The organism is Streptomyces sp. NRRL F-2580, from assembly GCF_000720115.1.
Taxonomy (GTDB): domain Bacteria; phylum Actinomycetota; class Actinomycetes; order Streptomycetales; family Streptomycetaceae; genus Streptomyces.
This window is the reverse complement of record NZ_JOIR01000014.1, coordinates 57672-115342: the sequence shown is the minus strand read 5'-3', so window position 1 is coordinate 115342 and position 57671 is coordinate 57672. Positions and strand designations below refer to the sequence as shown.

Annotated in this window: 48 protein-coding genes, 1 tRNA gene and 4 pseudogenes (2 of these 53 cut by a window edge); 23 read left to right on the top strand and 30 right to left on the bottom strand. The window is 70.8% G+C overall.

Translation table 11 applies throughout. The features are described from left to right. Positions 1 to 67: the 5' portion of a family 2 encapsulin nanocompartment cargo protein terpene cyclase gene (locus IF88_RS0117945; protein ID WP_234323579.1), read on the bottom strand. 1163 nt of this gene lie to the left of the window's left edge; 67 of the gene's 1230 nt are visible here — the first part of the coding sequence; it begins with the start codon at positions 65 to 67; its stop codon lies beyond the left edge, outside the window. 274 nt (positions 68 to 341) lie between these two features. Here IF88_RS0117945 and IF88_RS0117940 point away from each other — a divergent pair, with 274 nt between their 5' ends. The 3 genes from IF88_RS0117940 to IF88_RS0117930 all read left to right on the top strand — a co-directional run bounded on the left by IF88_RS0117940 (position 342) and on the right by IF88_RS0117930 (position 5116). Next, entirely contained in the window at positions 342 to 1760 is a 1419-nt protein-coding gene (locus IF88_RS0117940; RefSeq protein WP_030712709.1) for a family 2B encapsulin nanocompartment shell protein, read from the top strand. Positions 1761 to 1938: 178 nt separating this feature from the next. Next, a complete protein-coding gene (locus tag IF88_RS0117935; RefSeq protein ID WP_063754808.1) occupies positions 1939 to 3735 on the top strand; it encodes a glycoside hydrolase family 71 protein in 1797 nt (598 codons plus the stop codon). A 184-nt stretch (positions 3736 to 3919) separates the two neighbouring features. Further along, positions 3920 to 5116: an aminotransferase class V-fold PLP-dependent enzyme gene (locus IF88_RS0117930; protein ID WP_037806210.1), complete on the top strand. Its 1197-nt coding sequence runs from the start codon at positions 3920 to 3922 to the stop codon at positions 5114 to 5116. Here the strand turns inward: IF88_RS0117930 and cobF are convergent. Then, positions 5103 to 5855 (bottom strand): precorrin-6A synthase (deacetylating), encoded by a 753-nt coding sequence (cobF, locus tag IF88_RS0117925; protein WP_030712701.1) that lies wholly within the window; start codon positions 5853 to 5855, stop codon positions 5103 to 5105. The two genes, IF88_RS0117930 and cobF, sit on opposite strands and share 14 nt — an antisense overlap. An 18-nt stretch (positions 5856 to 5873) precedes the next feature. Here cobF and IF88_RS0117920 point away from each other — a divergent pair, with 18 nt between their 5' ends. From IF88_RS0117920 to IF88_RS0117905, 4 genes are read left to right on the top strand one after another with little or no spacing between them, the layout of a single operon-like run. Then, entirely contained in the window at positions 5874 to 6629 is a 756-nt protein-coding gene (locus IF88_RS0117920) for a (Fe-S)-binding protein (RefSeq protein ID WP_030712698.1), read from the top strand. Between the two features lie 17 nt (positions 6630 to 6646). Further along, entirely contained in the window at positions 6647 to 8119 is a 1473-nt protein-coding gene (locus tag IF88_RS0117915; protein WP_420710988.1) for a lactate utilization protein B, read from the top strand. After that, positions 8116 to 8766 carry a LutC/YkgG family protein gene (locus IF88_RS0117910; RefSeq protein ID WP_030712693.1) on the top strand — a complete coding sequence of 217 codons (651 nt, stop codon included), beginning with the start codon at positions 8116 to 8118 and terminating at the stop codon, positions 8764 to 8766. The genes IF88_RS0117915 and IF88_RS0117910 overlap by 4 nt, the downstream gene beginning before the upstream one ends. 4 nt (positions 8767 to 8770) lie before the next feature. Continuing rightward, positions 8771 to 9166: a VOC family protein gene (locus tag IF88_RS0117905; protein WP_030712691.1), complete on the top strand. Its 396-nt coding sequence runs from the start codon at positions 8771 to 8773 to the stop codon at positions 9164 to 9166. Here the strand turns inward: IF88_RS0117905 and IF88_RS0117900 are convergent. After that, entirely contained in the window at positions 9143 to 9676 is a 534-nt protein-coding gene (locus IF88_RS0117900) for a DUF309 domain-containing protein (RefSeq protein ID WP_078892974.1), read from the bottom strand. The two genes, IF88_RS0117905 and IF88_RS0117900, sit on opposite strands and share 24 nt — an antisense overlap. A 59-nt stretch (positions 9677 to 9735) precedes the next feature. On the opposite strand from IF88_RS0117900, the gene IF88_RS0117895 reads away from it, so the two are divergent. Then, positions 9736 to 9809 (top strand) — tRNA-Pro (locus IF88_RS0117895). A 421-nt stretch (positions 9810 to 10230) separates the two neighbouring features. On the opposite strand, the gene IF88_RS0117890 is transcribed toward IF88_RS0117895, so the two are convergent. Beyond that, complete coding sequence (locus tag IF88_RS0117890; RefSeq protein ID WP_030712687.1) at positions 10231 to 10602, bottom strand: MerR family transcriptional regulator; 372 nt, start codon at positions 10600 to 10602, stop codon at positions 10231 to 10233. Between the two features lie 26 nt (positions 10603 to 10628). Beyond that, complete coding sequence (locus tag IF88_RS0117885) at positions 10629 to 11396, bottom strand: SDR family NAD(P)-dependent oxidoreductase (protein WP_030712685.1); 768 nt, start codon at positions 11394 to 11396, stop codon at positions 10629 to 10631. Positions 11397 to 11597: 201 nt separating this feature from the next. On the opposite strand from IF88_RS0117885, the gene IF88_RS0117880 reads away from it, so the two are divergent. Then, positions 11598 to 11885 (top strand): hypothetical protein, encoded by a 288-nt coding sequence (locus IF88_RS0117880; RefSeq protein ID WP_158754441.1) that lies wholly within the window; start codon positions 11598 to 11600, stop codon positions 11883 to 11885. A gap of 449 nt (positions 11886 to 12334) precedes the next feature. Here IF88_RS0117880 and IF88_RS47280 read toward each other — a convergent pair whose 3' ends face one another. The 3 genes and pseudogenes from IF88_RS47280 to IF88_RS0117865 form a co-directional block, all read right to left on the bottom strand. Beyond that, positions 12335 to 12781, bottom strand: a complete 447-nt coding sequence (locus tag IF88_RS47280; protein WP_199808090.1) for a hypothetical protein — start codon at positions 12779 to 12781, stop codon at positions 12335 to 12337. A gap of 746 nt (positions 12782 to 13527) precedes the next feature. After that, positions 13528 to 14805: an IS701 family transposase gene (locus tag IF88_RS0117870; protein WP_078892956.1), complete on the bottom strand. Its 1278-nt coding sequence runs from the start codon at positions 14803 to 14805 to the stop codon at positions 13528 to 13530. A 123-nt stretch (positions 14806 to 14928) separates the two neighbouring features. Further along, positions 14929 to 15201, bottom strand: a pseudogene (locus IF88_RS0117865) (transposase); the annotation flags it as partial. Between the two features lie 63 nt (positions 15202 to 15264). Here IF88_RS0117865 and IF88_RS40465 point away from each other — a divergent pair. Together IF88_RS40465 and IF88_RS0117850 are read left to right on the top strand one after the other, a co-directional pair. Then, a pseudogene (locus IF88_RS40465) lies at positions 15265 to 16471 on the top strand (IS3 family transposase). A 108-nt stretch (positions 16472 to 16579) separates the two neighbouring features. After that, positions 16580 to 17020: a hypothetical protein gene (locus tag IF88_RS0117850; protein ID WP_030712675.1), complete on the top strand. Its 441-nt coding sequence runs from the start codon at positions 16580 to 16582 to the stop codon at positions 17018 to 17020. A gap of 982 nt (positions 17021 to 18002) precedes the next feature. Here the strand turns inward: IF88_RS0117850 and IF88_RS0117845 are convergent. From IF88_RS0117845 to IF88_RS0117790, 12 genes are all read right to left on the bottom strand, one after another. Further along, entirely contained in the window at positions 18003 to 18302 is a 300-nt protein-coding gene (locus tag IF88_RS0117845) for a hypothetical protein (protein ID WP_030712673.1), read from the bottom strand. A gap of 243 nt (positions 18303 to 18545) precedes the next feature. Then, positions 18546 to 19820 (bottom strand): DUF1266 domain-containing protein, encoded by a 1275-nt coding sequence (locus IF88_RS0117840; protein ID WP_030712671.1) that lies wholly within the window; start codon positions 19818 to 19820, stop codon positions 18546 to 18548. Between the two features lie 422 nt (positions 19821 to 20242). Continuing rightward, positions 20243 to 22453 carry a M48 family metalloprotease gene (locus tag IF88_RS0117835; protein WP_030712668.1) on the bottom strand — a complete coding sequence of 737 codons (2211 nt, stop codon included), beginning with the start codon at positions 22451 to 22453 and terminating at the stop codon, positions 20243 to 20245. A 7-nt stretch (positions 22454 to 22460) separates the two neighbouring features. Next, on the bottom strand, positions 22461 to 23183 hold the full coding sequence (locus tag IF88_RS0117830) for a hypothetical protein (protein WP_030712667.1): 723 nt from the start codon (positions 23181 to 23183) through the stop codon (positions 22461 to 22463). A gap of 274 nt (positions 23184 to 23457) precedes the next feature. Beyond that, positions 23458 to 27009 carry an ATP-binding protein gene (locus tag IF88_RS42125; protein WP_051837089.1) on the bottom strand — a complete coding sequence of 1184 codons (3552 nt, stop codon included), beginning with the start codon at positions 27007 to 27009 and terminating at the stop codon, positions 23458 to 23460. After that, on the bottom strand, positions 27006 to 28205 hold the full coding sequence (locus IF88_RS0117820; RefSeq protein ID WP_030712664.1) for a hypothetical protein: 1200 nt from the start codon (positions 28203 to 28205) through the stop codon (positions 27006 to 27008). The genes IF88_RS42125 and IF88_RS0117820 overlap by 4 nt, the downstream gene beginning before the upstream one ends. After that, a complete protein-coding gene (locus IF88_RS0117815) occupies positions 28202 to 29896 on the bottom strand; it encodes a dynamin family protein (RefSeq protein ID WP_030712660.1) in 1695 nt (564 codons plus the stop codon). The genes IF88_RS0117820 and IF88_RS0117815 overlap by 4 nt, the downstream gene beginning before the upstream one ends. Before the next feature lie 170 nt (positions 29897 to 30066). Continuing rightward, positions 30067 to 32157, bottom strand: a complete 2091-nt coding sequence (locus IF88_RS0117810; RefSeq protein ID WP_030712659.1) for a dynamin family protein — start codon at positions 32155 to 32157, stop codon at positions 30067 to 30069. A 125-nt stretch (positions 32158 to 32282) separates the two neighbouring features. Continuing rightward, on the bottom strand, positions 32283 to 33914 hold the full coding sequence (locus IF88_RS0117805; protein ID WP_030712658.1) for a hypothetical protein: 1632 nt from the start codon (positions 33912 to 33914) through the stop codon (positions 32283 to 32285). After that, positions 33914 to 34447: a hypothetical protein gene (locus IF88_RS0117800; protein ID WP_030712656.1), complete on the bottom strand. Its 534-nt coding sequence runs from the start codon at positions 34445 to 34447 to the stop codon at positions 33914 to 33916. The genes IF88_RS0117805 and IF88_RS0117800 overlap by 1 nt, the downstream gene beginning before the upstream one ends. Then, complete coding sequence (locus tag IF88_RS0117795; RefSeq protein ID WP_158754439.1) at positions 34444 to 35163, bottom strand: hypothetical protein; 720 nt, start codon at positions 35161 to 35163, stop codon at positions 34444 to 34446. The genes IF88_RS0117800 and IF88_RS0117795 overlap by 4 nt, the downstream gene beginning before the upstream one ends. 74 nt (positions 35164 to 35237) lie before the next feature. After that, positions 35238 to 36020, bottom strand: coding sequence for an RNA polymerase sigma factor (locus IF88_RS0117790; RefSeq protein ID WP_078892955.1), 783 nt, complete (start codon positions 36018 to 36020; stop codon positions 35238 to 35240). A gap of 320 nt (positions 36021 to 36340) precedes the next feature. Here IF88_RS0117790 and IF88_RS46565 point away from each other — a divergent pair, with 320 nt between their 5' ends. Then, positions 36341 to 36481, top strand: a complete 141-nt coding sequence (locus tag IF88_RS46565; RefSeq protein WP_158754437.1) for a hypothetical protein — start codon at positions 36341 to 36343, stop codon at positions 36479 to 36481. 345 nt (positions 36482 to 36826) lie between these two features. Then, complete coding sequence (locus IF88_RS42120; RefSeq protein ID WP_051837087.1) at positions 36827 to 37894, top strand: helix-turn-helix transcriptional regulator; 1068 nt, start codon at positions 36827 to 36829, stop codon at positions 37892 to 37894. Here the strand turns inward: IF88_RS42120 and IF88_RS0117775 are convergent. The 4 genes from IF88_RS0117775 to IF88_RS0117760 form a co-directional block, all read right to left on the bottom strand. Beyond that, positions 37885 to 39150 carry an MFS transporter gene (locus IF88_RS0117775; protein WP_051837085.1) on the bottom strand — a complete coding sequence of 422 codons (1266 nt, stop codon included), beginning with the start codon at positions 39148 to 39150 and terminating at the stop codon, positions 37885 to 37887. The genes IF88_RS42120 and IF88_RS0117775 overlap by 10 nt on opposite strands. Positions 39151 to 39194: 44 nt before the next feature. Beyond that, the gene (locus IF88_RS0117770) at positions 39195 to 41195 is read right to left on the bottom strand and encodes a PEP/pyruvate-binding domain-containing protein (RefSeq protein ID WP_030712633.1); all 2001 of its coding nucleotides are present in this window, start codon (positions 41193 to 41195) and stop codon (positions 39195 to 39197) included. Further along, on the bottom strand, positions 41192 to 42739 hold the full coding sequence (locus IF88_RS49045; RefSeq protein ID WP_267884492.1) for an ATP-grasp domain-containing protein: 1548 nt from the start codon (positions 42737 to 42739) through the stop codon (positions 41192 to 41194). Before IF88_RS49045 ends, IF88_RS0117770 begins: the two co-directional genes overlap by 4 nt. A gap of 335 nt (positions 42740 to 43074) precedes the next feature. After that, positions 43075 to 43335 (bottom strand): hypothetical protein, encoded by a 261-nt coding sequence (locus IF88_RS0117760; protein ID WP_030712630.1) that lies wholly within the window; start codon positions 43333 to 43335, stop codon positions 43075 to 43077. 88 nt (positions 43336 to 43423) lie between these two features. Between IF88_RS0117760 and IF88_RS47275 the strand changes: the two genes are divergently transcribed. Then, complete coding sequence (locus IF88_RS47275) at positions 43424 to 43600, top strand: hypothetical protein (RefSeq protein WP_199808089.1); 177 nt, start codon at positions 43424 to 43426, stop codon at positions 43598 to 43600. Positions 43601 to 43689: 89 nt separating this feature from the next. On the opposite strand, the gene IF88_RS0117750 is transcribed toward IF88_RS47275, so the two are convergent. Further along, positions 43690 to 44160 (bottom strand): SMI1/KNR4 family protein, encoded by a 471-nt coding sequence (locus tag IF88_RS0117750; RefSeq protein ID WP_234323578.1) that lies wholly within the window; start codon positions 44158 to 44160, stop codon positions 43690 to 43692. A gap of 344 nt (positions 44161 to 44504) precedes the next feature. Between IF88_RS0117750 and IF88_RS47865 the strand changes: the two are divergent. From IF88_RS47865 to IF88_RS0117710, 7 genes and pseudogenes are all read left to right on the top strand, one after another. Beyond that, positions 44505 to 44647, top strand: a pseudogene (locus IF88_RS47865) (IS5/IS1182 family transposase); the annotation flags it as partial. Positions 44648 to 44967: 320 nt separating this feature from the next. After that, positions 44968 to 45759: a hypothetical protein gene (locus tag IF88_RS0117740; protein WP_030712623.1), complete on the top strand. Its 792-nt coding sequence runs from the start codon at positions 44968 to 44970 to the stop codon at positions 45757 to 45759. Between the two features lie 112 nt (positions 45760 to 45871). Beyond that, positions 45872 to 46775: pseudogene (locus tag IF88_RS43640) on the top strand (IS5 family transposase); the annotation flags it as partial. Between the two features lie 190 nt (positions 46776 to 46965). After that, positions 46966 to 48075, top strand: a complete 1110-nt coding sequence (locus IF88_RS40450) for an IS110 family transposase (RefSeq protein WP_030712618.1) — start codon at positions 46966 to 46968, stop codon at positions 48073 to 48075. A gap of 348 nt (positions 48076 to 48423) precedes the next feature. Then, positions 48424 to 48567, top strand: a complete 144-nt coding sequence (locus IF88_RS46560) for a hypothetical protein (protein WP_158754435.1) — start codon at positions 48424 to 48426, stop codon at positions 48565 to 48567. A gap of 6 nt (positions 48568 to 48573) precedes the next feature. Continuing rightward, complete coding sequence (locus IF88_RS47860) at positions 48574 to 49494, top strand: hypothetical protein (protein WP_234323577.1); 921 nt, start codon at positions 48574 to 48576, stop codon at positions 49492 to 49494. A gap of 496 nt (positions 49495 to 49990) precedes the next feature. Next, a complete protein-coding gene (locus IF88_RS0117710) occupies positions 49991 to 50704 on the top strand; it encodes a hypothetical protein (RefSeq protein ID WP_030712611.1) in 714 nt (237 codons plus the stop codon). A gap of 463 nt (positions 50705 to 51167) precedes the next feature. On the opposite strand, the gene IF88_RS49040 is transcribed toward IF88_RS0117710, so the two are convergent. Both IF88_RS49040 and IF88_RS0117700 read right to left on the bottom strand, forming a co-directional pair. Then, on the bottom strand, positions 51168 to 51299 hold the full coding sequence (locus IF88_RS49040; RefSeq protein ID WP_267884491.1) for a hypothetical protein: 132 nt from the start codon (positions 51297 to 51299) through the stop codon (positions 51168 to 51170). Between the two features lie 880 nt (positions 51300 to 52179). Next, positions 52180 to 52899 carry a TetR/AcrR family transcriptional regulator gene (locus IF88_RS0117700; protein ID WP_030712606.1) on the bottom strand — a complete coding sequence of 240 codons (720 nt, stop codon included), beginning with the start codon at positions 52897 to 52899 and terminating at the stop codon, positions 52180 to 52182. 99 nt (positions 52900 to 52998) lie between these two features. On the opposite strand from IF88_RS0117700, the gene IF88_RS0117695 reads away from it, so the two are divergent. Together IF88_RS0117695 and IF88_RS49600 are read left to right on the top strand one after the other, a co-directional pair. Next, entirely contained in the window at positions 52999 to 54198 is a 1200-nt protein-coding gene (locus tag IF88_RS0117695; protein ID WP_030712603.1) for an FAD-dependent monooxygenase, read from the top strand. 15 nt (positions 54199 to 54213) lie between these two features. Next, complete coding sequence (locus tag IF88_RS49600; RefSeq protein ID WP_078892954.1) at positions 54214 to 54438, top strand: hypothetical protein; 225 nt, start codon at positions 54214 to 54216, stop codon at positions 54436 to 54438. On the opposite strand, the gene IF88_RS0117690 is transcribed toward IF88_RS49600, so the two are convergent. The 3 genes from IF88_RS0117690 to IF88_RS0117680 all read right to left on the bottom strand — a co-directional run. Further along, the gene (locus IF88_RS0117690) at positions 54422 to 55189 is read right to left on the bottom strand and encodes a 2-phosphosulfolactate phosphatase (protein ID WP_234323576.1); all 768 of its coding nucleotides are present in this window, start codon (positions 55187 to 55189) and stop codon (positions 54422 to 54424) included. The genes IF88_RS49600 and IF88_RS0117690 overlap by 17 nt on opposite strands. Positions 55190 to 55676: 487 nt before the next feature. After that, positions 55677 to 56435 (bottom strand): restriction endonuclease, encoded by a 759-nt coding sequence (locus tag IF88_RS0117685; protein WP_037806203.1) that lies wholly within the window; start codon positions 56433 to 56435, stop codon positions 55677 to 55679. A gap of 752 nt (positions 56436 to 57187) precedes the next feature. Next, positions 57188 to 57671, bottom strand: the final stretch of a protein-coding gene (locus IF88_RS0117680) for an amino acid permease (protein WP_030712596.1). Its footprint extends 1049 nt past the window's final position; only the last 484 of its 1533 coding nucleotides appear in the window; its start codon lies off the right edge, out of view — the gene reads right to left on this strand; the stop codon is at positions 57188 to 57190.

Below are 57671 nucleotides of genomic sequence, written 5' to 3'. Positions count from 1 at the left end.
CGGCGGACGCGGCGCCGGGTCGGCCCGGGGCGTGAGCGGGGGCGCGGTCCATGGCTCCTCCTGTCATGGCTCCTCCTGCGGGTCGGCACACCCACCCATGGAGCGGGGACGGCCCCCGACCGCGGTAGGTCCGGCGCCCCGTGCGCCCGTTGAAGATCCGGCGGCGTTGAAATCCTGCACGGATGTACGCACGCCCGCGAGTTCGCACAGACGTGCAGGCCTTCAACCGCCGGGGATTTTCAACAGCCCCCGGCCCGGCGCCGCTACCGCGCCCGGCTCCCCGCGCCCCACGGTGAGCGTGCAGCACGCTCCGCGTGGAACGACGCAGGGAGGAACCCCGCATGACCGCAGAGGCGCAGCCACTCCTGGACCCCGCAGACGAACGGCAGCTGAGCCTGAGCACCGCCGCGGCCCGCAATCTCGCGACGACCACCAAATCCGTCCCCCAGATGCAGGGCCTCAGCTCGCGCTGGCTGCTGCGCATGCTGCCCTGGGTGGACCTGGGCGCCGGCACCTACCGCGTCAACCGCCGGCTGACCCACGCCGTCGGGCGCGGCCGGGTCTCCTTCGTCCAGGCCGGTGCGGACGACGTACGCATCCTTGCCCCGACCCTCACCGAGCTGCCCGTCCTCAAGGGCTACGCCGACTCCGCCGTACTGGAGGAGCTGGCCCGGCGCTTCGTCAAACGCGACCTGCGCGCCGGAGACGTCCTCGTCGAGGCGGGCGCCCCCGTCGCCGAGGTGTTCATCATCGCCCACGGCCGCGTCGAGAAGAGGGCGTCGGGCAAGTACGGCGGCAGCGAACTCCTCGGCGTGGTCGCCGACGGGGACCAGCTCGGCGACGACGCGCTCGGCCAGGCCGACCCGCGCTGGACGTACTCCGTCCGGGCCGCCACCGCGGGCACCGTCATGGTGCTGCGATGGAGCGCCTTCCAGGAGGTACTGGGCCGCGCGGACAGCCTGCGGACCCACCTGGAGCAGTACGTCGAGAACGGCAGGCGGCCCGTCAACCGGCGGGGCGAGGCCGACATCGAGCTCGCCTCCGGCCACGCGGGCGAGGCCGTGCTGCCCGCCACCTTCGCCGACTACGAGCTGCAGCCGCGCGAGTACGAGCTGAGCCTCGCCCAGACCGTGCTGCGGATCCACACCCGGGTCGCCGACCTCTACAACGACCCGATGAACCAGTTCGAGCAGCAACTGCGCCTGACGGTGCAGGCGATGCGCGAACGCGAGGAGTCCGAACTGCTCAACAACCGGGACTTCGGCCTCCTCCACAACGCCGACTACGGACAGCGCATCAGCACCTGGTCCGGCCCGCCCACCCCCGACGACATGGACGACCTGCTCAGCATGCGCCGGGGGACCGCCTTCTTCCTCGCCCACCCCAAGGCCGTCGCCGCCTTCCTGCGCGAGTGCAACAAGCGCGGCCTCGCCCTCGACACCGTGGAGGTCCACGGCAAACAGGTGCCCGCCTGGCGCGGGGTCCCGCTGCTGCCGTGCGGGAAGATCCCGGTCGTGGGCGGCCACACCAGCTCGATCCTGGCCCTGCGCACCGGTGAGGACAACGGAGGCGTCATCGGCCTGCGTCCGGCCGCGATCCCCGAGCAGATCGAACCGGGCCTCAACGTCCGCTGCATGGGCATCGACCAGAAGTCGGTCATGTCCTACCTGGTCAGCTCCTACCACTCGGTGGCGATCCTGGTACCGGACGCCATCGGGATCCTGGAGAACGCCGACATCGCCGCCCCCCGCTCCGACTGACCCGACCGCCCGCTCCGACGGCCGGCGTCGCCCCGCGTCGGCACGGCGGCGTAGTTCCGGTGGTCCGGGTGACGTAGGTGCCCGGGCCCGGGCACTCGGGAACGGTTGTCCGCACGCCGGTAATGGGCTCTACTGCTGTGCAGCCCCCGCTCGGGGCATATGCGCGGGAGGGACCAGCATGACAGCGGACCGGCGAACGGGGCACGGGACGGGGCACGGGAGGGGCCGCGGGAGGCGGCGCCCGACCCGCGCGTCCGGCACGGCCGGCGGGCCCGGCGACGGGCCCGGCACGCCCCGGCCCGCGTCGCACCGCCGTCGGCCGGTCTTCCGCGGGCGAAGACCGCTGCTCGCCCTGCTGCTGTCCGCCTTCTTCCTGGTCGGTGTCTGCGCGGCCACCGGCATCGCCTGGGACCCCCTCAACGGAACGTCCGTACAAGGCGGTCCGCTCCCGCCCGCCGACGTCCCCCGGGCCACCGATCCCGCCGGCGGCGCCACGGCCGACGCCACCGGCCCGGCCACCCCGCCACCGGCCGGCACCCCGGCCCCCACCAAGGGCGCGGCCGCCAAGGGCAACCCCAAGGGCGCCGTGGACACCGGGGTCGAGCGCCCCTCCGGCGCCCTGCCCTTCGACATGCCGCAGCCGGCCGCCCTGCGCTCCGGCGAAGCGGGCAAGAAGCTGGTGTTCGCCCACTACTTCACCCCGTACCCGCTCTCCCTCGACAACACGAGTGCGGACAACGACTACTACACCCGCAACTACCTCGACCCCGACGGCGAGAGCGGGAAGCACGGCAAGTACGGCGGCCTGCTGCGCGACCGGCCCCTGCCCGTGGCGCCGAAGAGCGGCGACTGGGAGTACGCCAACCTCCAGCAGGAGGTGCGCACGGCCCGCGCGGCGGGCATCGACGGCTTCACCCTCGACCTGCTCTCCCTGTCCGGCAAGAACTGGGACCGTTCCAACCTGCTGATGGCCGCGGCCCGTTCGGTGGATCCGGCATTCAAGATCATGCTGATGCCGGACATGACCTCGCTGAAGACCGACGACCCCCGCGAGCTCGCGAAGGCGATCGCCACGCTCGCCGACGCCCCCGCCGCGCACCGGCTCCCCGACGGCCGGCTCGTCGTCTCCCCCTTCAAGGCGGAGGCGAAGAACGTCGCCTGGTGGACCGAGGTGATCGGGGCCCTCAAGTCCGAACACGGCATCCGTACCGCCTTCGTCCCGCTCTTCCTCGACTTCGGCGCCCACAGCGGCGAGTTCGCCCCGATCAGCCATGGGTTCTCCGAGTGGGGCAGCCGCAGCTACGTCGGCCAGGAGAGCTCCACGCGCGACGTGCAGCGGGCCCACGGCATGGGCAAGATCTGGATGCAGCCCGTGTCGGTCCAGGACGCCCGCCCCAACCAGGGCATCTACGACGAGGCCGGCAACACCGCCACCCTCCGCTCCACCTGGACGCACGCCATCGAGGACGGCGCGGACTGGGTGCAGCTCACCACCTGGAACGACTACTCGGAGGGCAGCCAGTTCGCACCCTCCCTGCACAACGGGTACGCCTACCTGGACCTGAGCTCGTACTACCTGACCCGGTTCAAGACGGGCAGCTGGCCGAAGATCGTCCGGGACACCCTGTACCTCACCGCGCGCACCCAGTTCGCGAACGCCGACCCGACGGGCGACCAGTCACTGGTGATGTCGCTGCGCAAGGGGAGCGCCCCGCCCCGGGACGCGGTGGAGGTGCTCAGCTTCCTCTCCGGGCCCGCCGTCGTCCGTACGACCGTCGGATCCGTGAGGGGCAGCCACGAGGCGCCCGCCGGGATCCACTCCCGGCTGCTGCCGCTGAAGGCGGGCACCACCTCGGCGCAGACCGTCCGCGAAGGCGAGGCCACGGCGAAGGTCGACCTGCCGTACCGGGTGGACCCCACGGTGGAGGTCCAGGACCTCCAGTACTACGCGGCGACGAGCGGCCGCGAGCCGTAGGCGGCATCTCAGCCCTGCCGGCGTTTGAGGCATGGGGGTCCCCCCGGACGGAGTCTGGGGGAGGGTCTGGGGCGGAGCCCCCGGGGCCGGCGCGGCAGCGCGGCCCGTCGGTGGCGGTCTACCGGCCGCGGCGGCCGCCGGGAGATGATCCGGGCGGCACCCGCGCCGCACACCCGGAGGTCGCATGCCCGAGCCGACCCGCTCAGCCCCTTCCCCCGCCGAGCCGCCCGCAGGGCACCCCGCCGGGTTCCCCGGCGGGCCCGCCCTGTTCCGCCTGGACCCCCGCGTCGCCCACCTGAACCACGGCTCCTTCGGAGCCGTCCCCCTGCCCGTCCAGGAGACCCAGGCCGCGCTCCGCGCCGAGGCACACGCCGATCCCGACGCCTTCTTCCTCTCCGTCCCGGACCGCCTCGCCGCGGCCCGCGCCCGGATCGCCGCGCACTTGGCCGCCGACCCCGACGGGCTCGCGTTCGTCTCCAACGCCACCGAAGGCGCCAACCTCGCCCTCGACGCGGTCCCGCTCGCCGACGGCGACGAGATCCTGGTGACCGACCACGGCTACGGCACCGTCGTCGCGGCCGCCGCCCGCCGCGCCCCGGTCACCACCGTCGCCCTCGATCCCCACCTGCCCGACGAGGACGCCGTACGCGAGACCGTGCTGGCCGCGCTGACGCCCCGTACGCGGGTGGCCGTGCTCGACCACATCAGCTCGCCCACCGCCCGGATCATCGCCTCCCCCCGGCTCCTCGCCGACCTGCGGGAGCGCGGGGTCACCACCGTCGTCGACGGCGCGCACGCCCCCGGCATGCTCGCCCACCCCCTCGCCGGCGGCGCCGACTTCTGGTTCGGCAACCTCCACAAGTGGGGCTACGCACCTTCCGGCAGCGCGGTCCTCGCCGTCGCACCGCAGCACCGCCCCCGCGTCCGCGCGCTCGTACCGTCCTGGGAGGACCACCACGGCTTCCCTCGCTCCGTCGAGAACCGCGCCACCGCCGACTACACCGGCTGGCTCGCCGCCCCCGACGGACTGGACCTGATCGAACGCCTCGACGCGGCCAAGGTCCGGGCCCACAACAGCGCCCTCGCCGCCCACGGCGCGGCGCTGCTCGCCGACATCCCCGGGCTCACGCCCCTCCCGCACACCGACGGCCTCGCCATGCGCGCCCTGCTGCTGCCGCCCGGCGTCGCCGAGACCCCGGACGGCGCCCGCGCCCTGCGCGAGGAGCTCGCGGCACGGCTGCGCGTGCGCGTGCTGATCTGGCCCCGGCAGGGCGGCGGCGGCATCCGCGTCTGCGGGCAGATCTACAACCGGCCCGGGGAGTACGCCCGCCTCGCCGCCGCCCTGCCCGAGTACCTCGGGCGGGCCGTCAGCCGCGCCTGAGCAGGTACGTGTCCATGATCCAGCCCTTGCGGGCGCGGGCCTCGGTGCGCAGCTCCTCGATCCGCCCCGCGACCTCCGCCAGCTTCCCCGAGACCAGGATCTCGTCCGGGGTGCCCACATAGGCCCCCCAGTAGATGTAGAGGTCCTGGTCCAGGTGGGCGGTGAAGGCGTGCCGCGCGTCCAGCATCACGACCACGTCGTCCACGTCGTCCGGCCAGCCCTCGGCGAGCCGGCGCCCGGTGGTGATCTGGACCGGGCGTCCGACCCGGTTCAGATTGGTCCGGTGCCGCGCCAGCAGCGCGGAGATGCTGCTGATGCCCGGCACGACCTCGTGCTCGAAGGCCACCCGGCCGTGCTCCAGCACCTCGTCGAGGATCGCGAGGGTGGAGTCGTACAGGGAGGGGTCGCCCCACACCAGGAACGCCCCGGTCTCGCCCTCCGCGAGATCCTCCGCGATGAACCGCTCGAAGATCTCGGCGCGCGCGCTGCGCCAGCCGTCCACCGTCGGCGTGTAGTCGGCGGGGGTCCGGTCCCGGTCCGGGTCGCGGCCCTCCACCAGCCGGTGGCCGGGCCGGGCGTGCGCGTCGAGCATCGCCCGCCGCAGCCCGGTCAGGTCCGCCTTCTCCTCGCCCTTCTCCAGGATGAGGAATGCGTCCGCCGCGCCGATCGCCCTGACCGCCTGGAGGGTCAGATGGTCCGGGTCGCCCGCGCCTATGCCGATCACTGAGAACTTCTTCACCCGGCTATTCTGCCCGTCATGCGCGTCGCCCTGTTCGTCACCTGCGTCAACGACGCGCTGTACCCGCGGACCGGCGTCGCCGTCGTACGTCTGCTGGAGCGCCTCGGCGTCGAAGTGGACTTCCCGGCGGCCCAGAGCTGCTGCGGGCAGCCGCAGTACAACACCGGCTACCGGCACGAGACCGAACCACTCGTCCGGCGTACCGCGGAGGCCTTCGCCGGCTACCCGTACGTGGTCACTCCCTCCGGCTCCTGTGCCGCGATGATCCGCGAGCACTACCCGCGCATCGGCCGGAAGGCGGCGGCGGAGGGACGCGGCACCGCGCTGGCGGAGGCGGCGCGGTCCCTGGCGCCGCGGGTCTACGAGCTGACCGAGTTCCTGGTCGACGTGCTCGGGGTGACCGACGTGGGCGCGTACTTCCCACACACCGTCACCTATCACCCCTCCTGTCACGGTCTGCGTGGTCTTGCACTCGGGGACCGGCCGCGCCGGCTGCTGGCCGCCGTCAAGGGCCTGGAACTGGTCGAGCTGCCGGGCGCCGAGGAGTGCTGCGGATTCGGCGGCACCTTCGCCGTCAAGAACCCGGACGTGTCCACCGCGATGGGCACCGACAAGATCACGGCCGCGGCGGCCACAGGCGCGCAGGTGCTGTGCGGGGCGGACAACTCCTGCCTCGCCCACCTCGACGGGCTGCTGCGCCGCGCGGACGCCCCGCTGCGGGCCGTGCACCTCGCGGAGATCCTGGCCGCGACCGAGGAGGAGCCGCTGTCGTGACCGGAGTCCACCTGGGCATGCCCGCCTTCCCCGCGTTCCCCGGGGCGGCCCGCGAGGCCGTACGGGACGAGGTGCTGCGCGCCAACCTCCGGAACGCCACGCACACCATCCGCGACAAGCGGGCCCGGGCCGTCGCCGAACTGGCGGACTGGGACCGGCTGCGCGCCGCGGGCAAGGCCGTCAAGGACCACACGCTGCGCCATCTCGACCGCTACCTGCTGCAGTTGGAGGCGGCGGTGACGGCCGCCGGCGGCACCGTCCACTGGGCCGCCGACGCGGACGAGGCCAACCGGATCGTCACGGACCTCGTCCGCGCCACGGGCGAGCGGGAGATCGTCAAGGTCAAGTCGATGGCCACCCAGGAGATCGGGCTCAACGAGGCCCTGGAGGCCGCCGGGATCGCCGCGTACGAGACCGACCTCGCCGAACTCATCGTGCAGCTCGGCCACGACCGCCCCTCCCACATCCTGGTCCCGGCGATCCACCGCAACCGGGCCGAGATCCGCGACATCTTCCGCGCCGAGATGGGGAACTGGGGACGCCCCGCGCCCGAACCGCTCGACGACGACCCGCGGGAACTCGCCGAGGCGGCGCGGCTGCACCTGCGCGAGAAGTTCCTGCGCGCCAAGGTCGCCGTCTCCGGCGCCAACTTCATGGTCGCCGAGACGGGCACGTTGGTCGTCTTCGAGTCCGAGGGCAACGGCCGGATGTGCCTGACCCTGCCCGAGACCCTGATCTCGGTCGTGGGCATCGAAAAGGTCGTCCCGACCTTCCGGGACCTGGAGATCTTCCTCCAGACACTGCCGCGCTCCTCGACGGCCGAGCGGATGAACCCGTACACGACGATGTGGACGGGGCTGGGCCCTTCGAGAGGGGCGAACGGCGACGGCCCCTCCGCCTTCCACCTCGTCCTCCTCGACAACGGCCGCACCGACACCCTCGCCGACGAGACCGGCCGGCAGGCCCTGCGCTGCATCCGCTGCTCCGCCTGCCTCAACGTCTGCCCGGTCTACGAACGCGCCGGCGGCCACGCCTACGGCTCCGTCTACCCGGGCCCCATCGGCGCCATCCTCAGCCCCCAACTGCGCGGCACGGGCAGCGCGATCGACGCCTCGCTGCCCTACGCGTCCACCCTGTGCGGGGCCTGCTACGAGGTCTGCCCGGTTGCCATCGACATCCCCGAGGTCCTCGTCCACCTGCGCGAACGAGTGGCCCAAGGCGGCCCGGTGACCCGGGACGGCATCCGCGTACGGATCCGCCCGGCCCACGGCCACACCGCCGAGCGGGCCGCCATGCGCGCCGCCCGGCTGCTCCTGGACCATCCGGGCGCGCTACGGGCGGGGGAGCGGCTGCTGGCCCGCGCCCGCCGGCTGGCGCCGCGCCGGCTCCCCGGACCGGGGCGGGCCTGGACCGACAGCCGCGAGCTGCCCTCCGTACCCGCCGAATCCTTCCGCGACTGGTGGGCCCGAGAACGGGGGAACCCGCAGTGACCAGCAAGGACCGCATCCTGGCCCGCATCCGCCGGGCACTGCCGGAGCCGGAGCGGCCTTCCGGCGCGGAGCCCCTCGGGGACATCCCGCGCGACTACCTCCACGTGCACGGTGACCGCACCCCGGCCGAGAGCGCCGACCTGCTGGCCGCGCACCTGTCCGAGTACCGGGCGAAGGTCCACCGCACCGACGGGGCCGGCCTCCCGGCGCTCCTCGCCCGGCTGCTCGCCGCGCGCGGAGCCCGGACCGTCCTCGTCCCGCCCGCCCTGCCCGCGCACTGGCTCGCGGCCGCCGACGCGGCCCTCGTCCAGGACCGCGCCGAGTCCACCCCGTACGAACTGGACGCCGTCGACAGCGTGGTGACCGGCTGCGCCCTGGCCGTCGCCGAGACCGGCACGATCGTCCTGGACGGTGGCCCGGACCAGGGCAGGCGCCGCATCACCCTGATCCCCGACCACCACGTCTGCGTGGTCCGCGTCCCCGAGCAGCTGGTCGACTCCGTCCCGCAGGCCCTCGCCCGCCTCGACCCCACCCGCCCCCTGACCTGGATCTCCGGCCCCTCGGCGACCAGCGACATCGAACTGGACCGGGTGGAGGGCGTCCACGGCCCCCGCACCCTGGAGGTCGTCCTCCTCGGCGCACAATAGGGTCATGCCCTCCCACATCGCCCTCACCGCCCTGGTCGTCAACGACTACGACGAGGCCATCGACTTCTACACCCGCGCCCTCGGCTTCGACCTCGCCGAGGACACCGCGCGCCCGGACGGCTCCCGCTGGGTCGTGGTCCGCCCGCCCGGCGCCACCGAAAGCGCCCTGCTGCTGGCCCGCGCCAAGGACGAGTCCCAGCGCTCCCGGGTCGGCGACCAGACCGGTGGCCGCGTCGGCTTCTTCCTCTACACCGACGACTTCGCGCGCGACCACGCCCGGATGACCGCCGAGGGCGTCCGCTTCCTGGAGGAGCCGCGCCACGAGTCGTACGGCTCCGTCGCCGTCTTCGAGGACCTGTACGGCAACCGCTGGGACCTACTCCAGCCCGCCGCCGGCTAGCCGCGGCGCCTCCCGTACGGGATCGACCGCCGCCCCGCCGCCCTCCACCCGCCCGGCCAGCTCCCGCGCCCACCGCACCAGCCCCGGCACGTCGATCCCGTACGGCCCTCCGGCCAGCCCCTCGATCCCGGCGGCGCCGCGCCGCAGCAGCCGCGCCCCGCCGACCGCGTTCCCGCGCGCGGCGTGCGTCAGCCCGACCGCCAGCTGCGCCAGCCCCCGCCAGAGCGGGGCGGCACCGTCGGGCCCCGACTTCCAGGCGTCCTCGAACACCTCGTGCGCGTGGAACGGCATGCCCGAATCCAGCAGCCGCTGCGCCTCCCGCACGGTCTCCCCGGGCGAGCGCACCACCCCCTCGGGTTGCCGCTCCACCCCGGCCTTCCCGTACGGCAACGGCCGCCCCAGCCCATCCCGGGGCCGCGCACTGCGCGCCCGTCCTTCGACATCCCGATCCCGTGCGTTCACCTCCCCATCCTCCCCTCCGGGAGTCACCCGTGCATGCACACCCCTCAGCGTGGGGTAATGTTCTGCATGTGCCACCGAGCAGGGGAAACCCCAGGTCGCGGGCACATCGGGACGTGGCGCAGCTTGGTAGCGCACTTGACTGGGGGTCAAGGGGTCGCAGGTTCAAATCCTGTCGTCCCGACTCGAAAGAGTCGCAGATCAGGGGCCGTTTCAGAGCAATCTGAAACGGCCCCTTGATCATTTTTGGGGACCGGCCGGGAACCAGTGGGGACCAGTTGGGGACCACCCCGCTTGGAAGGATCCCCCTCCATCAGGGCCGCCGACCGCGTCTCCCGGGCCCGCATCCACTGCTCGCTGACCCCGTGCTGGTGCGGGCCGCGTCCGGCTCCGGCTCCACCGCGTGTCCCCGGACGTTCCCAGGGGCGACAGCACATGGACACCAGGACGCGACCGCCCGGCCGCAGGGCCGTCGTTGTCACCGGGGCGGATGCGCAGTGGTCGTCCCGGCACACTGAGGCCGCGGACTTGACCAACCGCTGACGAGGCTCCGCGCCGGACCCGGCGACTCCGGGTTGCCCCGGCTTCTGCGGCGAGGCGGCCGTTCAGGCCGCTGGGTGGATCCGGCCATCGGTTGCCTGTCGAAACGCGGCTTCCAACCGGTCGCGGGCCTCGGTCTGAGCAGCGATCCGTTCGTTGAGGACCGCCAGCCGTTCCAACGCGACCCGCAAGCCCTTGTCCGAGGGCGGTGCGGCGGCCACATCGCCGTCCAGGCACGGGAGGAACACCCGCACGTCGTCCAGGGTGAGCCCGGCGGCCAGCAGGTAGCGGATATTGCGAACCCGCACCAACGCCCCTTCGTCGTAGATGCGGTAGCCGTTGGAAGCCCGCTGCGAGGAGATCAGCCCGGCCTGCTCGTAGTGCCGCACCGCACGGGCGGTTGTCCCGGTCACCCTGGCCAGCTCACCGATCCGCACCCGTCCCACCTCCCGGGCCCTTCCTATCACGCCACGACCGCTCCGCCGTCGACCGGGAGTACCACCCCGGTGACGAACGACGCGGCCGGTGCGGCAAGTTGGGTCACTGCCCAGGCCACCTCCTCGGGGCGGCCGATCCGGGCCAAGGGAGTGTGCGCCAGTTGCCACTCCCGCACCGCTGCCATCCGCTCCGGCGTCAAGCCCTGGTGCTCGCCGATGGGGGTGTCGATCGCGCCGGGCGCGACCGCCACCACCCGGATCCCGGCGGGTGCCAGCTCGACCGCCCAGCTGCGGGTCAGCAGCTCCAGAGCGGACTTGGTAGCCGCATAGACCGAGCTGCCGGGCCAGGCCCGCTGCCCCACCGACGTACTGACATTGACGATCACCCCGCCCGACTCCTCCAGGAGTGGCAGTGCAACCTGGGCCAGCAGGATGGGGGCGACGAGGTTGGTGGCAAGCTGAACCGTGATCGCCTCCGGCGTCAGCGTGCCGAGGGCGCCGCTGCGCACGATGCCTGCGTTGTTGACCAGCACGTCCAGCCGGCCGTGTGTCTCCAGCACGGCCCGGATGATCCGATCCGGCTCGCCCTCGGCGGTGATGTCGGCGGCCAGCGGCGTGATCCGGTCGTCCCCGGCCGCGGTCTCCTTGAGGTTCTCGGCCCGCCGGCCGATCGCGACCACGTGGGCGCCCTCAGCGGCGAATGCGCGGGCGGTGGCCCGCCCGATCCCGGTGCCGGCTCCGGTGACGGCGACGACCCTGTTGCTCTGCGGTGCGGTGCTGTTCATGCCGGTCATCGTGCAACCCTGCCGCCAGCGGCAAGGTCAAGCAGCGCCTGACGGCCGGTAGTCACCGCGGGTGGTCACCGGGGGGTGAGAGAGTGTGGGTGAGCGCATTTAGGCGGGCGCGCTGGAGGGTTGCCGTCCACTCCGGCGTCGCTTCCGCATCGGGTCTCGGACCGCGTGCTGTGGTCGGGTAGCCGGATCACGCTGGGCGGCGTGTGGCTGTTGATTTCGGAGTATGGGCAGGCCGCCGGGTTCCAGCTGCGGGCCTTGGCGCTCTACGAGGACGTCGGCGACCGGCTCGGGCAGGCCGAGGTACTGAACAGCATGGGTGCGGGACTGGCCGCGTCTGCCGGACCGCAGGTGGCACTGGCCTCGTGCCGGCGAGCGCTGGAGCTGGCACGTCGAGTTCAGAGTCCGCTGGAAGAGGCACGAGCGCTCGACGGCGCGGCCCGCTGCCTCGTCCGGGTCGGGGAATCGCAGCCTGCCCAGCCCATGGACTGATCACGCCGTTGGCGGCTGGTGACACGGTTCTTACCGGTACCCCAACGGGGGAAGGCCATCGTGTTGCGTTCCCGCGAGACGTTGATTCGAAGGGGAGAGGGCACCCGCGAGGGCCACGCCGACGAGAGGCCCTTGAGCCGGTGTGGCAGTCCGGGACTGGCTGCCGCAGCCTCAGGCGGGCGTCGCGGTCGAGGGTGGAGACCTGGTGGGTTCCCCTGTCGGCCAGGAGGCTGCGCTACTGACGGGTGGAAACAGCCGAGGTCGAGTCGTGAGAGGGCGATATGTGACTTGATGTCCGTTTGCGTGTCGCCTGATCGTGTGACTGTGGGGACTCCCGGCCGATCGACGAGTACACCTCAGGCCGGCGCGGCTGGGCGCCTACGTGCGCGCCACCCTGGGCGACGCCAAGGTCGCCGGTATCGGCAGCACCCCGCCGCCGGGTGGACCACCTACTTCGCCGTGGACAGCGCCGACGAGGTGTCACAGCGCGTCCACGAGTGCGGCGGCACGGCACCGGGGTGGCCGCACTGGCAGGTGCACTTCGCCGTCACCGCCGCCGACCTGACCGTACGCCAGGCCGTCGGGCTGGGCGGGCAGGTCCTCGACGGCCCGGAGGAGACCCGTACGGCCGGGCGGCCCGGCTCGCCGATGTACGCGGGGCCGTCCGGCAGGGCCGGAGTCGGTGTGGCCGGTGCCGGAGCCGTTTCGTCGGGCAGCTCCAGGAGCGTCTTGCGGGTGATCGTGATGTGCTCGGCGGCCTGGGCGAGTCCGTCCAGCAGCGCGGTCAGCTGCGCGATCTGCTCGTGCGCAGCCTCCGCTTCCACAGCAATCTGCCGCTCGCGGACCTCCAGACGTGCCAGCAGGGCACCGAGGGTCTGCTGCGGGTCGCCGCTCATGCGCCGTGCCAGGACGGGGTGGAGGCGCCGGTCAGCCGACGAGCCATCACAACACGGCGAACTCCGCGGCGAACCGTCTGGGCGCCGACGTCGGGGGCTTCAGGGTGCTGGATGTCGTTGGGAATTGGCGAACGCTTTCGGGAATCTTCTGGCTGTCGATATTCCGTCAATAGTCGAGTACGGCGAACTGAGGGAATGGCTCCTGGCTCAAGTAAGGGCCGGGAGAATTGAGATTCAGGAGAGTGCTATCTCCTCGGTCCACCAGCAGCAACTGCCGGACTTTCCGTAGATCTCGTACGATTTCCTGGGTGCGCGTCGAGAGATTTGGACGACGCCGGGAAGTCCCACCGGACATAGCCCCGGTGGGGCTTCTCGGGCTTGCTGGGCGGGTCTGACAGCAGTAGTTGACGGCAACGTCAGCGGACGGGCGCTGCACGAAGCGGTGGGCCGTCGCCGTCGACGGGCTCGGCGATGGCCTCCGAGGGGTTGTGGAGTACACGGCGGAGGAGGTCGATGGCGTCGCTGTGAAGGGGTGGGCTGGTGGCAGCGGGTGGGCGTCAGCCGGGTCGAGACTGTTGTTTCTGTCTGTGCCCTGTTGGGCTTCTGATCATGGCTGTCATGGGGTGACCAAGCTGCTGCAATGGGCTGCCTAATAGGACTCCGTTAGGTCGTTCTTGATCTTGGGGTGGTGTGTGGTCTTTTGGGGAGGGGCCGGTGGCAGGCGGTGCAGATACCGGTCCAGCACCTCAAGATGTCTTGGAGGGTGTCGAGGGTCTGGTAGAGAGTGAGGCCGGTCCTGGGACTTTTGGGGTCAGTCGTTGTTCGGTGAGGAAGGCCTGGGCGGCGGTGACGAGGGTGACGTGGTGGTGCCATCCTGGCCAGGACCGTCCCTCGAAGTGGTCCAGGCCCAGGCCGTGCTTGAGTTCTCGATAGTCGTGCTCGATGCGCCAGCGGACCTTGGCCAAACGGACCAGCTCGGTGATCGGGGTGTCGGCCGAGAGGCTGGAGAGCCAGTAGTCGCTGGGGGCTTCCGCGTGCTCCGGCCATTCGACCAGCAGCCAGCAGTCGGGCAGGACCCCGTCCCACCAGCCTTGACCGGAGGAAGCAGCGGCTTTGATCGGACGCTCAACGGCCTTGCCGGCGGGCCGGACGCGCATGGCGGCGAAGCGGGACTTCAGCCGGCCTCGGGTGCCCTGCCGCCAAGTGACGGTGGTGAATGCCTTCGGCCCGAGACCGGCGGCCAGGGTCGCCACCGACGGTGCGGGGTATCGGTAGCGAGGGGGCCAGCAGCCGACCGGCCCGTTGCGGGGCGGTGCTTCGGGCTCCGCGTCGAGCGGATGGGCACTCACGTCCGCTCGGACAGACAAGACGTAGTGGATTCCGCGGTCGGTGAGCGCGGCCCGGAAGTGTGCGTTGGTGCCGTAGGCGGCGTCCGCCACCACGACCGGGGGCCTCATGTCCCACTCGGCCAGCGTGTCGAGCATGTCCAGGGCCAGCCGCCATTTCTCGCGGTGCGTGACCTCGGACGGAACGCGGGTGGACGTCCTGCGGTCGTCGTCCGCTTCCCATGACCGAGGCAGGAACAGCCTCCACTGCAGTGGGCAGGAGGCGGTGTCGGTCGCGGCATGGACGCTGACCGCGACTTGGCAGTTGGCGCGTTTGCCCAGGGCTCCGCAGTACTGCGGAGCCACCCCGACCGACATTCTTCCGTTTTTGGGCAGCGACACGTCGTCGATCACCCAGGCCGTCGGAGCGATGAGCGGCAGCATGCGTTCACAGATCCGACGCTGCACCGGCACCGGATCCCAGGTGGACTGGTTCACGAACTGCTGCAGGTTCTGCTCGTTGCCGTCCGGCAGCCGACCGGCCATGGCCTGGATCGACTTGCGGCGGCCGTCCAGCATCAGGCCACGCAGGTAACAGTCGCTCTTGACCCGCTGGTCCTTGCGCCTCAGAGCGACAAAGACGTCAGCCACAAACAACGCCAACTCAGCCCGAACACCGTCCACTTCGCGTGTATCCACACATCCGACATGCCCGCCCACGAGCAGCCTGAACCGGAAGACCTAACGGAGTCCTACTAAGGCTTGTCCCGTAAATGATCTCTGAGTCGCCGGAGGCCGGGTGGTCGTGGTCGGGTTCGGTCGCTATCCGATGAGGGCGAGGTTGTGCAGGCGGGCTATGCCGAGCATGGCGTGGTGGACGCCGTCGCCTTTGAGGCGGCAGTCGCGGAGGATCTTCCAGGTCTTCATGCGAGCGAAGGTGTGCTCGACGCGGGCTCGGACTTGCTTGTGGGACTTGTTGTGGGCCTGCTTCCAGCCGGGCAGGTCTTCGCCTTTGCGCCGGCGGTGGGGCATGACGAGTCCGGTGCCCGGGTAGCCGCCGTCGGCGATGGTCATGGTCTTGCCGACGGCGGGCCTTGACCCCGGATTTTGGACGCCGGAGAGACTTGGATCTTGATGGTCCAGGAGAACGGAGTCCCCGTGGGGATGAAGCACTATCCCGCCGAGTTCAAGGCGGACGCGGTCGCGTTGTACCGGTCGAGGCCAGGAGCGACGATCAGGTCGGTCGCTGGTGATCTCGGGGTGAACACCGAGACGCTGCGGAACTGGATCCGGGCCGCCGACGGGCGACGGCCCGGCGCCCACTCCTCGCCGCCGGCTGCCGCGCAGGCCGACGGCGACGCCGTTCAGGTGGAGCTGGCCGCGGTGCGGAAGAGGATCCGCGAGCTGGAGGAAGAGCGCGACATTCTCCGCAAGGCGGCCCGGTATTTCGCAGGGGAGACGCGCTGGTGAACCGCTGCCAGTTCGTTGAAGATCATCAGCGCCGGTTCGGCGTCACGCGGTTGTGTTCGATGCCGGGTATCTCTCGCTCGAGCTTCTACTACTGGCGCCGCACCGCAGCGGCAAGGGCGGCCAGGCAGATCGCCGAGGCTGGGCTCGCGGCCCGGATACGCAAGGACACCAGGACTCCGACGGCACCTACGGAGCCCCCAGGATCACGGCCGAACTCCGCGACGAGGGGGAACGGATCAACCACAAGCGCGTCGCCAGGATCATGCGGACCATTGGAGTCGAGGGAGTCCGTCTGCGGCGTCGGCACCGGACCACCCTCGCGGACCAGGCGGCGCCGAAGGCGCCGGATCTGATCGGCCGTGACTTCACCGCGGCCGCGGTGAACACGAAGTACGGCGGCGACATCACATACCTGCCGGTCAGCGGCGCGAAGCCGCTCTACCTCGCCACCGTCATCGACCTCGCCTCACGCCGGCTGGCCGGATGGGCGATCGCCGATCACGTGCGAACCGAGCTCGTCATCGCCGCCCTCGCGGCAGCCCAGCGGACCCGCGGGAGCCTGACCGCAGCGGTGATGCACACCGATCACGGTTCCCAATATTCGAGTAGGGCCTTCGCTGAAATCTGCAGGTCAGCAGGGGTCCGGCAGAGCATGGGCGCGATCGGGTCCAGCGCGGACAACGCCGCTGCGGAAAGCTTCAACGCCGCCTTCAAGAGGGAGACACTCAAGGGCCGCAAAGGCTGGTCGAACGAGCGTGAAGCGCGACTGGACGCCTTCCGCTGGCTGACCCGATACAACACCCGCCGCCGGCACTCCCGCCTCGGCCAGCGGTCTCCGATTGCTTACGAGAACGACTTCCAACCAACAGCAACTACCCTGGCCCAAGCCGCATAGACGTGTCCAAGATCCGGGGTCAAGGCCCGTCGGCGGGGGCCGGCCGGTGTTGAGGCCTTGCCAGGGCCCTGGTGCGCGGGTGGCGGCCGGGCAGGTTAGTTTGCTCGAATGAGTCTTCTTGATGATGTGGCCGAGCGCGACGGCTGGCGGTGCTGGGTGTGTGACGAACCGGTCGACCCCGACGAGTCGGTGAACGACCCGCGGGGGCCCAGTGTCGACAGCCGGACCGCCGACCGGAAGGCCAAGGTGGCCGAGCGGCTCGCGCACCGCGGGTGCAACACCCGCAAGGGTGCGGTCAAGGTGGTCATCGCCTGGCCGGAGCGCCTGTACGTAGTCGAACCCGCACCGCTGATCGCCGTTGCCGAGAGGCTGGAGCGCAAGGGTGGCCGCGAGATGGTGGGCCGTTGTCCGACTAGGAAGGACGCCCACGAAGCGGCGGATTGGCTGGTGGACCGGTTCTCCCGACTGGTACCGGGGATGCCGGTGACCGCCGACATCCAGGCGGGCGGCGGCCAGTTCCTCGTCATCCTGGCCACTGGCCGCCGCTGACAGCGGATCTCAGGCGCACACTCGCGTCGAGGTGAGTCGGGTCCCTTGTATTTCGATGTCGGGAGCGGTTCTGACGTGCCGCCGGCCACGCACTGGTCGGCGTATGACGGCCGGGCCCGCCGCCCGCGCGCGGAGGCGTACCGGGCGGTGTGCGCGTGCGGATGGCGCAGCACCGCCGAGTACCGCTGGACTGGGCGACGGTCGGCGGCCGGCCGCGGTGCGAGGCGGACGTCGACCTTTCGGGACCGCTCGCGGACTGGACCGCGCACCTGACGGTTGTCCGCGACGCGGCCGTGCCGCTGCAGGCGAAATGCCCAGTACTGAGCCGTATGCAACACCCTTCAGATCCGTACGCGGGCCGGGGGCCGTCGTGTTCGGCATTTGGCTCGAGGCCCGGCCGCCTCGTGGACGCGACCCTCGTCCACTGACGCCACCGTCCGCGCTTGCGTCCCGGGTCCGCCCGTTCGCGCTCCACCACCACACCGGCCGCCGCGCCCCGCTGGCGGGCATGCTCGCCAGCGGCACCCGCAGCCACGACTGACGCCGGCTCGGGCGAGTGCGGGGAGTCGCTGGGTATCAGTCGCCTCCGCTGCCACCGCAGGAGGAGCCGCCACCGCAGGACGCATCGTTCCCACAGGAGAAGCTGACGCCGTCGTTCCTCCACGAGCGGGAACGTTGTTGAAGTTGCGGGGGCCTGCCGCCGAATGCGCCGCCGCGCCAGGCCTGGAAGAGCCCCCAGGCGAGACCGATCCCCACGACTACCAGGTATTCCATTTCCACTACCCCCCGTTCCTTCCATTCTTGCCTGCGCCGGTGATCCGCTGCTCGGGCGGCACGGAAGATGGTGCAGGTCGTCGGCCTCCGCGACGAGGCACGGGCCGTCTCACAGCGCTGCACACCGGACGCCTTGGCAGAAACCTACGCGCCGGTTCACCCGGCCTCAGCCACCGCCCTGAAAGGCCCACAGTACGAAGGCCACCGCCTACAGCACGACGGTCGCCAGGCGCGCGTACACCAGGGCCACGAAGACGCCCACCACGCCCAGGACCATGCCGCGGGCCTTTGCGCCTGTGCGCGATGGCGGCCACCAGGAGGCTGCCACCAGTGCCGCCGGAACGACGTACGGCAGGGCAAGCCACGCCGACGCATGAACGATCGGGGAGGAGCGGTAGCCCCACGCGCCACCCAGTGCCGCTGCCACGGTGAACAGGGCAGGTGCCAGCCACCACGGCGGGGTCAGGAGCCGCGCGGCCGGAGGCCTCGGGGGAGAAGTCGCGGTCATGAGCTCATTGCACCGACCGGAGTGCGCCGTACGCATGGGCGTACATACTCAGACGGCTTGGTCTTCGTACCCAGCACAGCGCTCCGGGGCCCGGCCTCTTGGCAGGCGCGGGAACTGCGTGTTCTGTCCGCCGCCGTGGTCGATCATCCGCACCGGGCCACGGGGTCGCCCGAGAGGCGGGCGTCGACGGGGAGGTGTACGAGGTGCTCGCCGGCGCCGAACCGTGGCGCTGAAGCGGGATTCTCAGGTCCAGGGAAGCGTGCGCCACGGGCTGGCCGGGTCCGTGGTCAGGGCACGGTGGGTCGTGAGGACCGTCTCGTACCACTCGCCGAACTCCTCCTCGTCGAAGTGGAGGCAGCGGCCCAGGGCGTAGGCGGCCGAGAAGTCTTCCCATGAGCGGTAGTTGAGCTGCACGAGACGGCCCGCCTGGACCACGGCGGCCTCCGCCTCCTGCAGGGAGCACAGGCGGGCGGCGAGTCCCCAGCGGGCCATGCCGGAGGCCCGGCCGTAGTCCCAGGCTTCGACGCTGCGGACGAAGCCCCCCTCGGGAAGCAGGCCGTCGGCGCGGAACCGCGCCTCGTAGCGGGCGATGCGGCCGATCAGCCTTTGAAGGCCGGTCACTTGGTCCTCCAGCTCAGTGGCGGTGACGGTGCGGCTCGGGGTGACGCCGTCCGCGGTCAGGCGGAGTTCGGCGGCGGCCTCGGCGCGCTGGCGCACCACGTTCACCGCGGCCTGGCGCCAGTGGTCGACATCGACGGGCCCGGCGAAGTCCAGGGCCATGGCGCGGCGAAGTTGCAGGACGGACTCCCAGGCCCCGCTGACCATTGCGGCGCGCAGCAGCTGTTCCTGCGTGTCCTGCCAGTCCCTGCGGGTGGTGACGCCCCACCAGCGTTCCAGCGTGCGCTTTTCGTTGCGGTAGCCGCAGCCGTGGTAGGCCATCGAGTTCCAGTAGCGCCCGTTGTGCACGTTGATGTGCGCGCCGGCCGCGAGACCGAAGGCGACGTGGCCGGTGCGGGGGCCGCCCACCTCCAGGGTGTGGACGACGTCGGGGGCCAGCCCCGGCCGTTCGACCGGTGCGGAGTGACGCTGCCACAGGGCGCGGCCTTCCGGCCCGGCCGGCAGGACGCCCTCGCAGGGGCTGCCGGGGTTGACGACTAGGTAGGGCGGGTCGTCCTGGTTCCAGACTTCCGCGAACCAGCCCAGGTCGTAGCAGTTGTAGACCGGGTCGGCGACGGGCGGCGGCAGCATGCCGCCGGTGTAGACGGCCAGGCACACGGTCTGGGTCTGCGGGTTCCAGTAGGGGTGGAAGCGGGTGTTGCTCCCGTTCGCGTCGACGTACGCCCGCGACTGCAGCATGTACAGGTCGGCCCGTGCGACGAGGTCGTAGTACGCGGGCCAGTCGCCGCGCGCCTTCGCCTCGTACAGCCCCCGCTCGACCGCGCTCGGCGCCTGCCAGCCCCGCGCCGATGCCGTCGGACCGGGCACGGCTCCTTCCTCGTGACCTGCTGTCAAGCTCATGGGCAAACCCTAAGGGCTGGTCCAGTGCGGTCGGCGTGCCGGTCCCGCCGGGCGGGGGTCGACCGGGGCGAGGTCGTTGAGGCGCCGGATCACCGCCGCCGACGGATCGCACGTCCCATAGCCGACCGATCCGGCCGACGCACTGCGCGACACAGCAGGTCCGCCGAAGCACCAAGGGGGCGAGTCTTTGTCGAGCGCGCAAACCCGGGCCCCGCCCCCTGCTGGGCCGAGCAGGCCGCCCGCGCTCCGGCCGCCGCTCCCGCCGCTGGCCCCGCCCCGGCGCCCGCCGCTCCCGCTGCCGCGTCTGCTGTTGCGCCGTGGCTGCGTCGGCCTGCGCGACCCCGAGGGCTGAGGCGGGCCGCCCGCTCGACCTGATCTTCAGGGTCCGGCGGCGCCCGTACACCGGGTTCGGTGTTCCCGTTCTACGCGTCTTCGTCGCAGCGGCGCCCGGCCCGCGATGCCCGCCGTGGCCGTGGCAGGCTTCTGCGGTGGCGTAGGGCGTAGAGCGACACCGCGGAGGTCCGGCCGGCCACCATCACGCCGGCCACCGGCCCGAGCAGTATCAGGACTATGGGAACGGACGCCGATTGCACGGCAGCCGCTCCGCCACCGACCGCCAGGCTGACGGCGGCGCATCGGGCCCTGCGCCGGAACTCGGCGTCGTGCGGGGCTGCGGCGGCTGCGGCGAGGGCGGCGACGTGGCAGATCAGCCCCAGCGAGGCCACCAGCGTGAGGGGCGAATCGGGAGTGTCCACAAGGTATTTCGCCGCGATGCCGACGGCCCAGGCCGCGACAGCGGCGGTGATCGCATGAGCCAGCAGGAGCCGTGGTTTCGTCGTGTCCGGAGCCTCGACCCGTGTCACCGGCCCCTCTGGGAAGGGCACCACGGGAACGGGCCGTCCAAGCCGGCGGAGCAGGAACGGCAGCACCGCGCCGCTCAGCACGGCGACGCCGACCACCGCAGTGTGGAGATACGGTGCGGTCCCGTCAGGAAGGGCCGTCGGGAACCAGGCCAGCGCGGTGAGGGCGCCGTACGCGCCGACCATGGACGACGCCACCCGCGGACGGCAGACGGTGTCACAGACCAGGGCGAACAGTGCGAGGGCCAGGACGGAGAGTATCGCCGTCAACGCGAGGCCGAGCCCGACTCCGTCGGTGAACCGGTGCCACCACATCAGGCTGAGCTGCTCGGACCGGTCCGGACCGAACTCCTGCGTCGGATGAACCATGCATCCGACGCACAGCCCCGACCACAGGCCCCCTGTGAGGAGCGCCAGACGGCGTGTCAGCGCCGGGCCGTTGCGGGCGCCACCCCAGGCGGCCACCGTGTGCCGGATGCCGAGACCCAGCACGGCTCCGGCCGGTAGGAGCAGGGGGATCGCGAGCCAGGGGTAGACCGGGGAGAGGTCTACGACGTCGTCCAGGAATCCCACGTCAAACGCGATCATCATGACGTCATAGCTGTTTCCCAGCAGCAGGTTGATGGCGAACATGGCGATGCATCCCGTCAACGCCACTTCCCAGGCGTTGAGTTCGCCTGCCAGGGCGGGATGCCGAAGCGCCGCCCTGCGTCGTTGGAGTGCTGGATGGGTTGCGAACGGCCAGGTGGCGAGGCCGAGTTCCCTCCTGGCCGCCGCCGCAGGGGTCGTGCCGGTGATCACGAAGCGGGCCCCTCGGACGGTGGGGGTACGCTGCGCGGCCAAGCGGGCGAAGAACTCGTCGAGCTTCCTTCGGCGATCTTCCCCGGTGCCCGATTCTGTTGAACCGCTAACGGCGAACGCGTCGGCGTGCAGTTCGCGCGACTGGAGAAAGGTGTTGCGGGCCGCATAGAGCACGTAGGCGAGCAGGGCGAGATGGAACGACAGCCGAAGGAGGTACTCACCCTGACCGGCGTACTCGGACACGGCGAAGCAGAAGGTGGCGGCGAGCAGGACGGTGAAGGCACCCCACAGCGCGGTCACGCCGTGGGTGACGTCGAGGTCCCGGTGGCGGATGTGGCCGAGTTCATGCCGGATGACGACCTCGAAGGTCCCGGGGTCCTCGTCGAACAGTTTCTCCATGCCGCTCGCGAGCTCGATGTGCCGCTGCCGCACGTGCCCGAAGGCCACCGCGTTCCCCGTGTAGTCGGAGGCGTTCAGCCACACCCCGTGGACGCTAACCCCGGCCTCACCTGCATGCTGGTACACGGCATCGGCCAGGTCCGGACGGTGGCCGCGGGGCCTTCCGTGGCGCGGCGTGGGGTGCAGGCGGGTCAGACGGCGGAAGAAGATCTGCTGGTAGGGGCTGAGCCAGTACAGGACGAGGCCGCCGGCTCCCAACGCCCCCAGGGCCAGCCCTGCGCGGGACCCGCGCAGGTTCGGCGGCGGCGGGAGGCACTGCTCGTCCACGTAGCGCTTCAGGGCGGGCCTGTACTCCTCCGGCATCGGTCCCGGCAGCCAGACCGGTTGACGGGCAAGGATCCTTGCTTCCGTGGGGGTCATCGGCAGGGACAGCTGGAACTTCCTGATCGCCCCCGGAACGCAGTAGGCAAAAGTTTGTGCCGCCTGGTCTCGCTTGTCGGTGGTGGCCGGGAGGGCGATCGTGATGGCTGCGGCCATCAGCGCGGCACAGAAGAGGAGCGCTCGTACGATCACGCCGTGGTCACCTCGCCGCTGAATCGTCTCCGTACCTGCGCCCGTGCCCGTGACCTTCGCCGTGTCCGTCGCCGTGTTCGGTGTCGTCCCTCGGGGGCGTATGGTCCCCGCCGGGCGGCAGGGCCGCGGTGCCCTCCGCTTCGGCGGTGTCCGGGCTGCCGGCGCCCGAGGCCTCGGGCGCCGGCAGCCCGGTGGGATCCGGCGAGGACGGTCCCGCCGCCGCATCGGCGGCCAGCATCCTCGTGAGTTCCGCCAGCACGGAGTCGGCGATCTGTTCGGCCAGCGGCTCGGACACGTGGCGCCTGGCAGCCGCCAGCGCGGCCGCATGCCAGCGGGACAGCTCCGCGGCGGTCGGCGCCGGCGTGGCCTCCACCCGCCCGGCCTCCGGCTCGGACCGTCGCCAACGGCGGGACACCCGGCCGGCGACGCGCGAGGTCATCCTGCTCACCAGCTCGGCCGACATCACGCCGACCACCCCCGCCGCGGCCGACAGGGCGGCGGGGGTCACGACCTCGGCCGCCAGCCCGACGACATCGAGTGACAAGGGCCGGCGGCTCCACAGCCGGGGCCGGAAGTGGCTCTGGGCGCGCTGCTCGAAGAGGGGCAGCTCCCCGGCGGCCACCTCACTCACCACCCCCAGGGCCAGCCGGCGCGCGAGCCCGCGTTCCTCCCTGCCGAGCTGCCACGCACTTCCGGATGTGGCCGTGTTGGAGGTTTCCGGAGTCGTCATGAGCGTGTGTCATCCCCCCGCTGCCTTGCCGCGGACCGTCTTGCGCCGCGGCCTCCCGGCTCATCACCTGTGTGTCGTGGCGCATCTTCGAGTATGAGCCAGCCGCCGTGACCTGTCCGGCGATTGCCGCAGGAGCCTGCGCCCTCGACGGCGTCCGTCGCCCGGCGACAGCGCCTTCCCCGAATCCGCCGCGCTGGACCACCACCAGCGGGACGGAGCCGACGCCGGGCTCCTCATTGCGTCACATCCCGCTACGGCGGCGCCGGAGTTCCCCCTACGGAACCACCGGCCGGTCCGAACGCAGGGCGTCGAGGGCCTCCGTGGGGGGTGGCGCGCTGAGGCCGCGGTCGTAGGCGTTGGCAGTGACCGTCATGCAGTACAACAGTGCCGCACGGTCCTTTTCCATGGCCCCGCGGGCGGCCGGAGCGTACTCGTCGGCGAGGCGGTCGATCAGCAGTAGGCGGGACTCCAGCGGGACGGGGCGGTCCGCAGCGGCCGCGACCTGCGCCGCGTAGGCCGGGAGGCTGTCGGCGAGAAGCGCGAAGGGGCGACAGCGCGCGGGACAGTCCGTGCAACCGGGCAGTTCCCGGTCCGGCCGGCTCGCCACCAGCGCCACGAACTCGGCACGAGCCTGTTCCAGGCGAGCCACGGCGTGTGCGGTCAGCTCCGTGGCGGCCAGCCAGTCCTCGCACAGCTGCGCCAGGACCCGCGCGGCCCGGTCGCGTGCCAGCAGATGACGGCCGGTCTCGTCGCCGGTCGTCTCGGACGCGGCAGGCTCCGCAGGAGCCGCACCGCGTCCCGCGGCCACGGCCCGGGCGGGGACCCTCCGCGGGAGCGCGGCCAGATGGCGCTGCGCGGCCTGGGCGAAGGCGCAGTACGCTTCCTCGCCGTCGGCCGGAGCCTCGGCCCTCCAGGCGCTCCACGCCTCCCACAACTCCTCCGCCTGGCCGAATACCAGCCCTTGGAAGAACGGCGCCAACGCGGCATCCGCCGATCGACGGGCCGGCGGCCGGTCGATCCGGTGGAGCAGGGTGCAGGGGGACGGGCAACGGCGGCAGCCTCCGTGCCGGTGGAGGTAGTGGCGGTTGGCCTCGGCCGGTGCACCGGGGCGGCCGTCGTCGGTCTCCGGCCCTTGCGTGCCGCCCGCCGCCACGACCTCGTCCGCCTCGCGCATGGCGACGAGTACAGCCGATCCGATCCGCTCGTCGTGTACCACCGCCACCCCGGGCGGCAGCAGCCCCAGATGACGGCTCTGCCGGTCCGTCAGGTTCACGGCCGCCGACACCACCGCGCGGTCGTCGGCCGCCACGAGCCGGTGCAGGATCTTCACGTTGGAGTTCTTCACCACATCCGGCGCCAGCTTGACCGGCACTTGGTCGGCGACGACGAAGCCCTCGCCGTACGCGCGCATCTCGGCCAGCATGTCGGTGAACATGGACACCGCCTTGGCCTGCGGATCCCCCACCTCACCGCCGGACGGGCCGCGCGAGGCGCGCAGCAGCCGGTGTGCCTCCTCGATGAGGGTCAGGTGCCGCAGTCCCACGCCGGACGGGGCGGCATCGGTATCGGACCGGGCCTCCGCATGCTCGTACAGCATGCACAGCAACAGGGCCATGACGAAGGACTTCTCCTCGTCGTCTCCCAGGCCGCGCAGCTCGACCACGGCCGGACGCTCGAACAGCTCGGTCACCGGCACCCCGCGCCGGGTGTCCAGGGCCATGCCCTTGGTGCCGACGAGCAGGCTGCCGAGTCGGGACCGCAGGGCGGCTCCCATGTTCTGATGGACCTCACGCCCGTACGAGCGACGGTCCAGCACCTCTTCGATCTTCCCGTACAGGTCACCGACCGAGGGGATCAGCGCAGCACGGTCGGCCGCCGACGGGCGGCGCCCCAGAAGATCGTTGACGGAATACTGAAGGTCCCAGCCACGCTCGGTGTACACCTCGATCATGGCGTCCTCCAACACATACGACATGCCGGCGAACATCGGGAACGAGGCGTTGAACACCGCTTTCAGGAGATCCAGGTGGCGTGAGAGCGGGGTGCCCTGAAGAGGCTCGAACGGGTTGAGCCGCAGCGGCATCGGAGCCTGAGGCCCGATGCCGAAGACGCGCAGGCGCCCACGGAGGCCCGGATGCGCTGCCAGATGCCGGTACTCGGCCTTGGCCGGTTCGATGACCAGGAACGGCACGCCCAGGCCGGTGTACGCCTCCAGCAGCAGGTTCTTCGCCGTAGTGGTCTTGCCGTAGCCGGTCATCCCGGTGATGAACACATGCCGATTGAGGTCTTCGGCGGAGACTGCCACCGACTGGTGCACGCCGCCCCGGCTGTCCAGCAGCCTGCCCAGCGTCACCGGACGGTGCTCCACCTCGGGGGCGACGAGCGCGAACTCGGCGCTCTCGCGCATCGGCAGCCCGGGCACGGCTCGGCGCGGCAGCGCGAGGAGAACGGCCAGCTCGGTGGAGGTGATGTTGGTGGCCAGCGCGTCGAACGCGGGACCGAGCGGGTGACCGGTGCTGCCGTCGGCGGGCGTCAGGGCCAGGACCTGCCCCTGCAGAACGGCTTCGCGCAGCAGGGCGGGCGGCAGCCGTAGCACCCGCAGCGGGTCCAGAGCCGTGCTCTCGCCGCTGCAGATACCGCGCAGCGCTCCGGAAAGCGACTCCAGCACGCCGTCGCTCTCCGCCGCGAGGTAGACCGCAGTACGCCACCAGCCCTGTGACCGGGCCGCCTCCAGTCGATCGATATGGCGCTGGAGCAGCCGCTCACAGGCTTCGGCGGCACCGTTGAGCAGCTCGCTGCTCTCGCCGAGCGACCGGCTGCTGCCCGTCGTCCCCGAGGGGGTGCTCTGCGGTACGGCCGTCGATTTCGCAAGCCCGCCCAGTGCGACGGACAGCGGGCCGACCCGGCCCAGCGGGCGCAGCATCGCCGCAGCAGGGGCGAGCGGCGGGACCGCCGCCGCCAGCGCGCAGAACACCGCGATCCTGCTCAGCAGCGCGGGCAGCGCCTCGGCACCCGCCTGGGGGAGGGGCATGGACGTCGAACTGCTGCTGCCCTCGGTACTGCTGACCGTACGCCGGACCAGCGCGTGGATCTCGCTGCGGATCCGGCGGCAGTGGTCCAGCGTGGCGTCCAGAACGGCGGCGGGCAGAGGCTCGGCGGCGACCACGAGGGCGTAGCGCCCGTCGACGGCGGAGGTGAGCCGGTCCAGCGACTGGAACGCGGCAGGGGAGAGCCCGGACGAAGGCGAGGGGATGCCGGTGACTACGGCGAGCGCGGGGGCGGTCCGCAGGAACGCGGTCAGCTCCGCGTGCGTACCCTCGTCGGGCTGGTGGGCAGGGCCGAGCCGCAGGCCGGGGACGTGAGCACGCAGTGTGCCGGTCTGCCCGTGCAGGAAGTCCTCCGTGGAGCCGGCCGAGACCCCGGGGATCCGTCGTCCGCCCCAATGGACGCGGTGCACGGTACCGGTGCCGTGCACCGCCACGCTCAGTACGTGTCCACCGCTGTGGCAGGAATTCAGTACGTGGGGCAGAGCCGCGTTCCAGTCCTCACCGGGGACGGGTGCGCCCAAGGCCTCGACCTGGTGCAGAAGCGGGCGCGGTGCGGATCGCGCGGGTCCTCCCACGGTCCAACGGGCGGCGTCGAAGTCACCCAGGTACCGGCGTTCCAGCAGGCTGAGCAGGAGTTCGGCCACGTCTTGGTCGGGTCGGCGATGGTCCGCCGGTTCGGCGTATCCGGAGCCGCCTCCCCGTACGGCGCGCGGCGGTCCGGTGGTGGCGGGGGCGGCGAGGAGCGCCGCGTCGGCCTCCGGCCCGCTCGAGGGAGTCATGGACGCATCCACGGTGGGAGCACCTCCAGAGGGTCGGGGCAGCGGGAATCGGGGGAGAACGGCCCCGACGGCCCGGATCCTGAACGGTCGGTGGACGGGGTGGACGAGGCCGCGTTGGGGCCGCGGTCCGGTTGTGCGGGGATCGCGGGGACGGCGCCGACGGCGTGAACGGCGTACCCCGCAGACGGCACGGGCGCGAAACAGGAACGCAGCAGCGGCCACCAGGCCGCGCCGGCCGCGAGATCGGTCGCCGGCTCGGGGCCGCACCACACCGACGCCCCTGCCGCCGGATCGGTGAGCGCGGAGCGCATCGCCGGCCAGACGGCGCCCGGCCCGCCGAGCACCACCGAGGAAGGGTGGGGCACGGCCGCACGGGCGGACTGCCGGAGCAGGTGCAGGCCGTCGGCCACGGCCGGGTCCGCCGCCAGTTCGGCCCCGCGCACCACCAGCGGGGCGAACAGCCTTTCGGCGTAGGCGCCCTGCCACTCGACGGCGTCGGCCTGCGCGAGACGGGCCGCGCACTCCTGGACGCCGTCGGCCAGAGCCAGCAGATCGGCGGCCGGGGCGTCCTCGCGGCACCGCGCCAGCACCTGACCCACGAGGAGTTCCGTCCATTCGCCCCCGCCGTACGCAAGTACGGTGTCCGGTCCGGTACGCGTGAGGACGAGGGGTCCGCCGTCCGACCGGATCGCACGGAAGGGGGCGAGTACGCTCCATCGCTCGCCCACCGCGACGGCCAGCAGCGCACCGGTGGGCAGCGGCTGCCCGGGCGAGGCCAGACGTCGGCACAGCAGCGCTTCGGCCGGTCCGACCCGCAGGGCGCCGCCCAGTCCCGCCTCCTCCACGTACTCTTCGGCGTCGGCAGGTGTGCCGGGTCCGGCACACAGCACCACCCGGTAGCCGGGCGCCGGGCCCGCACGCTCCGGGAGCCCCAGGTAGCGCGCGACCCGGTCGCGCAGTCCGGTCAGGAACTCGGCGTCCCACGGATCGCGCCGCCACTCCAGCAGGCGGTCCGCGGTGGCACGCCCCGAGGCCAGGGAACGCTGGGCCGCCGCACTTCCCCACCCCAGACCCTCGCCGTAGGCATGGGGGATCCACACCCGCAGCCCATCGCCGACAGGCAGGGGCCGACCGCCTTCCAGCAGCGCCGGTACCGTGCTGCTGTGCTGCACGTCGACGCCGAGGAATCCGCTCATCGCACCGTGGCTTCCCCGGTCGCAGCAACGAGCTGCTCCACTTCTCGGCTCAGCAGCCGGTGTGCCGCCTCCAGGCAGTCCACCGGGGCGGGGTCGGGATCGGCCGGCGCGGCTGCCACCGGGCAGCAGCCCGCACTGATCTCGTCGAGCGCGGCCTGGCGCCGCTGACACAGCTGCTCGGCGGCCCGAACCGCTGCCGCGCGGACGTCCGCCTTGACCTTGGCCCGGTCGGGCATGGCCGCCTCCGTGGCAAGTTTTGCGGCCTGCACCGAGGCCGCGGCTACGGTGACTGCCGTGTCGATGTGCCGCAGGGCCTTCCAGGACAGCTTCGGAATCATCGTCCCCACCCGGCTGCTGACCGCGGAGCCGAGCCCGTCGGTGGGGGCCTCCGGGAGCTTTCCCGCCAGTCGGCCCGTGACCTCGACCAACACCCGCTCGGGCTCCAGGATGTCCAGCAGCCGCCGTGTTCCCTGCGTGCCCGGCGGCTTGTGGTGGTTGAGTTCGGCCGTCCTGGCCACGGCCTCCGCGAGGCCGGAGGCTTCCTGTCGGGCCGCCGTGCGCAGCCGTTCGGTGAGCCGGTCTCCGTAGCTGCCGTCCCGCAGCACCGGGCCCTGGTCCAGCTCCGCGGCGATCTCGTCTCCCGCGGTCCGCGCGTGCACCGCCACCCTCTCCAGCATCCGGTCCACTTCACCGCCGACGGTGTCGAGGAACCGCCGCCGGGAGGTGTCGATGGCTGTACGGGCCACCTCCGCCTCGACCATCAGCTGCCGGAACAGCGCACGTTCCGCGCCCAGTCGTTCGGCGGCTTCCTGTGCGGCCGCCTCGAGGATCCGGGACGCGCGGGCACGGCGGGCGGCGAGGGCCGACGCCGTGGCCCGGTCGGTGAGCCGGCTCACCAGGGCACCGGCCTGGGGGCCCCCGAAATGGTCCGGGTGCGCGGCGGCGGCGCGGGCGCTGACGAACACCACTTCCGGCGGCAGCGCACCGTCCAGCGCGTACTCCAGGCGCTTGAGGTGGGCTGGGGCGCGGGTGTCGAGGTAGCGCTGCCACTCCTCGGGCGTGTCTTCGTCGAGGAAGACGTTGACCAGCAGCGCCAGTGACTCGGCGCCGTGACGTTCGCGGTATTCGCGCAGGAAGTCCTCCTCGACGGTGGCCATCGGCTGGCGCGAGTTGAAGACCCACAGCAGGAAGTCGCCCTGGGCGGCGATGTCCGCCGCGCGACGGGTCATGGCCGGTGTGTCGTTGATGCCGGGGGAATCGACCCAGCGTCCGCCGTCCGGCAGGGGGGAATGGGCGAGTTCGACGGTGACGGTCCGTGCGGCGCCCACCACCTCGAAGCGGTAGGACCCGTCCGGGGCGACGAGCGTGACGGCCTCCGTGATGGCCTCGGTGGTGGCGGGCACCTCGCGCCGCCCGTCTCCGTCGCAGACCGTGACCCGGTCTTCGGGGCCGGGACTGATGATGCAGGCGATGCCCGTCTCGGGGTAGTCGCTCACCGGAAGCAGGGCGCGGCCCAGCAGCGTGTTGAGCAGGCTGGACTTGCCCGCACTGAAATGACCACCGAAGACCAGGGTGACGGCCGGACGGTTCATCACCGCGGCGGCCCGGGCGAGGACATCGGCCACCGAGTCCCGGTAGGGCTGACCGTGATGGCGGGCGAGAGCGGCATCGAGCGGGGACGGAAGGTTCACGGCTTGTCGCTTTCGTCGTCCGTGCTGGACGGGTGCGGGGACGGGTGCGGGGAGGGGTACAGGGGAGGGGGTGCGGTGGACGGGGCGACCGGGAGGCGTCCGTGCGACAGTTCTGCCGCACCGTGCGGCATGGGTGCGCCGGCGGGCGCCTCCCGGCAGGGCAGGCCAGGTCAGATCTGCTGAGCCGTGCTGATCGCCTTCTGGAGCTTCAGCAGGTGCCCGGAGACCGTGGACCGGACCGCGTCGAGACGTGCGACCAGCAGGTCGCGTTCGTGCTGATCCCGCTGGTTCTCCTCGACCATCGCCCGGATGTGCTGCTCCTCCTCGCCGATCACGCCGTTGATCTCGGCGGTGACCACCCCCTCCAGTTCCTCGAAGGAGGCCCGCACCCGAGCGCCCAGGTGCGGCGCGAGCTGGCCGGGCAGATCCCGCAACAGGCCGTCCGAGTCCGTCGCGAGCCGCCTCTTGAGCCGCTTCTCCAAGTTGATCCCTCCGCCGACGGCGCCGCCGAGCAACGAGGCGGCCAGCAGCACCGGCACCACCAGCGGGGCGGCCGGGCTCACCCCGAGCAGCCCGAGCACCATGCCCGCCCCCAGGACGCCGCCCGCCCCGCCGAGCGCGCCGCGGAATCCGGACGTACCCCCGCCGACCGCGCCGCCCAGCCCGCCCAGGGCGAACCCCGCGACCATCGACAGAACCCGCTCGGCCGTTCCCACCAGCGGTTTCCGCTCCGGCTCCGTCTCCCAACCCGTCAGCCGCAGATGCAGTTCACCGAAGCCGTCACCGATCGCGGCGATCTCACCCTCGATGTCATGCGCGAGGTTGCCCAGGATGGGCTCCAGCACGCGCTGCGCCTCGACGTCGGCCCAGTCGGCGAGCTGGTCGGTCACGTACTGCTGCACGGCCTCACCGATGACGGCGGCGGCCTTCTTCTGCTGGAACACGCCCAGCGCGAGGTTCATCTTCACCTCGACGGCATCGATGTGGGCCGGCAGTCCGTCCCGCATCGACGCGATCCGGGAGGCGAAGCTGACGGCCAGCACGGCTTCCGCCTCGGTGCGGTAGCGGTTGAAGAGCGCGGGCAGCAGGGCCGGCCGGTTCCTGATCGACGCCATCGTCGGCAGAAGCTCGGTGTACGTCTCGCGCAGCCGCACCTGGTCGGTACGCGCGGCACGCATCCGCTGCGCGATGTGCTGCTCCACCGATTCCGCGGAAGCGGCTGCCACCGTCGTGTACTTGGTCAGGTGTACGTGGTGGCGGTCCCGCAGCAGGAAGTCGCCGAGACGCCGCTCCAGGGCGGCCAGGCCGGACTGCTCGACGAGTTCCGGCTTCCCCTCGTAGACCCCGGAGCGGGCCTGGGCCGCGTCCACGAAATAGATGTCACGGGACGTCAGGTCCTGGCCGGTGTACGCAGGGCCTTCCTGGTAGTCGCGGATGTATTTGTTCCACACGTAGCCACGCAACCGCTCGTCCACGGCCCGGCCGTTGAACAGGTTGACCACCGTGAAGACACGGGTGCCTTCCTTGACGAGAGCGCCCGCGTTCATCAGCTCGCCGTGGCCCATCAGGATGTCGCTGCGGTAGACGAGGACGGCGGCGTCGCACCGCGCCGTGGCCTCCTGGGTCACCTTCGTGCGGGTGGGGTGCTCGTCCAGGCCGGGTGAGTCGTACACGACGACACCCGCCTGGCAGAGCCGGGAAGGGAAGCCCATTTCGAACTCCCGGATGGTACGGAAGCGCCGCGAGGTCTCCTCTTCGTCGATGTCCAGGGTGGACTCCCTCAGATATCGTTCCAGCGTCCACTTCTCCGAGGATCCGTCGAACCCCCACCGGGTGACGTAGGGCTGCTCGGCATAGCACACACCGGTCAGCGTGGCGGTGGCCGGCAGGTCGTCGACCACCATCGGGCCACTCTGGCCCCCCAGGTCGACGGGTCCGGTGGTGCCGCCGAGCAGGGCGTTGAGCAGCGTCGACTTCCCGGTCTTGAAGCGGCCCATCACCATCAGGTTGAAGGTGTCGGAGCGGAGCTGGGAGGCGATGGTGGACAGGCGCCCCGCGGTCTCCCGCATCTCCAGTTCGCGGGCGACCCTCGCCAGCCCCTCGATGGCCTGGTCGGCCTCGTCGCGCGCCTGTTCCGCGCCGCGGCGCATCATGTCGGCGAGTTTGCTGCCGGTCTGAGCGCCGTTGGCCTGAGCGCCATTGGTCTGCGTGCCGCTGGTCTGCGCGGCACTGCTTCCGGTCGAGCTGAACGTTTCGGACACGGCTTTCTTCCCTCCCTGTGTCCCGGGCGGTGACCCGTGAACGGTCGGCCCGGTGATACCTGCTTGTCTGCCGGCGATGCCTCTGCGCGGCGGGTCCCGGCTCCTCCCGGCGGCCCGCGCGGGGATCAGCGCCGTGTCGTCAGGGCGGCGAACCTGTCCTTCAGGTCCGCCAGCTCGGCAGCGGCGGTCGTGGCGCTTCCGGCTTCGGCGCGGCGGGGTGCCGGCGGCCCGGCTTCCACCGTCGGCGCCTTTGCTTCCAGCTCGGCGACGGTCCGTGCGTACTCGGCCTCGGCCGCGGTCCGCATGGCCCCGCCCAGCTCCCGCATCGCCCCCGTCGCAGCAGCGGCCAGCTCGTCCACGCGGTCGCGGACCACGCGGCTGCCATGGCGTGCGGCGTGGCCGAGTCGCTGTTCCGTCCTGTAGCGGTGTACCGCCACCCCCACTGCGGCTCCGGCACTCGTCGTCAGGAGGATGCCGATGGCGCCGAGGGAGAGCCCGGTAGCCGCTCCCAGCACGCTGCCGGCCAGTACCTCACCGGCGGGCATTCCCGAGCCCGAGGACGGCCGGCCAGGGGCCGACGCGCCGGACCGCGGCTCCCACGCGGACTCGTCGAGTGGCGTCCGCGCGGCGCCGGCCGACCTGTCCGGGGGGCTCATCGCGTGGGCGACGTACGCGGCGTCGATCCGCTGCTCCATCTCGACGCGGGCCAGGTCGGCCTTGGCGGCGCGGGCCCGGACGGCAGCCCGGGCCGTCGCGGCGTACGCGGCGATCCCCCGGTCGAGGTATTCGGAGACCAGAGCGTCGACGCCGGCACGGTCGGGGACGCGGTCCCGGTGCTGCGTCAGGTGGCGGTCGAGCCCGCGGAGCAGATCCTGCTCCATGGTGCGCAACCCCGCCTCGACCTCCTGGCAGCCGGCCTCGACCTCGTGGTCGAGGACGCGCTGCAGATCGCGGTACGCGTCGTCCAGCAAGGCGCGGGAACGGGCGGCCGCGGCGGCCGCAGCCTTGCCGGCCCCGTCGTCGGGGGACGTGTCCCGCCGACCGGCCACGACCTCCGAAGCGAGGTCGAGCAGGCGGGCGATCTCCCTTTCGAGCAGCGTGGTCCCGGACGCTGTGTCCTCGGGGGAGGGGGGAGAAGGAGAGGCGAAGGAGGCGAGGCGGGAGGCGTCGGCGGCCAGCCGTTCGCCGAGTCCTCCGTCGGCGGTGGGCGTGGCTTGCGGCCCCGACCACAGGAGCAGCCCCGAGACCGGAGGAGCTCCGCTCCCGTCGTCCAGCATCCGCAGGAAGCGGCCCTCCACCAGCGCGACGTCGGTAGAGTCTGCCAGTTCCTCGGCACCGGTTAGGACGACGGCGATGGTGCCGGCGGGACGTGTTGCCAGGTCCGCGGCGGCGGCCAGCTCGTCCGGGCCGAGCAGCTCGGCACACCCCATGGCCAGGAGCACGCGGTCCGCGTGCAGGGACCGCAGAGGATCTGTGTACAGGTCGGCCAGCGCCACCGTGGGCAGGGCCGCGGCACCGGACCGTCCGGCCGGGAGCGCTTCGGCCAGCCCGGAGACCAGTGCCTCGGAGGAGACGGCCAGCAGCAGGCCCGGGCGGTCGGCCCGCACCTTGTCGGCGGCGCACGCCACCGTGGGCCAGCTGTGCCGGTTCGCGGCCTGCTCGATGTCGCCCACCAACGCTGTCAGCTCCGTTGCCGCGGTCTCCTTCCGGTCGTTGTCGTGCGGGGGATTCGTGCCTGCGGTCCGGTCGTCGGACATCACCGCTCCAGCCAGGAGAAGAAATCGGGCGTCAGGTCCCGCGCCCATGGGGTGAGTTCGGGGGCCAGGAGCAGCGGCAGCATCGACGCCAGCTCCGCGCGGTCCCCGGGATCGCCACTGTTTGCTGCGAAGAAGTCGGGCAGGCAACGGTCGAGGAGATTCTCCAGCAGCCGCTGGTCCTCGCGCAGTGCGGAGATCGGCCGGCCTGTCGGGGCCACGGTCACGGGCCCGCCCGACGCCCCCGAGGCCAGCGGGAGGGCCCGCGTCGTCGCGTACACCAACACGGCCCCGCCGCCAGCGGCAAGCGCCCACCACCGGTCGGGTGTGTCGACCTGGAGAGGCTGCCGGGGGCGACGCAGTGCGGGCGAGGCGAAGACGGCGAAGCCGGGTACGCCCCAGCGCAGGGTGGGCAGGGGAGGCGAAACGAAGTGCTCCACCGGCACCTCGGAGCGCCGCAGCGGATGCTCGGCGAACTCCTTGCGGATCTGCTCGTACGGGCGACCGGGGGTCTGCGGGACGTGCGGGGTGTTCACTGCGCAATCCTTTCGCTGGGCGTGGCCTCGGTGACGCGGACGCGGTCGGTGACCACACAGCTGCCGCCGCTGTGCAGCCAGGCGTCGGCCATCGTCGCGGCATCCACGAAGCGGGCGGCCTCTCCGCTGCCGCTGTCGTTGAGGTAGAAGCCCTGGAGCCGTCCGCTGAGCGGGTCTCGGGCGGCGCCGATCGGCAACGCGGCATGGTTGGGGCGGCCTGCCTCGTAGTAGTTCCCGTCGTCCCACAGCACACCGGCGTTGACCGCGATGATCACGCCACGCCCCTCCTCCAGGTGTGAGGCCAAGTCCTCTAGTGAGGTCGCCTGCTCGGTGTGGGCCGGAACGCCGAAGTCGCCGAGCAACTGGGCCTGTTGCTCCAGCGTGGTGCCACCGCGGGCCGCGAGACTTCCGTCGGTCTGGCAGAGACCGTTCTCGACGGCGTGCCGGACGACGTCCGCCTCGGTGACGTCGAGCCCGAACTGGCGCAGCACTCCCTCGCAGGAGCACAGGCCACAGGTGCCCTGGTAGCCGTAAGGGTTGTCGCCCTGCTGGTGGGCGTGGTCGGCGAAGGTGCCGACGTCGCCGAACACGATGGTTTCGGAGCCGTCGGGCAACGTGTCGAAGTAGTGGGGGACGTCCGCCTCTACGTCGGCCGGCCAGGCGTGGATGTCGGACAGGATGTCCGTGTGAGGTTCCGGGGGTGGTGCCTGATCCACTGTCCCCTCCTGCATCTGATGGGCCCGCTGCAGCACGGGCCTTCATCGCATTGGACCCGGTGGGCGGGACGCCATTACCGGTCCCGGGAAAGTTCTTCCGCGACTTTCGCGCAGCCGCCCCGGAGCAGGGCCGCCCAATTCCGGGGCCGGTGGCCGGGGGAGCGGTCGAGGACCATCTGGCGGAACGTGTCGGCCTCGTCGGGAGTCAGCGGTTCGCTCCGGGTACGGCGTGCCGCCCGCTCCGCCGCAGCTGACAGCTCCTCAGGCGTGCCCAGCAGTTCGGGATGGTGGAGGAAGAGGGCCACCCGGAACTTGACGACGCCCCTGCAGTGAGCCACCGCGCACCGTGAGGCGGGGAGGCCCAGCTCGTCGCCCAGCTGGGCCCAGGTGGAGTCCGGCCGACGTAATCGGGCCAGCAGCACGGCGAGTTCGGTGGCATTGACCTCACCGCGTGCGTGTGCGCCCCGGGCGGCTTCTGCCAGCCAGCCGCCCTCCGCGCGCCCGACGGCGGGTCCTGGCGTCGCCGGCTCCGCCGCCTCCGCCGCCCAGGGAGGATCCAGGGGCAGCGGTGCCTCGCGTGTCCTCAGCCGCTGCCGTCGAGCGCCGGCACGGGCGGCCTCCCGGCGGGCGATGGCCATCGTCCAGGTCAGGAACGCGGCGTCACCACGAAAGTGCGCGAATCCGCGCCAGGCGCGCATGGCGACGGCCTGAACCAGGTCCTCGGCCTCTTCCCGGCTGCCGGTCGCCCAGCGGGCGTACGTCAGTAACTGCTGCTGCACAGCTGCCCATTCACGCGCGAAATGCGCATCCACCCGCTCCTGGCCGCGCGGAATGCCGGCCGGCCGTCCCATGGACATGTGGAGTCCCCCTCCCCAGTCCCCCACCCTCGGGCGGTGATACCGGGCTTCAGAATAGGAAATGCCCCTCTGCCTGTGCAGCGATGAAGAAAATGAGTCCCCTATTGATCGCTTCAGGCGCAGTTGTGATCAGAGGTTGACAGTTGGGCATGGTGGGGGTTGGCATCAGAGGCCTTACCGTGGGCGCCGCGCCGAGCGCCCGGCGGCGGACCGACTCAAGGTGCACCGGACAGCCCCTGCCGGCTGCTGCTCTGGCATCCCGGGGCCCGCTCTTCGCGGCATAGGACGCCTCGCCGTCGTCCCGTCCGCACTACCGCGTCGTGAACACCCGGAACGACGACGTGGCCTATCTACGGCTCCAGGACGGGACATCGATCTGCCTGCCGCCGAATTTCGACACCGTGTTCGCCAACGCCTACAGCGTCACCGGCATAAAGATTTCCAGCCGCTCCACCTGCTGATGCTCGAACGGTCGGCGGACGCGGGCGATCGCGTCCGCCGCCGGACGACGGGGCAGGCGGGCAGCCTGAAGCGCCGAACCTGTACGACGGGAGTCGCCCCGTCGCCTCGCTTCCCCAGGCCGGGCGGCCCCCATGACCACCGGGTGGTGCTCCGCGAGCAGCTGGTCCACGACTGCCGACAGGACGAAGTCGCGGCCGACTGCCGACCGGGCCTCAGGCGCCGTCCCGTCCCCCCGGAGGGGGTACCGGACATTCCGTTTTCCGGGTACGGCAACTTAGCTCGAAACGGGTTAAGTTGACCTCCCGCCCGCAGTGTGAGCGGCAACCCGAGAGACAGAAACAGGCATGTACGCGAAGAACGAAACCGGGCAGGTACGGTCGGCGATCGGCGGGGGCGGGGAATTCGCCCGGGGCGCGGGCGGAAACCAGGAAATCCCGGAATCGGCGCGGTGGTTCGAGGCCCTCGCCTCGTACGCCCCTGCGCCCGCCTTCATCCGCGACGGACAGGGCCGGTACCTGTGGGTGAACGCCGCCTACGCCCACCCGTACGGCATGGAACCGCAGTCCGTGGTCGGCCGGACGGTCGAGGAGATCGACGCCCCCGACGACGCCGCCATGTTCCGGGCATTGGATCGCGAGGTGCTGTCGTCGCGCCGTCCCGTACGCCACACCCTCGTCTTCCGGCACCCCGACGGTACGCCCCGGCAGGTGACCGGGTACCGGTTCGTCCTGGACCTCGGCCGGGGCCCCCGCGTGGGCGGCATCTACACGGACGTCACCGACCAGGCCCGGGCCCTGGAGGACAAGGCCGCCGCCGCCGAGGAACTCCACGCCCTGTGGGAGCGTTCGGGCCTGGCGATCGTGACCCTGGACCTGCGGGGCCGCGTACAGCGGGTCAGTGGAGGAGTCGCGGAACTACTCGGGGGTGACCGTGCCTCCCTGGAGGGCAGCCGCGCCATCGGGCACTTGCGCGGGGACCCCCGGGCGGTGCGGCACGCGTGGGCGGACCTGGTCACCGGCAAGGCCTCCCGGCGCACGTGTTTCCCGATCTGCGGGACGGCCTCCGGCGGGAGCAAGGTGCTCCGCGCGGATCTCGCGGTGGTCAGGCGCCGGGGGGCTCCCGACCGGGTTTCGGCCGTACTGACTCCGCGCAGCGTCGAGTTCGGCGCCCCCGTCCAGGTCAGCCCCGTGCAACTGCGGGTCCTCTCCCTCGTGGCGGGCGGCCGGTCCAACGGAGCCATCGCCACCGACCTGGGACTGTCGCGCCAGGCCCTGGACTACCACCTGCGCCGGCTGCGCGTCGCGCTCGACGCGGACTCGCGTCCGGCCCTGGTGGCTCGGGCCTACACCCTCGGCATCTTCGACAGTAAGGTCTGGCCGCCGCGCGCGGCCGTCCCGCCGTATCAGGGCTGACCGGCTGCCCGACGTACGCCGTCCCGACGCAGCCGCCCCAGGACGACGCCCACGACGAGCAGCAGCAGACAAGTGCCCGCCGCCGCGTGTATGAGGAGCGCGTCGAGCCGGTTCGCGGCCAGGTAGGCACCGACGGCCAGGGCCACCACCGCGCACACGCCCCGGTCGATGATGGACTCCACCGACAGCAGGGTCGCCCGGTAGGGGGTCGGCGGGATGGCCGCGTTGATCAGGTTGCGTTGCACCGGGTACGCGAGGCCCGCCGCGGCGGCGAACACGCACAGCCACAGGATCGTGCCCAGGCCCCCCGACAGCGTGGTGGCCGCGAGCGTGATTGCCATGACCACGCTGAGGACGGTCACCACGGTGGCGTCGGCCAGTCTGCTCCGCAGCCAGCCGGTTCTGGCCGAACCAACGGCCTCGGCGACCGTCATCGCCGACAGCACCGCACCATGGTCGGCGACGGGGAGGTCCTTTTCGAGGAGCAGCGGTTGGAAGAGGTTGACCTGGCAGATGCGGGCGAGCGTGAACACGGCCACGCCCTGCACCATCAAAGGGCCGAGGGACCGTGACGTTCCGAGCACCTTCGCGGCCTGGCGGGCTGAATCGAGGAGCCCGACGCGCTCCGCAGGCGGCTGGCCGCCCCCGCGGGGCGCCGCGATCGCCGGGAGGGCCGCGGCGCAGGCCAGCGAACCGAGCGTGGAGAGCGCGGTCAGCACGTAAGGGGCCTCGTGCCGGACGTGCATCAGGACGCCGACCAGCGGCCAACAGGCGATCTTCGCCCAGAGGCCGAGCGCCCGGGCGGTGCCCTCGGCCTGTACGTAGTGCTCGCCCGCGCCGTGCTCGTGCAGGTACTCGTACAGGTAGGCGCTGGAGGCCCCGGACACCAGGGAGCGGGCGGCCGCGATGGCCAGGAAGTGCGCCATGAAGCCCGCGAAGGACGGCGAGGCGACCGGCAGGAGGTTCGCGGCGGTCATCGCGGCCGCCCCCAGCTGCATACAGCGACGCTGTCCGATGCGGTCGGCGATGAAGCCGGTGGGTATTTCCAGCAGGCAGAACGCCACGTAGTAGACGCTCTGGATGCCGAAGATCTGACTGTCCGAGAGGCCCGCCTGCTTCTGGTACTGGTAGAAGACCGGCATCCACCACAGCAGGTTGAACAACAGCTGGAACCCGTTGTTCAGTCGGATCACGCGGAGCACCGCGGCGGGCGGATGCACGCGGCGTTTCACGCGCGTACGCAGGGAGATGGGCATGGGTGACCTTCGGGTGGGACGGAACGCGAGGGCGTACGGACGGGTCAGGCGCTGTACGGGCGCAACTGGAGGATGTGGAGCGCGCCTCCCGGCCCGAGCAGCCATTCGATGTCGAGCGGCCCCGCGAAGGTGTAGTCCGTGGCGAAATGGGACTGGAGCAGGCGGCCCGCCAGGGCCAGCCGCCCCAGTTGGGCCCGCGTGTCCTGGGCCAGGTCCTCGGTGGCCGCGCCCAGCGAGATCGTGCGGCCGCCGCCCTCGACCGTGTTGTACAGGTACTGCAGGGGCATCGTCCGGCCGTCGACGACATCGGCCGTGGACCCGTGCGCGCAATTGAGGTACACGTTGCGGAAGTCGGCCCGGTTGGTCGGATTGCAGGTGACCATGACGCCTCCGAGCGGGGACGGCTCGTAGCGCTGGACGATCACCCCCATGTAGGTGTCGTCCAGGGAGATGCCGGCCTGATGGCGCAGCCGCACGCTGCGCGGGGAGAGCAACGACGCCCACACCTGGCGGATGGCGTCCAGCAGCCCCGGCAGATCGGTGACCTTGGTGTGGGACTCGTAGATCCCGGCTGCGGAGAAGCCCGGCAGGTCCTCGGCGTTCGAGGAGGACCGCACGGCGAAGCGGCCCGTGCCCGCCAGGTGCTCCACCAGCTGCGTGTCCAGGGCGCGCACCAGGTCCTCGGGCACCGGGAGAGTGCGCACCAAGTGCTGCAATTGGAGGCAGACCGTGTCCACGGCGTCCATGGAGTTCAGTTCCAGGGCCATTTTCAGTTTGCCGATGCTCTGTTGCACGGCCGGTGAGGAGTCCAGGAAGCGCTGCTGGACGGAGAAGGGGACGGCGATGCCCGCCGGCGCCTGGACGTACTGGGTCAGGAACTCGCTCGCGTACTGGGCGAGATCACCGTCCTCGGGCATTCCCAGCCGGGCGGCCAGGTGGCCGAGCAGGTCGGCCCGGGGCGGGCGGGGCACGGAGTAGTAGCCGGTCAGCCGGCCCGATCCGTGGCGCAGCACGTGGTGCAGTTCCCCGAGGTTGGCCGCTTTGGTGCCGTAGCGGTTGCGGTCGCCGGCGCGTAACGCGGACAGCGGCACGAGCGGTACGTCCGTCACGTGCGGCGCGTCGAGGCGGATCCGCTGCGTGTGCCAGGTCGGTTCGGCGAGGTCCGACGGTTCCTCGGCGCGCTCGATGACGAACCCGTCGGCGGTGACCTCGTAGCGAACCCAGGCACCGTCCAGCTTCTCGTCGGTGATCGTGTCGAGGACTCCGCGGACGATGGCGTTGGGGATGCCCCACCCGGCCGCCAGCATGTTGGTGTGCGACAGCGGAGTGGTGGGCTGGGCGTTGATCAAACCGGAGAGCCGCGGAATGTCGTCGGGGACCACCGGCATGGCGACGATGTCGTACCAGGTCAGGTCCGCGCGGGCGGCCAGGTATTCCTCGCCCGAGGCGAAGGCGCGGAGCCGGCCGGTGGCCGAGGCGAGCGTCAACGGCACGAAGGGCGCGGTCGCCAGGAGCGCGTGACCCCGTGCACGGGGCACCACGGTCTCCGGCACCTTCGCGAGGGCGTGCTCCTGCCCGTGGTTGGCCGGCTTCACCAGCAGCTCCAGCGCGGGATCGAGGTGAGCCCGTACGAAGGCGTGGAACTCGATCAACAGGTCCGCGCCCATGGTGTCGGCCTCGGTGGTCTCCAGGACCATGAACGGCTCGTCCCGCTCCGGGCCGCCCCGGGAGTGCAGCGACAGGACGCCGAGCAGGAAGCGCCGTGCGGGGTCCTGGTAGACGTCATGGTTGAAGCGGTCGAGTTCGGCGTCGAGCTGTTCGAGGGTCAGGCCCTGGATGTCGGTGGCTATGTAGTTGACGTGGAAGGAGTGCACGGAGCTGTCGAGGACGTGCCAGACGCCCTGGTCGCGGTCCACGACGACCTTCACGTACGGGTGCCCGCCCAGCACCCCGGCCAGTTGCTCGAACAGGGGGAGCGTGAGCAGGGTGTCCACGGCGGCGCCCCGGGGGGACGGCGCGGCAGCGATGGTTCCGGCGTTCGTCATGCGGTGCTCCCGGGCGTCGAGCGGTCGGTGGACAGGGCGGAGGGCTCGGTGGGGGCGGGGGTGAGGGTGGCGGTGGGGGCGGTGGGGGCGGTGTGGGCGGCCGCGAGGGCGGCGGACGGGGCGGTGAGGGCGTCCGGCAGGGCCGCGAGGATGCGGCCGCAGTCGGCCAGCAGCTCCGGCCCGGACTCGGCGGTGAGGAAGCACAGCGCGGCCATGGAATTGGCCCCTCCCGCCTCCTCGTAGCGCGGGACCGGGCTGCCTGGCGCGAGACTGTGTTCGCGCACCGGCTCCACGCGGGATCCCGGGGCGACCAGGGAGGCCCAGTCGACCGCCTCGAAGTCCCAGGCCGGGAGTTCGGTCCAGGGCCGGCCCTCGGCGTCGACGGCAAGGACGACGAGGGATCCGGCGGCGCCCTGGCCCTCGGTCAGCATCCGCTCCGGGTAGGCGACCTCCCGGCCGAGCAACTGGCGCACCAGCATGCCGATCATGTCGAACCCGAAGACGGTCTCCACCTGCCGGGTGGTCATCACCCCACCGAAGCGGGCGGCGGTCTCGATCAGCCACATGGCCCCGTCCGCGCCGAGTTTGATCTCGGTGTGGGTGGCGCAGGTATCGAGTCCGAGCGCGTCGACGGCGGCGCGCGACACCTCCTCGATCCGGTGCTGCAACGCGTCCGGGAGGGCGGCCGGAGCCAGGCTCGCCCGCTCGGTGAAGGGCGCGATGGTCGGCATCCGCCCGGTGATGCACAGCGGGTGGTAGCGGCCGTCGGCGACGATCCCCTCCACGCTGACGTAGTCGCCCCACCCGTCCCCGTCGAACCAATCGGACGCCTCCCCGGTCACGATCTCCTCCAGCAGGAAGTCGCTGACCCCTTCGTCCGCGGCGAGCAGTTCCGAGTAACCCTGCGCGGAGGAGGCTTCCATGACGGAACGGCCGGTCTTCCAGGCCGCCTCGGCCTGCTGCTCGTTCCACACGGTGAGGTGGGCCGTGGAACCAGCGCTCCAGGCTGCCTTCAGGAGGAGCGGCGGCCTCAGGGTCTCGAAGGCGGCCGTGATGTCCTGCGGCGCGTGGACCTCCGCGAACCCCGGTACGGGCACCCCGGCGTCACGCCAGATCCGGCGCATCAGACGCTTGTCCCGCGCCCCCGCGACCCGCTCGCCGGCACCGCGCAGACCGAGCCGCAGGCTCGCGTGGGCGACGGCCACCACTGCGTACTCCGACAGGGTCAGTACCGCCTCGGCGCCGACGCGGCGGGCGTGGGAACAGATCAGATCGACCAGTTCCACCCCCTCGCCCGGCGGGAGCGTCGTGACCGACGCGCACCCGGGCCTCCACACCGACTCGGTGGTTCGGGGCAACGGCGCGAGCGCCAGGACGTGCACCTCGGCGTGGGCGGCGATGCGCGGGACGGCGTACTCCAGGGGAGGGCCGCCCTTGGCATAGACGAAGAGGATCGGGGTCATGGTGCTCCTGGGGTCGAGGGGGACGCCGCGTGGCGCGACGGCGTCGACGGCGGACGGTCCGTACGCGGTGTCACCACGCACGGACCATAGGTAACTAGACCACGACGGAAAACGGCGGACGCACAGATGCACGCCTACTCGGTTAGGCGTTCGCCAAACAACCGCGCTCGCCAAGTCGGCCCGGTATGGGGGTGTTTCAGCCATCCGGGCGGGTCTCGTGGTGATCACGCGTCCGCGGGTGGTCCGGCAGGTCGTCACCAGCCGATCAGGAACTCGAGCGGCCACCCCGGCGGTCGACGGGGCCCCGTCCCGGCACGCGGCGACGACTTACGGCCACAGCATGCGCCGATCCCTCCGAACCGGGGCCCTCGGACGGGATTTCGTCGCACTCGATGAGCCCTACGGCTTCGCTTGAGCTATCGCCCGGAGGGCTGGGGGACCACGAACCGACCACGGAAGGCACCCATGTCTGTGACAACGAGCTCCACCACCGACTCCGCACCGGGCCCGTCGGACTTCGGCAGATCGGCCGACCTGGCGTAGCGCCGCCGGGCGCCGCCGGGGCCGAACCACTCCTGCCAGAGCCGGCGCAGGGTGTCGTAGCTGGGCACCAAGATCGCCGAGCTGACCGCGCTGCTCGACGGGCTCGGCGGGGTCACCGAGGAGATCCGGATCACCCGCAAGACGCTGCTCGAGCTGCCCGATCCGCGGCCGCCCGCGCCGCCGACCGCGAACCTGCCGGACCATCCGGCTTACCACCAGATCATGGCAGTGTTCGCCACGGCCGACGCCCCGCTGCGGGCGGGGGCGGTGTGCGAGGCGATGGACGTGGAGATCGAGCCCAACAACATCAACAACGTCCGCCTGAAGCTCAAGCGGCTGGTCGAACGCGGAATCCTGGTCGAGACCGAGCAGGGCTTGTTCACCCAGCCGCGGCCATAGCCGCCCAGCGAACCCGCGGCCAGGCCGCTCGCCTCAAGCGAAAGGGCAACACAGGCACCAACTTCACATAGCGCCCTCTGAGTTGCCGATCAGCCGATGCCGTCGCTCAGGCCCAGCACCTTCGGGTCGTCGCTGGGGAAGTTCCTGGGCATCCCCGGCACGTCGATGGTGCGCCCGTACACGCCGGCCAGGAACTCGACGGCACCCGCTGGGAACTCGATCCAGTCGGCGTTGTCCGTGCGGACGACCACCGGCCATGCGTCCGGATCCGCAGGGCTCGTCCTCCAGTAGAAGGTGTCCCCCGAATTGGACGACGCCCAGGAGATCAGGCCCCCCGGCTGCGGGTAGGGAACGTAGTCCTCGGTGTCGCCCATCTCGTACAGATCCTGAAGGATCTCGTCGTCCCTGGACGCGGACGCCCATGGCGCCTCGGCGCCGGGCGTCGGGAGGGACACCATGAGGAAATCATCGATGACAAGTGTCGGGTACGCCTCCGCCAGAGAGCGGAAGTCCGAGGGCAGCGCCGTGCCGAGGCCCGCCTCGAGGGCGGCCCAGTCCATGCTGCGTTCGCCTGGCACACGCCACCGTGTCATCGAAGGCAGCGCGGCCTCCAGCTCTTCGACCCTCACCATGTCGTCTGCCAATCCGGGGAGTTCTCGACCACGACGGTCTCGAACAATACCCCGTCCTCGATGCGGGCGGACACGGCGACTTAACTGCTCAAGGAGTCACGAACTGTCCTCTCAGATGTCCGTCAAAGCGGATCAAGCCCACCAATGAAGTCTCAGTCGACTTGGTCACGCCGACCGGTTGGGCCCGTTACTAGGACCTGCGAACCCAACCTGGCCTGAACTGGAATCCAGGGTCCGGGATCGGCGCGGCACTGGGCTGGAAGAAGGGCGTCCACAACCGGCTGCGGAAGTGGGCCACCGACGGGCCTGGGAGGAAGTGTTCACCGCCCTGCTCGCTCAGACCGACACTGATGGCGACGTCGATTGGGTGGTCTCCGTCGACTCCACCGTCGTCCGCGCTCACCAGCACGCGGCCGAGTGAGGCCCTGCTGGGCGTCGCCGTTCTCGCCCACGCAGCCTCACCGATCGCCTCGGTACGCCCGGGCATGGTGCGAGCAGCGTAGGGCGCTCGACCGAGTCACCCATTCGGAGTAATGCGATTTGGTTCGCACGTGTCTTCGTGCAGGTCACGCCGGTGGTTGACCGATCAATCCTTGTGTCGATTTCCGCCGGGTGCTTCTTCGTGCTCATCTGACCGGAAGGGGCGATCGCTTTCGAAGGGGCCCATCCTCTGCTTGTTCTGAGGCAGAGTCGACACGCGGCTGCGTTGTCCCACACCCAAACAGTGGAGTGATCATGGGGAACGGCCTGGAAAAGACGGATGCGCTGGCCCTCCTTGCTGCCATGGTGGCGGGCGACGCTGATATACGGGACGGAGTGCTGAAACTGAAGGAAGACGGGGTCTCCTCCCTGGAGGAAGCTATCGTGCTGTTGAGGGACGGATGGGGTGCGCGAAGGCTGCTAAACAGGGGTGAGTTGGAGCCCATAGATTTCGGAAAAATGCGGAAGAAGTCTCCGCCGGAAGCGCTCGCACGGATCGAGCATGTCGTGCCGGAGGTGCCGTTCGTCGTTCGCGGCGTTGAGTATGAACCGAAGGACATCACCCGATTCAATGGAAAAGGGCTGCACTTCATCACCACGCCCGATTCTGACTGCATGCTCGCCCTGGATGACCGAGACACCTGGGTGGACTGGATGCAGCTTTTGTACTTCGAGCGAAACAAGGGAAGCCTCAACCTCTCCCGCGGAGGTGAATTCCCGGGAGTCGCGCACGTGAGGGCTGCCCTGATCGAGACAAAATGGTATGAGGACATAAAGCTCGATGGTGAGGTTATTGCAAACGCGCCGAATCGTGGATATGCGCGCCTTTCGAAGGTTTCGAGGGGTGCCTTCGGTGAACTCGACTGGAATGATGTGATATCTTCCTTCGCGATGTACAGAACCCAGGTCGCAACTATCTATGACCCCATGAACTGGGGTGATCCGACCTGGAGTTTGGTACTCCCCTACGGCTCCCTCTACGGAGAGGCCTTGGATTTGACCACGTACGGATGGAACGACCGTGCATCTGGTTGCGCTACCTGGTAGTTCAATGCACGTCAGCCTGGCGAGTGCGTGGCGACCAAGCACCGGTGGGCTAGGTCCTGTTTCCTGGATCGCCTGAGGTGATCATGCTGTGTGGTTCAGGCTGGTCAGCATGGTGGGGCGGGGAGATCTGACCAACGCGGAGGGGAACGGCTGGAGCCGTTCCTGCCCCGTGGTGGGGCGCGTGGTGGCCGGTGGAGCGAGCACCGGAGGGTCATCAACGGGGTGCTGTTCCGGGTGCGGACTGGTGTGCCGTGGCGGGATCTCCCGGAACGGTTCGGTCCTTGGCTGACGGTCTATAAGCGGCATCGTCGCTGGTCGGCCGATGGCACTTGGCAGTTGTTGCTGACGCGGGTGCAGGCTGCCGAGAACGCCGGGGGCGGGATCGACTGGGAGGTGTCGGTGGACTCCACCACGACGCGGGCCCACCAGCACGCGGCCGGCGCTCGGGAAGAGGCCCCGCGTCCGGTTGCTTCACAAAAGGGGGCCCACCGCAGGGCAAACCAGGGCGATCCAGTGCTGCGGAGACTGTCTGCCCGCCTGGCGGAGGTGGTCAGGCAGGCGAGTGCTTAGGGCGCTCGCGAGGCGGTTTCACCACGAAGATTCACCTGTCCGCCGACGGTCGATGCCGTCCGCTCTCGCTGGTCCTCACGGCCGGACAGTGCGGGGACAGCCCGCAGTTCGAGGCGGTGCTGGAGAAGATATCCGTGCCCTGTATCGGGCCGGGCAGACCCCGAACCCGGCCCGACAGTGTCAGCGCCGACAAGGCATACAGCTCCCGGAGCAACCGCCGCTACCTGCGGAAACGCAAGATCCGGCACACCATTCCCGAGCCAAAGGACCAGCACGCCAACCGCCGCCGACGCGGCTCGGCCGGCGGACGGCCCACCGGGTTCGACAAGGACAGGTACAAGAAACGCAACGTCGTCGAGCGGGCGATCAACCGCCTCAAGAACTTCCGGGCAGTCGCCACCCGCTACGACTGTGAGGATGTTCAGGTGCCGCTCCGGGCGGTGGCTTGACTCGCGGTACGACTGGCCCTGGTGCCTTGCGTTTGATCTGTCGGCCACTGCTCGGGGCGGTACTCGCTGCCGCCGGGCAGGGGACGTGTCCCGATAGGGGCCTTCGCGACAGGCACCATCACAGTCTTGACCGCCCCCGGCCCGGCGACAGCCACCGGTTCCCGAGGCGATCAGGAGACAGGCGACCTTGACCAGCATCACGCAGTCCACCGCCCCGTGTCATGTCCCGGCGGACGCCGAGGACGTCCTGCTCGGTGTGGACACTCACAAGGACATCCACGCCGCGGCCGTCATCACCGTGCTCGGCACTGGTCTCGACGGACGCAAATTCCCCGCGACCGCTGACGGCTATCGGCAACTACTCGACTGGGCACGATCATTCGGCGTGCTGCGGCGGGCCGGCGTGGAGTGCACCGGCTCTTACGGAGCCGCCCTGACCCGTCACCTGCGCGCCGAGGGCATCGAGGTGACCGAGGTCAACCAGCCTGACAAGGCCGCACGACGCCGGCACGGCAAGACCGACGCCATCGACGCAGAGGCTGCCGCCCGCGCCGTGCTGACCGGACGAGCCACCGCCGCGGCGAAGACCGGTGACGGCCCGGTCGAGATGCTCCGACTGTTCAAGCTGGCGAAGGGCTCCGCGATCAAGTCCAGAACCCAGACGATCAACCAGCTCAAGAGCGTCCTGGTCTCAGCTGACTCCGCTCTCCGCGAGTCGCTCGCCGGGCTGAGCAACCCTCTCCTGTTCAAGAGGTGCGCCGATATCGACACCCAGCACGCGAGCGGGCCGGCCGGGGCCGCCCGTTACACCTTGAGGTTGCTGGCCCGCCGCATCCAGCATCTGACCGAGGAGATCGACGACCTCAACAAGCGGATAGCCGAGGCCGTCGAAGCCAGCACGCCAGGACTACTGGAAGTCCGCGGCGTCGGCCCGGACAGCGCCGCTGCCCTGCTCATCTCGGCCGGCGACAACCCGGAGCGACTGGTCAGCGAGGCGTCCTTCGCCGCCTTATGCGGCACCAGCCCGGTCGAGGCATCCTCCGGGAAGACACAACGACGCAGGCTGAACCGGGGTGGCGACCGTCAGGCGAACGCCGCCCTCTACCGGATCGTCCTCAGTCGTCTGCGCTGGGACGAGCGCACCCGCGACTACCTGCAACGACGTCTAGCCGAGGGCAAAACACGGCGCGAGATCATCCGCTGCCTCAAACGCTACGTCGCACGAGAAATCCATCGACACCTCGTCCCAGCGAACCCTCCAGCTGACCAGACAGGACCCGTCACAGTCGCTGCTTGACATCCATAGGGGCATCAAACGCGCTTACGTCTACCTCGGAACAGTCACTCTCGCAGCCCTCACGATCTGGCTCCGCACCTGATCCAGGAAACAGAACCTAGGCCGAGCGGAAGTCGCTGCTGCGGTACGCGTCGGCTGCCCGAACGCGACGCTGGCCTTCGGCCGGGCGTCCTGACCGTCAGCTTCGTCGCCGCGCATGTGGGGCGCGTTCTGGAACCACTGCGGCCACAGGCCCCTTACTGGAGGAAGTGGCTGGCCCGGTCGCCGTGCAAAGCACAGTCGGTGTACGCGAGCGCCCATGGCTGTGGACTGGTCGTCGGCGAGGTCGGGTAGGCGCAGGTAGCGATCGTGTTGCCCATCCGGATCGACCTGTCGAGGGCCGCGTCGACCGGCTCGGACTTCGAGCGCGTCATCCTGACGATCCGCCTCGCGCTCGCCGGGGCCCTGGGCAGGCCGATGCCGTCCTTCGACGTGGCGCTGCGGAACTACTAGGAACACGTGCACCCGGGCAAGCCGGACGAGTACATCCAGCGGTCCGGGCTGACCGGGAAGTTCGCGGAGATGCTGCCCCAGCAGCTGCAGGCCGGTGTCGGTGAGGTCGCCGCCGCCCTGGCACTGTCCGGACTGCTCGGCTCGGCCGCCGGACAGCTCACCTCGCCCCTGGTGAACGCACTGCGAGAGCGCCACGAACGCGCCCAGGCCCTCACCGGCTCGATCAACACCCACTGCCCGTCCGATAAGCCACTCGGGTATGGCTTGGGTTCAGTCGCCTCATTACATCACCAGATCGACGACTGCGGGCCGCGGGATTCAGTCCGCGCCCACACCATCAGGCGACGACTAAACCACCTGAAGACTCACAAACCGCCCTCTACGACGGTGCTCGGCTCCGTTATCGTCCGGGCAACGAGACTTTACCGGGGGGATGGGATGAGGGCGGAGACCGTTACAGCGATATGTGCCGTCGTGATTGCTGTCGCGTCGCTGGTCGTGTCGATCTACCAAACGCGCGCGATGCGCCAGCACAACCGGCACTCGGTACGCCCGGTACTGCAACTCCATCGGGGCTGGCCGGCAGGGGGAAGAGCGGGGATCCGGCTCATCAACTCCGGGCTTGGCCCTGCGGTCGTCGTCGACAGCCTGCTGACAGTCGATGGCGAAACGATCGGTGCCTGGTGTGAATCCAGTGTTGACCGCGTCCGCGAGGGCCTGCCGGTGAGCCCGTCCGCTGTGACCTTCAACCGGGGAGAAATACTCGCCACCGACTACGAACAGTATTTGTTGAGCGTCGCAGGCTACGACCCGCACGGCCACGCAGACGTCGAGGACCTGATCAACCGGCGCGTCACACTCGAGATCCGCTATGAGTCTTTGTACGGCGGAGAGAACTACACAGCGGTTCTGCACCCCGTCCGCTGAAGCCTGCTGCCGAGTTCGCATCGGCCGAGTGCTGGGCGCCGGTCATTTTCGGACGAAGGTCAGCCCGTCGGGTGGTGGGCAGCTCCGGACTCGGTATCGGGGAGGTGGGTGCCGTGGAGCCGGCCGCGTGAGTTCGGTCCTTCGGTGAGCGGCGGGGTTCAGATGATGCTGGGGAGGCCCTGCTGCTGGTCCCGGGTCAGCCCGTATTCGTGGGGCGGGGGGCCGCGAGGAGATCACGGCGCCGCCATGGCCGAGCAGCCCGGGCTGCTGCCGGCGCGGGATGAGACCTCGCTGTTCCCCCCCATGGGCGCGCATGCATGCAGCAAGACGGGGCCACTGGTACGAGCCGTGAGCCGGCCCGGTAGACCGGGCTCGGGGAAGCAGCAACTTCCCTTCAGGAGGCGTGAGTTAATGTTGCGTCAGAACATGATCCTGTAAAGCGACTGCTGGGCGCCTCCCACCGTCAGGGTCTGAGTGAGCGAGGGGAGCGAAGGTCATGGAGAGCATTGCGGAGGCTGTGGGCTCGCAGATCTTCAGTGCGGCGGTTGCTGCCGTGCTCACCGGCCTCGGCGGGCTGGTGCGTTGGCTCGTGGTCAGACGGCTGCCAGCCCGCCGCACATGGCGCTATTCAGGGGCGGCCGAGCTCTCCGTCGTCTTGGACACAGCCCACATAGACACGGGCCGTTACCAGCGCCCTGTGGCCGGTCTGGGCCAGGTCAGAGCTCTGTCCCTGCTCGTACCTTCCCTGACGCATGCCTACCGGGACCTTGATCTGGAGAAGGTCTGGCTGTCGGGCCATCTGCCAGGTCGCGAGATGGAACATGACCTGCTCGTCCTCGGTGGCCCGAAGAACAATGAGGTTGCCCGCCGCCTCCTCGCCGCCATGGCGGAGTCGCTGCCCTTCCAGCTCGGCGGTGGAGAGATCACCTGGGATGGCACCGCGTACCAGGGAGAAGCCACGGACGGCGAAATCACACGGGACTGTGGCTACATCGTCAGAGCCACGAACCCACTCAACCCGAACAAGCGCATCGTGCTCATCGGCGGTTGGTCCACCTACGGCACGGTCGCCGCAGCCCGCTGGCTGACGGAAGACGGGGCCGACCGCTCACTGGCCGCCGATATCGCGGTTCTCGTAGAGGCCTCGGTTATGCGCGACGGTCACGTCTCCCCGCCTCGCGTTCTACGGCGAGCAGCACTGAACGTCTGAGCTGTGCATGGCGGGCGGACTGTCGCCGTGTGAGGTTGGTGCGGTCCCGCACCCGGACAGGGCGCCGGACCCGACAAGCCGATCGGGGAGTGAGACCCCCTACGAGTCGGAGATCCATCCCGCCGGCTCGGCCCTGACGCCGTGGGGGCGCGGCCGCCGGGCACCGACAGCGGCTGTGCTCACCGGCATCGGGAGGAAAGCTCACGTACGAGGGCGCCGGCTGTCATGACCAACTCAGCCCCGGCAGTGTGATGAGTCGCCCTGTTCGTGACCTCGGACAAAGCCCGCCGCGCAATGCCCGTGGGTGGCACACTCGGGCTCCGTGGCTGACATAGCAAATCAAGTAATCCCGGTAGCCTCCGCACTCGCGGGAGTTGCCCTCACGCTCGCAGGCAACATGTACTTGGAGCGGAACAAGTGGCGGCGGGCCCGGCACACCGAGCAAGAGGCCAGGTCGCTCCAGTCATACGCCGATCTTCTGCAGGCGGCCACCGATATCGCACGTACTCTCCGGCAGACGGCTGAGCGGCTGGATGAAGGCCGTGATGTCGACATGCACGAGGTTGTCGCGGTGGTGGACGGCCACATAGGTCAAGTGCGGCGGCTGGGCACAGTGGCCCGTCTCGTGGGGCCGCGCAGCGCCTTCGCCCTCGTCAGTCGCTGGAGGACGAGGTCGCCCCCCTCTACCGGCTGCTCGCTGAGGTTGAGCGATCACGTGACGGCTCTGCTTTGGTCGAGCCCGCCCGGCGGTTGATGAAGACACGGGATGCGATTACCGATCACTTGAGACGAGCCGGAGGGCTCTCCTGACCTACCCATCGGACGGGCACCCCCTCGTGCCGGCTCTCGCATCGCTTCGCCTGTGAGCCGCGATCATGGGACGCTGCGACCGTGGCCACGATCCGCACGGCCACCTCCGCCTCATCGGCCGCACTGCCCTGCCGGCAACGTCGGTTCGCTGCGGAGAACATCTCATCCACGACGACAACGAATGAGGCTGCCCGCTCTCGCCGAGCCACAGCATCGCCGGTTCCAAGCCGCGCGGCCCGTTCACGAGCAGCAGGCGCCGTTCGCGTAGCGCCAAGTGCTCCACGACGAGACGGAACTGCGAACCGACCCGGCGGGCCCACGGCTTCTGCGGGTCCTCCACCACCCACGGGCGCCACCACCGTGCACACCGGCCGGCCGCCTGCGCCGCCGCGACGACCTCTGCCCGGTCCCATCAGTGTCACGGCACCTCGACTCGACCGCCGTAACCACCGATGCGAGTCCGACCGGCAGATCACCGGCCGCCAGCGCCGTGTCGAACCCTGGACCCCGCCGCCGGAGGCCGCGCCGCACACCTCGCCCCCGACGCGCCCAGCGGCCTCCTCGCACTGGACGACGCAGTCCGTCGAGGGCGGGATAAAGCAGCTGCTCGGCGGCGACCGGGAGCCGGTCGCCGACGAGCAGGAGCCGGACAACTCGTACCGCGGTCATCGAGCGCGCCGGTCGATAAGTGCGGCCAAGCCGTCCAGAATGCGCTGGAGGCCGAACTCCCATGCCTGGTCCTGCCCCTCGGACCGTGCTGCCGAGGCAAGGGCCGCAGTGAGCGCGGGAAATTGCTCGCCGTGTGCCTGCATCAGCTCGCCGAGGATGACGCCGAGCTGGGCCTCGGGGTTGCCCGCGGGGCCCGCCGCGCGGGCTTGCTGGGTGATGCCACGTACGTGGCCGGTCAGCAGGACTGCGGTGTCCATCCGCTCCGCACCGCTCAGCCCCGTACCGTCCAGCGCGGTGACGGCACGCTCCATCCAGGACAACTCCCCGGGCCCCATGATCCGCGGCCCGATGGTGGCCTCCAGCGCCCAGGGGTGTCGGCGAAAGACAGTGAGCAGCCGGCGGGCCCAGTCCTCCAACTGCTCCCGCCAGCCACCACGCGCCGCCTCTCCTGCCGCCGGGTAGGGGCCGATCGCACCGTCGACCATCAGTGCGACCAGCGCGGCCTTGCCCGGCACGTACCGGTACAGCGCCATCTTGGTGACGCCCAGTTGCGCCGCGACCCGCTGCATGGAGACCTCGGCCAACCCGTTGCAGTCGGCGATATCGATGCCGGCCCGCGCAATGCGGGCCAAGTCGAGTGTCGGCCTGGGGCCCCGTGCGGGCTTCGGGTGCGGGCCCCACAGCAGCCGCACCGCCTCGGCGTGCTCGTCGCTCAAGTCCCCTCCGGTCCTGCCTTGTCGAAACAATTCAACTGTGTCTATGGTACACAGTAATCATCAGTGTCCATCGGACACAGTTTTAGTGAGAGGTGTCCCGTGAACAGGAACGTCCTCATCTCCGGCGCGAGCATCGCCGGCCCGGCGCTGGCCTACTGGCTGGGGCGCCACGGCTTCAAACCCACCGTCGTCGAGCTCGCCCCGGCCCTGCGCAAGGGCGGTCACGCCGTTGACTTCCGCGGTGAGATACACCTGACCGTGCTGGAGCGCATGGGCCTGCTGCCGGAGCTGCACCGCATCCAGACCGGCGGCAGCCCGATGCGTTTCGTCGACGAGGCCGGTCGGACGCTGCTGCATCTGCCCGCCGAGTTCGCCGGCGGCGAGATAGAGGTCCTCCGCGAAGACCTGGCCCGGGTGCTGTACGCGCACAGCGTCCCCTACACCGAGTACATCTTCGGCGACTCGATCACCGGCCTTACCGAGACCGCGTCCCGCGTGCGGGCCGAGTTTCAAAGCGGCACCTCACGCGACTTCGACCTCGTCATCGGGGCGGACGGGCTGCACTCCAACGTCCGCCGCCTCGCCTTCGGCCCGGAGCAGGACTACGTCAGCCATCTCGGCTACTACGCCGCCACATGGCAGCTGCCCAGTGGCAGCCACCCGGGGCCCACAAAGGGCTCAGTCGGCTACAACGCGCCGGGGCGGCTCGCCTCCGTCGGCGCCGACCACCGGGACCCGGCACGGGCGGGAGCCTTCTTCGTCTTCGCCTCGCCCGAGTTGTCGTACGACCGGCACGATCCCGAACAGCAGAAGAAGTTGATCGCCGACGCCTTCTCCGGCCTCGGCTGGGAGGTGCCCCGCCTCCTTGCCTCTCTTGATCAGGCCCCCGACCTGTACTTCGATTCGATCAGCCGGGCGGACGTGGACACCTGGTCCAAGCGGCGGGTGTGCCTCGTCGGCGATGCCGCCTGCGGGGCCACCATCGGCGGCATGGGCACGGGAACCGCGACGGTCGCCGCCTATGTACTGGCCGGCGAGCTGGCACAAGCCCGGGGCGAGCACCGGACGGCCTTCACCCGGTACGAGAGCAGGCTCCGCAAATACGCCAAGCGCTGCCAGGCAGGAGGCGACCGCACCGGGAAGTTCCTCGCCCCCGCCACCGCCACCGGCGTGCGCCTCCGCAACACCTTGCTCTCGCGCTCCCCGTTCCTGAACGGCATGCTCAAGCTGGGCGAGAGAGTCAGCAGCACCGTGGCCCTGCCGGACTATCCAGCCGACCCCAGCCGCGTCAGCTGGTGACTGACGTGGTCTTCAGTGACAGGAGGCCCGGCGCTGAGGGCGGTCGGCGTCGAGCAGTTCGGCTGGCCGACCTGTGAGGTGCCCGCCGGAAGCACCTGCCGGACCCGCGGCGGCAAGGTTGCCCCGAAGTACCACACCCCGCGCTTCGTGCTCGTTGACGACGGGCGCGTTCTGGCAGAGCGTCGAAAGGGGAGCTACGTCGAAAGGGGAGCTACCAGGACTGTCATCCAGCGGCAGTAAAGGCACCGCTGATGAGGACGGGGACCACGCTGGAAGCGTCCAGTTCCGTCGCTATGGCGACGTCGTCGGCGTAGCCCCCGTCGATGAGTTCCCGTCCCGAGCAGCTGTCCGCGACAACGGTGCCGACGTTCGTGACGCCCGCGAAGGCTGCCGCTGCCACCGCTGCCTCCGGCGAGAGCTGGTCTCTGCCACGTCGGCGCAGAGAAGCAATCACAGCTCCAGCTCCGAGCAGATCCTCCAGCGCCGGCCTGAGACTGCCATCGGGCCAGCGCTCGCCCGAGGCAATCACTGCGACAGGCCGTTCAGCTGTGCCATAGCCCTGATCCGCGAGCCATCCGCCGACAGCCGTTGAGTTGCGCAGAGATGCAGCAACGACGGTGGATCCGCCGGCAGAGGCGGCGATGGTGGATCCGTTGGGCGAGGGGAGTACCAGCCGAGGCGTGAAAGGAGCACGTCGCAATGCCGCCGGCGAAAGCGACCACGGCGAGGTCTCGGTGGCCATACTCCGCCCTACCGCCAACCTGGCGTCCATCTGGTCGGCGAACAACACAGCAGTCTCGTCACGCCAGCGATAGGGGAAGACCTGAGCGCCCGCCTCCACCGCGACCGTCACCGACGTGGTGAACGAAAGGATGTCAACGACGACAAGACAGGCGATGTCTTCCGCGAGACGAGCCGCGCCGACAGGGCCCCATTCACACCGCACCCCGTGACCTGCCTGCATGAACCCGCTTCCCATGAAGACGATCATGCCAGCAGCCGCGAGCCCCCCACCCGCCGAGGGCGAGTCGAGTCGGCTCCAGGGTCAGCAACAAGCACTGATCTCCAATAGTCACCTTCTGGCCCGCAGCGGCATGGACCCAGCGCAGCCGCTTCCGGCTGAGCCTGGAACCCGGCGACGTGGCTCACCGCGCTCGCATCGATTCACACGGTGAAGCCGCCGTGCAGCTGATCAGCCCCTGTCAGGCCCGTCGGACTCCAGGGGCTTCGGCCTGCCCTGCCGACGGGACGGGCGAGTCATAACCCCGCAAGCGGTAGGCGCGGCGCGTCGATCCAGGGCTCGGCCAGGGATCACTCGACGAATTGCGGAAGGGTAGCGGCCGAGCCCGTCAGCATGATGCCGCGTACGGCACACCCGTGGCCGGCTGCCGCTGGCCCGATGGCGCCCCGCTCCGGAGCGGGCCGGCACCCCGGGTGCACTGCTCACCATCCCGGCTGCACGGGTCGCCTGGCAGCCGTCACTCCTCCGCCCGCACCGCGGCGGCGGCGTCCCAGGGAGGCGGCGTCAGCGACTCCGTCCACGCGGCCAGGCCGTCCCCGTCGACGCAGACGATGTCGCAGGCGGCGGCGTACTCCGTGGCCGGAGCGGTGAAGTCACTGGTGGTCACGACGATGGCCACATCGGCCTCGTGGACGGCGAAACAGGTGCCGCCGAAGCGCTGGAGGTCCTGGGAACCGACCCGGTTGCCCTCGCCGTAGTGCTTGCACTGGATGACCACGCGCAGTCCGTCCGCCGTCGTGGCGATCACGTCGGCTCCCAAGTCCCCTGCTCCGCCCACCACCTCCACCTGGGGGCAGCCATCCCGAGCGCACAGGGCGGCGACCGTGTGCTCGAAGCCGTCGGCGTCCACCCCCGCGTGGTCCAGGGCGTCGGAGTCGACCTCGGGCAGGCGGGCGGCCTCCGACTCGGCCTCCGGCGGAGCGCAGGGTGCCGACGTGCCCGGCCACACCGGGCCGGGCGGAACCGGCCGGCGCCCAGTGGTGCGGCGCAGGCTCGGAGTGATGCTCCACCGCGCCAGCGCCACTCCGGCGGCCAGGAGGAGCACGGTGGCGATCGGCAGCACCGGTGCGTCGCCGCCCGTCTCCACGGCCGCCTTGACGAAGACGGCCGCCCCGCCCAGGCAGATCCCCACCAGACCCACCGCCAGCACGACGTCCCGCCCCAACGACGCAACGCGGACACCCCCGTCGCGTCGACGCCCTCCCGATGCCGTCATACGGGCCCCTCCCTCACTCGTCACGAGCTTCGCCCCCCTCCGCGCGGTCCCTCTCGCCACCCGACCGACACGGCCGGAGCAGCGCCGGGGATGGCAGACCCGGCGCATCCCTCCTCGTCTGATCAAGATCGCCGGATCCAAACGGCCCCGCCCCCGGCCAGTTGGCGGGTCGAGGCCGGGCCCGTGAGGGCAGACGCCGGAGATCAACAGCGGTGAGCCGTGCACGCTGCCGACGGACTCCACCGGTCCGGGCAGCGGACAGTCCCGGGAAGCGGCGCGCTCGCTCCCCGGGGGGCTGCGCTTTCTCTTGTGTCCGGTGCTCCACTCCCGTCGTGGGCTGCCGTTGGCCCTCACCGAGAGTGCCGGACCAGGCCCTGCCGACGCCGCCTGGATCCGGTTGCCGGCCCAGTGGGCATCGCACCAGGGGTCACGGCACTGGCGAGCGGAGTACCCGAAGGCCACGCCATTGGCCGGCAGGCCGCCCGAGCCGGGCTTGTACGCGGTCACGGGAGCGACCTTCCCGGCCTGGGTGACGTGGGACATCGACAGGGCGTACAGCGCACCGGCTTCCCCTCACCCGGTCACGTGCGGCAGGTCGACGATCACCTCATCACGTTGCCGCGTCCCGCTGAAGTCCCCTGCCCTGCCATCACTTTGCAAGCGCGCCCGGCCGTCACAGGAAAGGGGCCGTTCCGGAGGAATCCGGAACGGCCCCTGGGTCCTGTCCTGGAGCAGTGCGCGCGGGGGAGGGGTCAGACGATGCCCTCGGCGATCTCGGCCTGTTCGCGGGCGTTGCCGTAGGCCGACGGGGTTCCGTACGAGCGGCGGGCGGCGTACCACCAGGCGCTGGCGAGGACCAGGACCACCGCGAGGGCGATCACGGCGTAGTTCATCGAGTCGATCGTGACCGGAGACTTCTGCGGCAGGCAGAACAGGACGGTGACGACGGCCACCCAGACGACGGCGGTCCAGCCGATCGGCTTGCTCCAGCGGCCCAGGCTCCACGGGCCGGGCTGGAAGCGGTTGCCGGCGCGCAGGCGCAGGTAGATCGGGATGGCGTAGGCCGGGGTGATGCCGATGACGTTGATGGCGGTCACGGCCCCGTAGGCGGTGGCGGAGTAGAGGGAGGGGAGGGCCAGGACGCCCGCGACGACGACGGAGAGCCAGACGGCCGGGACCGGGGTCTGTGTCCGGCTGCTGACCTTGCGCCACAGGGCGGAGCCGGGGAGCGCGTTG

What these genes read in the sequence shown, in the direction of transcription:
- IF88_RS0117940 (WP_030712709.1), top strand. Translation starts at nt 342, where the DNA reads ATGACCGCAGAGGCGCAGCCACTCCTGGACCCCGCAGACGAACGGCAG.
- IF88_RS0117935 (WP_063754808.1), top strand. Translation starts at nt 1,939, where the DNA reads ATGACAGCGGACCGGCGAACGGGGCACGGGACGGGGCACGGGAGGGGC.
- IF88_RS0117930 (WP_037806210.1), top strand. Translation starts at nt 3,920, where the DNA reads ATGCCCGAGCCGACCCGCTCAGCCCCTTCCCCCGCCGAGCCGCCCGCA.
- IF88_RS0117920 (WP_030712698.1), top strand. Translation starts at nt 5,874, where the DNA reads ATGCGCGTCGCCCTGTTCGTCACCTGCGTCAACGACGCGCTGTACCCG.
- IF88_RS0117915 (WP_420710988.1), top strand. Translation starts at nt 6,647, where the DNA reads ATGCCCGCCTTCCCCGCGTTCCCCGGGGCGGCCCGCGAGGCCGTACGG.
- IF88_RS0117905 (WP_030712691.1), top strand. Translation starts at nt 8,771, where the DNA reads ATGCCCTCCCACATCGCCCTCACCGCCCTGGTCGTCAACGACTACGAC.
- IF88_RS0117885 (WP_030712685.1), bottom strand. Translation starts at nt 11,396, where the DNA reads ATGACCGGCATGAACAGCACCGCACCGCAGAGCAACAGGGTCGTCGCC.
- IF88_RS47280 (WP_199808090.1), bottom strand. Translation starts at nt 12,781, where the DNA reads ATGAGCGGCGACCCGCAGCAGACCCTCGGTGCCCTGCTGGCACGTCTG.
- IF88_RS0117850 (WP_030712675.1), top strand. Translation starts at nt 16,580, where the DNA reads ATGAGTCTTCTTGATGATGTGGCCGAGCGCGACGGCTGGCGGTGCTGG.
- IF88_RS0117845 (WP_030712673.1), bottom strand. Translation starts at nt 18,302, where the DNA reads ATGACCGCGACTTCTCCCCCGAGGCCTCCGGCCGCGCGGCTCCTGACC.
- IF88_RS0117840 (WP_030712671.1), bottom strand. Translation starts at nt 19,820, where the DNA reads ATGAGCTTGACAGCAGGTCACGAGGAAGGAGCCGTGCCCGGTCCGACG.
- IF88_RS0117830 (WP_030712667.1), bottom strand. Translation starts at nt 23,183, where the DNA reads ATGACGACTCCGGAAACCTCCAACACGGCCACATCCGGAAGTGCGTGG.
- IF88_RS42125 (WP_051837089.1), bottom strand. Translation starts at nt 27,009, where the DNA reads ATGACTCCCTCGAGCGGGCCGGAGGCCGACGCGGCGCTCCTCGCCGCC.
- IF88_RS0117820 (WP_030712664.1), bottom strand. Translation starts at nt 28,205, where the DNA reads ATGAGCGGATTCCTCGGCGTCGACGTGCAGCACAGCAGCACGGTACCG.
- IF88_RS0117805 (WP_030712658.1), bottom strand. Translation starts at nt 33,914, where the DNA reads ATGTCCGACGACCGGACCGCAGGCACGAATCCCCCGCACGACAACGAC.
- IF88_RS0117790 (WP_078892955.1), bottom strand. Translation starts at nt 36,020, where the DNA reads ATGTCCATGGGACGGCCGGCCGGCATTCCGCGCGGCCAGGAGCGGGTG.
- IF88_RS42120 (WP_051837087.1), top strand. Translation starts at nt 36,827, where the DNA reads ATGTACGCGAAGAACGAAACCGGGCAGGTACGGTCGGCGATCGGCGGG.
- IF88_RS0117775 (WP_051837085.1), bottom strand. Translation starts at nt 39,150, where the DNA reads ATGCCCATCTCCCTGCGTACGCGCGTGAAACGCCGCGTGCATCCGCCC.
- IF88_RS0117770 (WP_030712633.1), bottom strand. Translation starts at nt 41,195, where the DNA reads ATGACGAACGCCGGAACCATCGCTGCCGCGCCGTCCCCCCGGGGCGCC.
- IF88_RS47275 (WP_199808089.1), top strand. Translation starts at nt 43,424, where the DNA reads ATGGCAGTGTTCGCCACGGCCGACGCCCCGCTGCGGGCGGGGGCGGTG.
- IF88_RS0117750 (WP_234323578.1), bottom strand. Translation starts at nt 44,160, where the DNA reads ATGGACTGGGCCGCCCTCGAGGCGGGCCTCGGCACGGCGCTGCCCTCG.
- IF88_RS0117740 (WP_030712623.1), top strand. Translation starts at nt 44,968, where the DNA reads ATGGGGAACGGCCTGGAAAAGACGGATGCGCTGGCCCTCCTTGCTGCC.
- IF88_RS0117710 (WP_030712611.1), top strand. Translation starts at nt 49,991, where the DNA reads ATGGAGAGCATTGCGGAGGCTGTGGGCTCGCAGATCTTCAGTGCGGCG.
- IF88_RS0117690 (WP_234323576.1), bottom strand. Translation starts at nt 55,189, where the DNA reads ATGATCGTCTTCATGGGAAGCGGGTTCATGCAGGCAGGTCACGGGGTG.
- IF88_RS0117685 (WP_037806203.1), bottom strand. Translation starts at nt 56,435, where the DNA reads ATGACGGCATCGGGAGGGCGTCGACGCGACGGGGGTGTCCGCGTTGCG.